This is a genomic window from Streptomyces sp. NPDC020958, from assembly GCF_055562175.1.
Window position 1 is genome coordinate 468,110 of record NZ_JBVHFU010000001.1, and the last position, 55,010, is coordinate 523,119.

Sequence of the window (55,010 nt, forward strand, 5' to 3'; positions counted from 1 at the left end):
TCGACGAGCGCGGCGAGCTGATCGTCGTGCACAAGCTGCCCTACAGCGATGTCACGCAGTACTCCGCCGAGGAACGCGCCACGAAGTTCGGTGCGGATGCCCCTCTTGAATACAGCCACACCCTCACCGACCAGATCGGCGGGCAACTCGCCGCGGGGTTCGTCGTCACCGGCTTCGCGGAAGCGCCGCACCAATCCAACGCATCCGCTCAGTACATGTCGCACTATTTTGCGACGCTGGCGGTCAAGCCAGGCTGACCCGGCCGTGCGAGCTCACCAGTCCCGAGGCCGGTATTGCAGCCCGGTCACGTCAGCGAGGACACGTATGCGGACCAGTTCTCGCTGTGAGGTTCCCCCGAGATGCGGGAAGAGGTGACGGAAGGGTCAGGTGGGTGTCGTGAGCGGAGCCCAGACGATGCCTGCAGTGACGTGAGCGGACTCGGTGTGCACCACGAGGCCCTGCGCAACAGGATCCGCCGGCGCACCCGCACCTGGGGGTGGCACCGCCGGCCGGCGGTGGATCAGTTTCACCGGACCCACCCATGTCAGCCGGAGACCGGGGTGCCGTCGGCCGCGTCGGGGGAGCGCAGCAGCCGCAGGAACGCCTTCACGCCCGCGATGATCTCCTGGTTGTCGGTGAGACGGTTCACGGTGGACTCGAACTCCCGGCCCAGCGCGGCGATCCTGCGGTCCGTCTCCTCGGCCCGCTCGTACGTGCTCATCGCCAGCGCGTCCATGGTGCGGCGCAGTTCGGCCAGGGCCCGGTACTGTTCCTCCGCCTTCTCCTCCAGGACCCGTGTCCCGGCCTCGGCCCGGTCCAGCCGCAGGTGCAGTTCGACGACGTCGTCCCGCGGGAACGTGACCTCCCGCAGGAGGGTGCCGAGGCGCCGCCGCAACTGCGCGAAGTACGCGCCGGCCGGCCGGAAGAAGGTGCTCAGCAGGAAGAAGCCGGCGAACCAGTAGCCCGTGAACTCGCGGGTCGCCCAGGCGACCGCGACCACGGCCCCGGCCGTCAGGAGGTGCCCCGCGACCGCCGCCCGCAGCATCGTACGGGCGATGCGCGCGGCCTCGGCGTCCCGGGCCGGGGGGATCTCCATGCCCTTGGCACGGCTGACCGCCGTCTCGGCGAGTACCGCGTGCGCGCGGAAGTACAGGTTCCAGGGAACGGTGAGCAGGAGCAGCAGCCACAACAGGCTCAGCGCGCCCGCCCCGACGGTGAACACCACCGTGGGCGGTGCCCCCGCGACGTACGCGAAGACCAGCGCGGCCCCCGCCGCCACGACGGCCACCACCGCCCCCAGAAATCTGCCCATGGCCCCGTCTCCCGTCCGCCCGCCGACACCGCCCATCGTCTCCGCCCCGGGGGCGGGGCGGCATGAGTAGGCGTACTCAGCCGGGCGGCCGGAGTGAACTCTCCTGTTACCGAACGCGGACAGACCCGGGTGAACGACGCACGCCCGGGCGCCATCTCACGGGGTGCAAGAGCGAAACACGACCTGACCAGTCGATGGGGGAGTTTTCACATGACCACGTGCCGTGCCCGCCGTACCGCCCGTTCCGCCGCCCTGCTCGCCGTCGCCGCCGCGGCCGCCCTGACCCTGACCGCCTGCCAGAGCGAGGGCAAGGACGCCGCCGGCCAGACGAAGAACGTCACCGCGGCCACGTCCGGCGCGGGCCGGGTCCAGACCACCGCGGACGAGGCCGGGAGCGGTATGCGGACGCAGACGACCGCCGCGCGGCGCACCGCCGCCGCTGCCACCACGCCGAGGACGGCGTCCCCGGTCCGCACCCGGACCCTGCCCGACGGCAGCAAGGCCGAGATCCGCCGGCTCGGTGTCCAGCACTACCTGCTCAAGCTCGTGCACCACGGTGACGTCCTGGCCACGATGGAGGCCAAGCACCGGGACGCCGGGCTCGACGCCAACGACATGTTCCTCGTGCTCACCAAGGACGGCCGGGTCGAGGCCTGGATGGGCGGCGGACACGAGGGGCCGGGCACCTTCGAGCTCATGGGCGGCTGGACGGCCAAGGTCACGAAGGTCGGCGAGGACCACTACCGCGCGCGGATCCTCGGCGACGCCGGCGGTGTGTCCGGGACGATGGACGCGAACGGACGGGACGCCGGTGTCGAGATCGACCGCGTCTACGTCGTGCTCAGCGCCGGGGGCGTGGTCAGCGCCCACTCCTGAGGGAGCTGTTGGCGATGTCGATGAGGAAGGAGCCGACGAGCGAGGGGTGACGCTCCACGATCGCCTCCCTGTACGCCTCGCCGCCGTCGCCGAGCAGTTCGCGGGCGTCGGGGGAGGTAACGGCGGACGTCCGCGTGGATCTCCGGGCCGGTGGGCAGGCCGTGGCCCGTGTCGTAGCCGGGTCCGGGCGGCCGGCAGGTCCAGAGCCCGCACCCGGCCGGCGGACTCCTGCCCCACGAACTCGCCCCGCTGTCGCGGACCTTGGTGCGCTCAGAACGGTGTGTGGGCCTGAACCCCGCCATCTGCGACCCCGAACATGACGCAGAAGAGGGTGATCACCGCGAATGACCGCGCGAAACGTGGGCAACACCACCGACCACAGGATCCGCCAGTCGCCAGGCGGTGCCGCCCTGTTCGAGCGTGGTCGTACAACTGCGCCGTGAACGAGAGGACTTGATCAGCATGTCGAGTTTGCCCGAGACGGGTGCCACCACCTTCAGCAATCCCGTGATCCCCGGCTTCCACCCCGACCCGAGCATCTGCCGGGTGGGCGAGGACTACTACCTCGCGTGCTCCAGCTTCGAGTACTTCCCCGGCGTCCCGGTCTTCCACAGCCGCGACCTGGTGCACTGGTCCCAGATCGGTAACGCGCTGGACCGGCCCGGCCAGCTGCGCCTGCCGCTCGACTCGCGCTCCTCGGGCGGCATCTACGCGCCCACGCTGCGCCACCACGACGGCCGGTTCTGGCTGATCGTCACGAATGTCAGCAGCGACGGCAACATGCTGTTCACGGCCACCGACCCGGCAGGCCCCTGGTCCGATCCGGTCCGGCTGCCCGGGGTCCCCGGGATCGACCCGGATCTCGCCTGGGACGAGGACGGCACCTGCTGGTGCACGGTCGCGGGCGTGGGCCAGGTCCGCCTCGATCCCCACACCGGTGAGACGTTCGGCCCCGTCCGCAAGGTGTGGTCCGGGTCGCCCGGCGCCAAGGCCCCGGAGGCGCCCCACCTGTACCGGATCGGCGACTTCTGGTACCTGCTGATCGCAGAGGGGGGCACCGAGCGCGGCCACGGCGTCTCGATCGCCCGGAGCCGCACCCCCGACGGCCCCTTCGAGCCGTGCCCGGCCAACCCGGTGCTCACCCACCGCGGCATCGAGCACCCCATCCAGAACACCGGCCACGCGGACCTCGTGCAGGCACCGGACGGCTCGTGGTGGATGGTGCTGCTCGGGGTACGGCCGCGCGGCGGCACCCCCGGCTGGCACGTGCTCGGCAGAGAGACCTTCCTGGTGCCGGTCGACTGGGCCGACGGCTGGCCGGTCGTCGGCGAACTCTCGTTGCAGGCCCCCGCACCGCGGTGGCCGCTCCAGCCGGTCACGGTCACCCCGGTCCGCGACGACTTCGACCTCAGCGAGCTCGCTCCGCACTGGGTGTCGCTGCGCCACCGTCCCCCGGAGAACTGCACCACGAAGGAACGGCCCGGCTGGCTCACCCTGCGCGCCCGCGGCGCATCCCTCGACGACACCGACGTGACCTTCCTCGGCCGGCGGCAGCAGCACCTGTCCTGCCGGGCACGGATCCTGGTCGACGTCGGCCAGGGACGGGGCGGCCTGGCCGTCCGACTCGACGAGCGACATCACTACGACATCGAGGCCGCGTCCGGAGAGGTGCGGGTCCTCGCCCGGATCGGCTCGGTGAGCACGGTCGTGGCTTCCCGGCCGGTACCGCCGGGACCCCTCGTCCTGCGCGTCGAGACGGCCGCCGTCGAAACCTTGACGGACGCACGCACCGGCCCCGACACCATCACCCTCGGCATCGAGGAACCGGACGGCGCCTTCGCCGCGCTCGCCGCGCTCGACGGCCGCTACCTGTCCACCGAGGTCGCCGGGGGCTTCACCGGACGGGTTCTCGGCATGTTCGCCTCGTCGGGCCCGGTCCACTTCGACTGGTTCGACTACGAGCCGCTCGACCGCTGAGCGCCGGTGACACCTGCGGTGCGCGACGCGGGGGAACCCACGTCGCGCGGCGCACCCGGCGTCAGACGGACTCTTCCCGAACGGTCGCGGCGGTGTCGGCGCGCGTCGGCATCGTCGGCGGTACGCCGCCCGACCCGGACACGGCCCCGGACCGCCACGTACCGGGACCGCCACGTGGGTGAGCACCCCTGGCCGTGGTTGTGGCACGAGCGGCCGGGTACCCGAGTGCGTCCCACCGTGTGGGGTCCCCGCCGGGGCCCAGGCCGTCACGGCTCGCCGGCTGCGGGGCATCCGGCGTCCTACGTCCCCCTGCGAGGCCTCCGACGAGGCGTCTCTGCTCACCGTTCACCCTCCGCGGCACGACCTTTCCGAACCGGGTATATGGCCCCCATGTGCCAGTACAGCTCGGTCGACGGGTGTCCGCAGGACTGGCACCTGGTCCATCTCGGCTCCATGGCACGCGGCGGGTCCGGCATGGTCGTGCAAGAGGCCACGGCAGTGGAACCCGAGGGCCGGATCACCCCTTCCGACGCCGGCGTCCGGGGAAGACGGGCAGGCACCCGGAGGGGGCGAGCACGGCCTTCGGGCGTGCGCACGTCGCCGCCCTGCTGTCTCGGCGCGCGAGCATCTGAACGAGCTCGATGACGCCGTGGAGCGATTGGACAGAGGCGACTACGGGCGCTGCGAGCAATGCGGTGAGCCGATCCCGCCGGGACGCCTCGAAGTCCACCCGGCGGCGAAAACCTGCGTGGGTTGCGCGTCCGTAGCTCGTTGACGGGTCGTGTCCCGCTTCGTGGTGTAAGCGACCTTGCTCGACGTGTTCCGGTAAGCCGGGCGTCGGCCACCCCATGGGACACGGCTCCCGGGTCGCGAAGCGGCTGACCTGCCGTCAGCGCCATGCGCGGTCCCGAGCCGCGCCGATGCGGCAATGGCCTGCGGATTCCGGCGCCTTGATCCGCTACACCACCTGGCGGGACGCCACCCGTTGACGCGGCGCTTCACCCGGCTGGTCCAGCGGATTCCGATGAGGAAGAAGAGGACATGACGCACCGTACGAGCGCCCGGGACGTGGTGGAGGCCATCAAGGATGTCGACTTCCCTGGCAGGCAAGGACAGGCTGATCGAAGCGGCGAGCCGGTCGGGCGCCGCGCCGGATGTCGTGGAGGCGCTGCGTGGCATCCCGGCCGAGCAGTATGGCAACCGTGAGGAGGTGGCCCGATCGGTGCGCGTGGATCCCGGCTCCGACCTGGGTCTGAGCGCGGCACAGCGTGCCGAGCGGGCCCGCCAAGGCGGCAGGCCGGGAGAGTCCCGGCATCTGCGCGAGGTGCCGAAACCGACGATCGAGGAGGAACCGGGCAGCTGACGACCGGGCGTCCCGGTCGACGTGCGCGCACCGCAGCAAGGCGCCGACGCCCCGTCCAGCGCACCGAGGATGACCTCCGAGATCAACTCGCGTGCGGCCGAGCCGTAGCCGGACGTGTGGCCCGGAGGGAAGGACAGGCTTCGCCGCATGGGGCGTTCTCGGAGTCGGTGGCCGCGAGAGGCAGTCGGCGGTGCCCTCGCTTTCGGCCACGGTCTGCGTCCTTTTAAGTCAGTCGCTTGAATTAAAACGGGGAGGTGGATTTGACTGAGCTCGTCGGCCAGGTGCATACCGAGGAGCCCTTGTGAGTGAGACCCGGCAGGACCCAGCGTTGCGCTACCCACTCGCCGCCCCCGCGGCGCTTGAACCGCCCGTCGAGTGGCCACAGATGCGGCAGAAGTGCCCCGTCGCACAGGTGACGCTGCCCAGCGGCGACCCGGCGACGCTGCTCACCCGATACCAGGACGTCAGGCTCGCGCTGTCCGACCCGCGTCTGAGCCGTGAGGGCCTGGCCCGGCCCGACGCGGCCCGGATCACCGCCGGCGAGGCGGGCAGCATCTTCGACAGCCCGATGGCGCGGGCGCTCAACGCCGAGGGGCACGACCGCTGGCGCCGCATGGTCGGCAAGTGGTTCACGGCCAAGCGCATGCAGGCCCTGGTGCCCAGGATCGAGGCGATGGCGGAGCAGCTCGTCGACGGCATGCTGGAGCACGGCCAACCCGCCGACCTCGTACAACACCTGGCCTTCCCGCTGCCGGTGTACGTCATCTGCGACATGCTCGGTGTCCCGGACAGCGACCGCGACGACTTCCAGAAGTGGTCCGACACCTTCCTCAACCTCAGCAAGTACACCGTTGCCGAGATGGAAAAGGCACACCGCGACTTCGGCACGTACATGGCCGGTCTGGTCGACGAGAAGCGGCAGCACCCCCAAGACGACCTGATCAGCCGGCTGATCGCGGCCTCCGACAGCGAGGGCCGCCCGATGTCCGACCTCGCTCTCGCCGCCACGGGCCAGGCCCTGCTGCTGGCCGGGCACGAGACCACCGCCGGCTTCATCACCACCATGGCGGCCGTGCTGCTCGCCGACCGCGAACGCTGGGAGCGACTCCTGCAGGACCGCTCGCTCATCCGCTCCGCGGTGGAGGAGGTCCTGCGCTACGAGCCCTACACGGGCTTCGGCATGCTCCGCTACGTCCACGAGGACACCGAGGTGCCCAGCGGCGCCGTGCTGGCCCAGGGCACCACCGTGGTGTGCAGCATGGCGGCGGCCAACCGCGACGCCGACGCGTTCGAGGACGCCGAGGACATGGATCTGGCCCGCACCCCCAACCCGCACCTCGCCTTCGGAGCCGGCCCGCACTCCTGCCTCGGCCAGCCGCTTGCCCGCACCGAGATGCAGACCGTGCTCGCAGTGATGCTGCGCCGTCTGCCCACCCTCGACCTCGCGGTCGCTGCGGAGGAGCTGCGCCGCGTCGAGGGCCTCATCACCACGCCGCTGCGCGAGCTCCCGGTCAGGTGGTGACCGTGGGCAGCGCGAGCGTGCGGACCGAACGAGCCGTGGAGACCCGTGAGGCGATCATGGCGGCGGCGGAGCGGCTCTTCGCCGAGAACGGGCTGGTCGCGGTGTCGAACCGGCGGATCAGCGAGGCGGCCGGGCAGGGCAACAACACCGCGGTGGGCTACCACTTCGGCACCAAGACCGACCTGATCCGGGCCATGCTCGAGCGCGGCACCGGGCAGATTGAGCAGATCCGGGAGCGGATGCTGGCGGAGGCCGGTGACAGCGACGACGTCCGGGACTGGGTCGGCTGCCTGGTACGCCCGGTCACCGAATACCTGGCCTCGCTCGGTACGCCGTCCTGGCACGCGCGGTTCGTGGCCCAGGCGATGACCGACCCCCTTCTGCGGGAGGCCGTCAGTGCGGCGGCGGTCGAACGGCCGCCACTGCGCCGGACCCTGGACGAGCTCGGCCGCCGCCTGCCGGACCTGCCGCGGACCGTGCGCCATGAACGGGCCGACATGGCCCGGCTGCTGATCGTCCACACCTGCGCCGAGCGGGAGCGCGCCCTGACCAGTCCACTCCAGCCGCTGTGGCAGCACACGGCGACATCACTCACCGATGCGATCACCGGCCTGCTGCTCGCCCCCGTCACCCCCCACCCCACCACCGGATCCTGAGGAGGCCCTGTCGTGAAGATCACCGTCGACGAGGAGAAGTGCTGCGGCGCCGGCCAGTGCGTGCTCATCGCCCCCGAGGTGTTCGACCAGCGCGACGACGACGGCATAGTCGTCCTGCTGGACGCCGAGCCCGCAGCCGAGCAGCACGCGGCCGTGCGCGAGGCAGCGAGCGTCTGCCCGGCCGCCGCCATCGCCCTCGGCGAGGAGGCGTGAGCTCGCCCCGCAGCGTCCTCGTCGTCGGTGCCTCCGCGGCTGGACTGGCCACCGCGGAGGCACTGCGACGCAAGGGCTACCAGGGCACGCTGACCGTACTGGGCGCCGAGCCCCATCTGCCTTATGACCGGCCGCCGTTGTCCAAGCAGGTGCTCTCCGGGGCCTGGGAACCCGAGCGGAGGCGGCTGCGCCCGCGGCAGGCGCTGGACGCGCTGGACGCCGAGTTCCTGCTCGGCGATCCGGCGGTCGCCCTGGACGCCGCCACCCGGACCGTCACCTCCGCCGCCGGGCGCACACTGGCCGCCGACGCAGTCGTCCTGGCCACCGGCATCCGCCCGCGGAACCTGCCCGGCAGCGACGGGCTGCGCGGCGTCCACGTGCTGCGCACGGTGGAGGACGCGGCGGCCCTGCGCGGCGAACTGCTCACGGCGGCGAGCGCCGTGGTCGTCGGCGACGGCGTGCTCGGTGCGGAGATCGCCGCCACCGCGCGCGGCCTGGGCGTCGCCGTCACCGTCGTCGGCCCCCAGTCAGCGCCGATGGCAAGCCAGTTGGGGCCACGGGTGGCCGGACTGCTCGGCACCGTACACGCGGAGCGCGGCGTCCGGCTGATGCCCGCCGTGGCGGTCGAGGGCCTGGCGGACCACCAGGGTCAGGTGAGCGGTGTGCAGTTGGAGACCGGTGAAATGCTGACCGCGGATGTGGTGGCGGTGGCGGTCGGGTGTGCACCGGCGACCGACTGGCTTCGGGGCAGCGGCCTGCTCCTGGACGACGGCGTGGTGTGCGACTCCCGTTGCCGCGCCTCCGCGCCGGGCATCTACGCGGTCGGCGACGTCGCCCGCTGGCACCACGAGCAACTGGGCACCACGCTCCGGCTGGAGAACCGGACCAACGCCACAGAACAGGCAGTCTTCGTGGCCGGGAACATCCTCGGCGAGGACCGCCCCTACACCCCCGTCCCGTACTTCTGGACCGACCAGTTCGACGCCAGGATCCAGGTCCACGGGACGCTCGTGGCCGACGCGGACGTGGAGATCGTCGAAGGCAGCGAGGACGACCGCCGCTTCGTAGCGCTCTACCGACGTGGCGGCAGGCCCACCGCCCTCCTCGGCTGGAACATGCCGAAGCAGACCCGCCTGCACCGGCAGGCCGTCGTCGACGCGGTCGGCGACTCCCTCGCAGTCCAGCACTGAGCCCACCCCAGGAGAAGGACATGACCACCTCGCTCGAGACCGGACCGGCGCCGTCCGGTGTGCCCGACTTCCCCGCACCGCGGTCGGGCGCCTGCCCGTTCGACCCCTCGCCCCGGATGCGCGGGCTGGCCGCGTTCGGCCCGGTGTTCCGGGCCCGGACCTGGGACGGCAAGACCCCGTGGGTGGTGACCGGCCACGCCGAGCAGAAGGCGCTGCTGGCCGACAACCGGCTGAGCGTGAGCTTCGCCGCGCCCAACTTCCCCAGCCCGGTCCCCCGTCACGGCGGTGACGGTCACGCCGACCGAGACGGCGACGAGGGGGACAGCCACGGCGCCTTCGACCTGAGCTTCGTCGGGATGGACGATCCCGAGCACGCCCGACTGCGCCGCATGGTCAGCGGGGCGTTCACCATCAAGCGGGTCGAGGCCATGCGCACGGCCGTGCAGAAGATGGTGGACGACTTCATCGACCGCCTGCTGGAGGGCCCCAAGCCGGTCGACCTCGTGCAGGCGTTCTCCCTGCCGATCCCGTCGCTGGTGATCTCCGAACTGCTCGGAGTGCCCTACCAGGACCACGAGTTCTTCCAGAACAACAGCAAAGTCCTGGTCTCCCTCACCGCAACCCCCGCCGAGCGGAGCGCCGCGCACACCGCGCTCGCCACTTACCTGGACAGGCTGGTCGGCGAGAAGCTGGACAACCCCGCCGAGGACCTGCTCTCCCGGCTCGCCGACCAGATCAAGGCCGGAGGGCTGACCCGCCGCGAAGCCGCCAACATGGGCGTCCTGCTGCTCCTCGGCGGACACGAGACCACCGCCAACATGATCACCCTGGGCACCCTGCTGCTGCTCCGGCATCCGGAACAGGCCGCCCTGGTCCGCGAAGCCGAAGACCCCAAGGTCGCTGTCGACGCGGTCGAGGAGATGCTGCGCTTCCTCACCATCGCCCACCTCGGGCGCCGCCGCACAGCCCTGGAGGACATCGAGATCGCCGGGCACACCATCCGCAAGGGCGAAGGCGTGATCATGCTCGGCGAACTCGCCAACCGGGATCCCGCCGTCTTCCCCGACCCCGACCGGCTCGACATCACCCGCGACGCCCGTCGGCACCAGGCATTCGGCGCGGGCACCCACCACTGCATCGGCCAGCCCCTGGCCCGCATGGAACTCCAGGTCATCTATCCCACCCTGCTGCGCCGCATCCCGACCCTGCGCCCGGCGACCGGGCTGGACGAGATCCCGTTCAAATACGACGCCGTGATCTACGGCGCCCACGAACTGCTCGTCACGTGGTGACCGGGGCGGTCGAGATCCTCGGGCGGTGAAGGCCGAAGCGCCCGGCCGGCCCGGCCCGGCGGCCAAAGGGAGGTAGCACATGCCCACCGCAAGACCCGCCGCTGCCCGTCCGGGCGCGGTCCTCGACACGCTGGCCACGGCCGGCATCGTCGTCTCGCTCATGCAGACCTTGGCGGGGCCGTCATCGCCGCCGGACACGCCTCGTTCCTCGCCCTCTCCGGCCCGACCGGTGGCCTGCTGATCGTCACCGTCGTCATCAACAGCGGCGTCGCACCGGCATACGGTGCCATGCCGGCCCGAAGATCCCCGACCAGACGGGGCACCCGGCCGGCTGCGCCCGCTCGGACCGCAACTACCCGGCCCTGGTGGCACGGAATGTGGGGCTCAAGGGACCGGACTTCCGCGACGTCAGCTGCACCGGCGCCACCCTCGCCGACCTCACCACCGGGCAGTCCACCCACGACGGGACCAACCCGCCCCAGCTCACGGCGCTGCACGCCGGCACCAGGCTGGTCACCATCGGCATCGGCGGCAACGACATCGGCTTCGGTCCGATGATCGAACGGTGCGTCGGCGCGGGGCGCATCGAGCAGGCGGGTGAACGCCTCTCCCGCACGCTGACCGAGAGCAGACGCCGCGCCCCCGAGGCCCGGGTGTACCGCGTCGGATACCCGGCGATCCTGAAGCCGAAGATCAAGGCGTTCCTGTCGACGCGGCCGGTGATGTGGTTCCTGTTCCTGTTCAACGGCGGCGTGGCCGTGTTCGCCCACCTCACCGTGGACGGCGCGAAGGGCATCGGGACTCGCTGGGAGCGGCCGGCGGCCTCGTGTCCAGCCGTCGGAAGTCCACCGCCAGGACGGGACGGCACGAGGTCGCCGCCCCCTCGACTGCCGCGGCCGACCCCCTCGACCACTGGCTGGTAGAAATCGGGCCCGGGGGCCGGGAAACGCGGTCCCTGCCCCGTTCCGGCCGTCGCCCCTCCGGGGCCGTGTGCCTCGAACGCTCCCTCGACGAACCTACATCGCACGCTCGGCCGGACTTCGGCTCACACGGACCCGATGCGTACCGGCGCCCGCGGGTTCGACGACTCGCTCGGCTGCCTCTCCGGCGCCGACACGATCGCCCACGGCGTCACGGCCGTCCACCAGGCCGGCGCAGACGCGATCGAGGACCCCACACGCACCGAGGACTCCATCGACACCATCGAGAAGAACCTCGACAAAATCAACGACAAGACGGACGACAGCATGGTCGACAAGGCCGTCGACGACCTCACCAAGGCGATCGAGGGCTACAACGAGGCCATCCTGAACGGCGACACCGACCCGGACCCCAGCAGGATCGACGCCGCGGCCGACGAACTGAAGAGCGCGTGCACGCCGTCCTCGTCTCCGGCCTGCGCGGTTTGTGCCAGGACCGCTTGGTGACCCATGACGTCGCCCGGACCGACGCGGCCGGCCGCCGCCTCATCAGGGACGCAGTCACGGCGGCCGACTGAGCTTGTGCCCCCGCCTGGCGGTACAGCCGACCAAGGCCAGGGCGTACGACCGGCAGATCGCCACCAGCCGTTGCGCAGGAGAAGCAGGGGGCCTTGACCCCAGTCGCCGTCACGACCTACGAGCGCCTGATCGCTCACCGTCCGACGACAGAGCCTAGGCTGAGACTGCGACGGAGGGAGCGGCGCCATGGATGCCGAGCGCCAGATCAGGGCCGCGATCGAGGAGCATTGGCTGGCTTCGGAACGCGGAGACTTCGAGGCGGAACATGCGATCTACGCTGCGGACGCGATGCTGGACTATCCGCAGTCGGGCGAACGTTTCCGGGGCAGGGAGACGATCGCTGCACAACGCGGCGCGCATCCGGCCGACCGGCACTTCACCATCCTGCGCATCACCGGCCACGCGAATGTATGGGTAAGCGAGTGCGTCATCACCTACGACGGTGCGCCTTCGTACTCGGTGAGCGTCATGGAATTCGCCGACCAGCAGGTCGTGCACGAGACGCAGTACTTCGCCGGTCCGTTCGGCACGCCCGCGTGGAGGGCCGCGCTCGCAGAGCCGATGCCGGGGCGGACTGTCGAGGAGGTCTGATCGGCATCTTTCGGCGATACCCGCGCCCACTCCGCCGAAAGCCCATCCAGGCAGGTGAGCGGGCTGCTCATGCAGACGGCCGTGGAGGGAACCGACGGCGATGACCAAGATCAGGGCGCTGGCCATGGCGGTCAGCGCGATCAGGCCGGCGCGCAGCAGCATGGGGGAGCGCACCGGCGCGGGCGCGAGGATGCCCGCGAGCGCGCCGATGCGGCCGAGGTGATTCGCGGTGGTCACGTCGGCGCGCGCCCGCGGACAGTCCGGCCTCGTCGTGCGTCAGGGGAAGGATTGGGGTGCAGACGAACCGGCGGACTCCCATGCCCGCTGCGAGAGCCGCGGTGGCCTGGGCATCGTGCCTCCCAGGAGAGCGGAACGGGGCGCTCTCAGCGGTCGAGAAGACGCGCTGCGGTCGTTCGCTCACGTCGACCTTGCGGTCGGGTTACGCGTCGGCCCGGCCGGGATCGTTGGGATGGGACTGCAGCGGGGTGACGGTGAGGGTCATCCAAGAGCGCAGCGGCAGTGTGCCGAGCACCTTTTCGTGCAGCTCCTTCTCGTCCTCGGCCCGCCAGACGCCGATGCTGCGCAGCTCGCCCACCGGGCGCCACAACCGGGCCAGGTTGCCGGCGGCGGCCAGCTCCTTCGCGCGTACCGCCTCGGCGGCCCGCCGCCGCTCGACCTCGTCCTGGCTGGTGCCTTCGGGGACGGTGGTGGTGATCTCGACGAGGAACTCTCGCATGGTCCTGCTCCGCTCTGTGGGGCCTCCGGGCCGCCCCGCCACTCCACCCACTCTGCTCGGCTGCTGCGCTCGACGAGCGTGCCGATCGCGGACCGGCCCGTCCCGATGATCAGATCGCCGTCCCAGTGCCCCGGGACCGCGCGGTCTGCGGCCTCGGCAGGACGTTCGCTGAGGACGACATCCGCGGTGACATGCCCTTGCGGACTGTTACGTGACCTCGACCGAGGCTCTCGAAGCGCCCGCCCGGTGCGCAGGCAGGCGACCAGCTCACGCTTGAGTGCACCACGGCCCTCGATGAACAGCGACTGATAGATCGCCTCGTGGCTGATGCGCATGGGCTCATCCTCGGGGAAGTCGGCTTTCAATCGGTGCGAGATCTGTTCCGGGCTCCATGCTGTCGCCCGCCGCCTGTCCTGCCGGTGCGGCTTGTTCAGCCCCTTCCACGCAGGCGTCTGCGGTCCTGCGGCGACCGTCCCGTCAGACCGGTGAATGTTCCCCGACAACCTCTCCTGAACGTACTGGCGCAACCGGTCGTTGCCCAGGAGCTTCGCGCTCTTCGGGCGCTTGGCCGCCTGCTGAGCCTTCCACTGGGCGACCGTCGCGCGGTACTCCTGCTTGCCGCTGCGCGTGGCGGCGTTGCGGCGCAGTTCGCGCGAGATCGTCCCGGGGTCACGCCCCAGGGCGCGGGCGATCTCGCGCACACCCTTGCTCATCGCCCTGAGGATCGCGATCTCCTCGCGCTCCTCGAACGTGAGGTACCGGCCCGAGGGCTCGGCCAACGAGATCGGAGGCATGCCGCCAGCGTGACGAAACCACCTCGCACCCACCGGCCACGACACGCCGACCGCCAGCGACGCCTCGGCCGTCGTGACCCCCGGCTTCGACTCACTGTCGCCGACCTCCCCCATTCTCGGCTCCGCTCGAGCGGGGGACCCCCACGCCCGAGGATCTCGCGGTGCCCGGTGGCGGAGATCCCGGTGGCGATGACCACGGCCTGGGAGACGATCCGGTGGTTGGCCCGAGCCTTGCAGTAGGTGGCGTCCAGGAAGACGTAGGGGAAGACGGTGTGCTCCAGCGGCCGCTCCTTGAACGCGGTCAGTTCTTCGTCCGGCTCACCGCAGATGCGGGAGACCTCGGACTTGGAGATCCCGCTGTCCGCACCGAGTGCTTTGACCAGGTCGTCGACCGAGCGGGTCGAGACACCGTGCACGTATGCCTCCATCACCACGGCGAACAGGGCCCGGTCGATCCGCCGCCGGCGCTCCAGCAACGACGGGAAGAACGACCCGCTGCGCACCGTCGGGATCTTCAGGTCCAGGTCGCCGGCCTGCGTGGTCAGCACCCTGTCCCGGTGTCCATTGCGCCAGGTCGTGCGCGTTCGGAGTGCTCGCGCGGCGCGGCACCGATCACATCGGTGGCCTCGGCTTCGATCAGCTCCTGCAGGATGCGCTCGCACACCACCCTGATTGCTTCAACTCCATCGGCCCGACGTAGTGACTCCAGCAGCCGCATCAGCTCAGACTGGGACAAGGCCATCGCGTGCTCCTCCGGTCGAACTGCCCGTTCACCAGAGAGACTTGCGCGATGGCCTGCCCTTGTTCAGGGAGCATGCACCGCCAGCGGATGCACGCCCCGGGCAGACACCCGCGCGTTCCGGGACCCTGCCCGGCTACACCACTTCACGGGACGCCATCAGCGGGCGCCGTCCGCATGGCCCTCATTCAGGGCCGGACGTCCCCTGCTGTGGACACCCGGCGGCGCGTTGTGATGGAGAAGAACCGGTTTCACGATCGCCGCGTCGGACGGACCGAGGCACGCCATGACCCACCGCACGTTCACAGCGCAGCTGCGCCGCCTGGCCTCGGCAATCGGGTCGCCACGGCTCGAACCCGTCCTCCTGACCGTCACCGCGGTGGCGCTGACAGCCGGCGGCATCGCCTGGCTCACGGGGGCCGGCGACCTCGCCGACCTCTTCTGGGCGCTGGGCACCCTCTCCGCCGTCATCCCCTCGGTGGCATGGGTGCTCGCCGCCCTGCGGCACGGACACGCGGGCGTGGACCTCATCGCCGTCCTCGCGCTCGGCGGCACCCTGGCCGTCCACGAATACCTCGCCGGTGCGCTGATCGCGCTGATGCTGGCCACCGGCCGCACCCTGGAGGCCGCCGCTCAGCGGCGCGCCTCCCACGACCTGCGGGCCCTGCTGGAGCACGCACCGCGCTCCGCGCGCCGCCGCACCGACGGCGGTGTGGCCTCGGTGCCGCTGGCCGAGGTCGCCGTCGGTGACCTGCTCGTCGTCGGTCCCGGCGAGGTCGTACCCGTCGACGGCCGCGTGGAGAGCGACGCCGCCGTCCTCGACGAGTCGGTCCTCACCGGTGAGGCCCTCCAGCTCGAGCGGGCCCGCGACGAGACGGTGCGCAGCGGCGTGGTCAATGCCGGCGGCGCTTTCGAGCTGCGTGCCACCGCCACCGAGCAAGACAGCACCTATGCCGGGATCGTACGACTGGCCCGGCAGGCGGGCGCCGAGTCCGCGCCCGTCGTACGGCTGGCCGACCGGTACGCGGCCTGGTTCCTGCCCCTGTCGCTCGCGGTGGCGGCCCTGGCCTGGCTGATCAGCGGGTCCGCGGTACGGGCGGTCGCCGTCCTGGTGGTCGCCACCCCCTGCCCTCTGCTGCTGGCCGCCCCGGTCGCCATCGTCTCGGGCCTCTCGCGCGCCTCCCGGCTCGGCGTCGTCATCCGGGACGGCGGCGCACTGGAGAACCTCGGCCGAGCCCGCACCCTCCTGCTGGACAAGACCGGCACCCTCACCCGCGGCCGCCCCCGCGTCCTCGACGTGATCGCCGCGCCCGACGTCAAAGCCGCAGAAGTGCTGCGCCTCGCCGCCTCCCTCGACCAGTACTCGCCGCACGTCCTCGCCCAGGCCATCGTCGGCACCGCCCGCGAACGCGGACTGGCGCTCTCGGTCCCGACGGACGTCACCGAGGAACCCGGCCGGGGCGCCGCCGGAAGCGTGGAGGGACACCAGGTCTCCGTGGGCCGAACGGGCGCGGCGCCCGCCCGGCCGGACTGGGCGAAGGCGGTGGACAACCGTGCGCTCCTCGACGGCGCGGCTGTCGCCTGGCTCACCGTCGACGGAGAGCCGGCCGGCGCCGTCCTGCTGCGCGATCCCCTCCGCCACGACGCGCCCCGCACCCTGCGTCACCTGCGAGCGGCGGGCATCGAACGGCTGCTGATGCTGACCGGCGACCGTGCCGCACCCGCCCATGAGGTGGCCGCCGTCCTCGGCCTGGACGACGTGCGCGCCGAACTCGGTCCGGCCGACAAGGTCGCCGCCGTACGTGCCGAACGCGAACGTGCGGTCACCGTCATGGTCGGCGACGGCGTCAACGACGCTCCCGCCCTCGCCGCCGCCGACATAGGCGTCGCCATGGGCGCACGTGGGTCCACCGCCTCCTCCGAAGCCGCCGACATCGTCCTGACCACCGACCGCGTGGACCGCCTCGCCGACGCCGTCACCATCGCCCAGCGTGCCCGCCACATCGCCGTACAGAGCGCCCTCGGCGGCATGCTGATGTCCCTGGCGGCCATGGCCGCAGCCGCGGCGGGCCTCCTTCCGCCGGCCGCCGGCGCCCTGCTCCAAGAGGGCATCGATGCCGCCGTCATCCTCAACGCCCTGCGCGCGCTGCGCGGCGGCGACGCCGCGCACCCGGCCCTCACCCCCGCTGCCGAAGCCCTCATCCACCGCTTCGCCGCCGAACACGACGACCTCCAGGACGTCCTGGAATCCGTACGCGACGCGGCCGACCGCCTGTCCGACAGCTCCGGCCCAACGGCCCTGGCCGCGGTGGAGGAGACCCACCGTCTGCTCACCGAACGGCTGCTGCCGCACGAGTACGCGGAGGAGCACGAGCTCTACCCCGCCCTCGCCCCCACCCTGGGCGGCCCCGAGGCCACCGCCACCATGAGCCGCGCCCATACCGAGATCGAACGCCTCTCCCGCCGCATCGCCACCCACCTGCAACTGGCCCACGCAGACGGGGGCCTCTCCGCCGAGCAACTCGACGACCTCCGCTCCTGCCTCTACGGCCTCAACACGGTCCTGCGTCTGCACTTCACCCAGGAGGAGGAGAACTACTTCTCCCTCGCTCCGTGAACGACGGCCAGATGCGGGTGGAGAGATTCCTGGCGTTGACGGCGTGTCTCCGCCAGGGGAGGGCACCAAAGTCTCACTTGCCTGGCTCCGGGACCACTCGAGCCGCATGTACCACCACAGGTCGTCGGCCTGGGTTTGTTCATGGTCCGACCCATGGTGGGGGCGGCGTGCCCCTATGAAACGAGCCTCTCCCGGGTGGCCGTGATCGGGGCCGAGCGTCCCCGTCGAGAGCCGGTCGGCCCCCTCCGGAGCAAGCGGCCGTCGCCGCACGCTGTAGGTGCTGCTGTGTACCGCCCCCTGCGGAAGGCCGGAAAGCGAGGCGAGATTCATGGACGAGACGCTGTCCCTCGGCCGGATCGCCGGTGTCCGGGTCGGCTTGCACTGGAGCGTCCTGGTCATCGTCGCCCTGATCACCGGGGCGCTGGCGCGCGGCCGGTTCCCGGCCGCGCACCCCGGTCACTCCCCGGTCGCGTACTGGGGTCTCGCCGTCCTGACCGCCGTCGTGTTCCTCGGCTCGCTGCTCGCGCACGAACTGGCGCACGCCGTGGTCGCCCGGCGCAACGGAGTCGAGGTGGAGGGCATCACGCTGTGGATGCTGGGCGGCGCGGCGCGGCTGCGCGGCGAGGCGCCGTCGCCGGCCGCCGAACTGCGGATCGCCGGTGTGGGCCCGCTCACCAGTCTGCTGGCCGGCGGTGTGCTCGCCGGAGCCGCCGTGGGACTGGACGCGCTGCACACGTCCGGGCTGGTGGTCGAGGCGGTCACCTGGCTCGCCGCGATCAACATCCTGCTCGCCGTCTTCAACGCGCTGCCTGCTGCCCCGCTGGACGGTGGCCGGCTGCTGCGGGCGTACCTGTGGCACCGCACCGGGGACCGGTTGCGCGCCACCCGGGGTGCCTCGGCGGCGGGCCGGGCGCTGGGCTGGTTCCTGGTACTGACCGGGTTCGCGGACGTGCTGTTCGCGGGCAGCCTGTCCGGCCTGTGGGCCGCGCTGATCGGCTGGTTCCTCATCGCCGCCGCCACGGCGGAGTCACGGCAGGCTCAGATTCGGGGCGTCCTGGAGGGCGTTCCCGTCTCTCGCGTCATGACACCGGCCCCGGTCACCGTGCGCGCACCGACGAGCATTCGCGACTTCCTGGCCGAGGGCCCCTTCGGCCCTTACCGCCATGCGGCCTTCCCGGTGCTGGCGCCGGACGGTTCGACCATCGGTCTGCTCACCATGCGCCGGGTGCAGGACGTGCCGTCGCAGGATCGTGATCACACGACGGTCCACGAGGTGATGCGCCCTCTCAGTGAAGTCGTGACAGCGTCGCCGGGCGAGCCGGTTCTCGACCTGTTGCCCCGGCTGCAGACCAGCCCCGCGCGCCGCGCGCTCGTCCTCGACCAGGGCCGTCTCGTCGGCATCCTCACCGTCGCCGACGTCAGCCGTGCCCTGGGGTGGCCGACCGTCACACAAGGCCCTCAGCATCAACACTCGGAACTGTCGAAGGAACAGTGACGGCCAGTACGGTCCGTCCTCCGGTCCCCCCCCCGTCCCGCTGCCGCTGGGGCGTATGTGCCCGCGTGGCCTCGGTACTGCTGCGTGTCGCGCTGCCGCCCGGACTCGGTGAGGCGGGGCTCGCCGCGCTGGGCGCCGTGGTCGACCACTGCACGATCGACAACACGCTGCGGCAATCGCCGGCCGCCGCCTGGGAGCTCGCCTGAGCAGGCATTCCGCCGTCCACCGTGCGGCAGCACTGATGACCTCAGCCGTCGTGCGCCACCACGGCGACGGGCGCGACCACATGGTGCAGAACGGCGTGGGCGGCATGACCGATGTGGGTACCGACGGGGCTGGTGCGGATCCGACGGCCCACAACGGTCAGCGAGGCGTCGCGGGAGGCGGTGACGAGGACCTGGGCCGCACTGCCGCACCGACTTGCCTCGATCACGTCGACACTCGGGAACTTCCGCCGCCAGGGGCGCAGCGCGCCCGTCAGAGCGGTGGCCTGCTGTCGCGCGAGCGCGGCATGGAACTCCACGCCGTGGAAGGGGCGGAAGTCGCCGGGCGGCTCGGTCCAGGCGTGCACGACCCTCAGGGCCGCGCCGCGGCGGGCGGCGGCGGCGAAGGCGAACTCCAGGAGCGTTGCGTCCGCGTCGCCGGTGTCCAGGCCGACGACGACGGGCCTGGAGGGCGCCGTGGTGGACGGGCCCCCGCCGGGAGCCGTCAAGTGGTCCCCGGCGGCTTGCCCTTCCGCCCTGACCAGCACCACTGGGCGGGCGGCGTGGGCGACGACGTACAGGCTGACCGAACCGACGAGGAACCCGCCGATCCCGCCGAGGCCCTGTGAGCCCAGCGCCAGCAGCTCCGCCGCGTCTGCCGCCTCGGCGAGAGCGGTGGCCGGGTCGCCGGTGACCCGATCGGTGCACACCTCCACGTCGGGGTGGCGCGTACGGAGTTCCGCCGCGGCTTCGGCGCGATCCCCTTCGTACAGTCGCGCTCGCTCTCCACGCCGGCCAGCGGTGATCGGTTCCTCGGCACCGGCCTGCACACATGGAGGACCTTCAGCGGCAGGGCGCGCAGCCTCGCCTCGTGGACCGCCCAGTCGGCGGCGGCGCGGCTCTCGGGCGAGCCGTCGACACCCACGGTGATGTTTCCGGTCACGGTGGTCGCCTTCCGGCGGAGTCAGGCGGCGGTGAGGAGGTTCTTCACCTCGACCACGCCGGCCATCGCCTCGGTCTCGGCCACCAGCCGGTCTCCGGTCGCCGCCGGGACCTGTCCGGACAGTTCCACGATGCCGTCGTGGACGGTCACCGCGACGGTCGTGCGGTCGCCCGGAGCGCAGACGGTGCGGATCCGGTCCTCGACCTCGGCCTGTATCCCGGCGTCGTCCCTGATCAGGGTCTGCAGGAGCGCGTCGCGGCCGACGACGCCGACCAGCCGGCCCTCGTGGTCTGCGACCGGGATCCGCTTCAGCCGGGACAGCGCGGCCAGCCACGCGGCCTCCGCGACGGTGGCCCCTGGCAGCACGGTGATCGCGGGACTGGTCATCAGGTCGGCGGCCGTCTCGCCCTGGGCCTTGTCGAGCAGCCGTCGTCTCCGCAGTCTGCCGACCGGCCCTGGCCGGCGGTCGTATGCCTCGACGGCCACCTTGGCCAGCAGGTCCGACTCGGAGACGACGCCGACCACGCGGTCCTCCGCGTCCACGACCGGCAGCGCGCCGACGTGCGCACATGCGAGCAGCCGGGCGATCTCCCGGTACGGCAGGTCGTCACGCAGCAAGGCGGTGGGCACTTCCATCACGTCCCGCACCAGCGGCGTCCCGGGGCCGGGTTCGCGGGGCGCGTGCACCGGGGGAGGCGGCGGCACTTCCTCCGGCCTGGTGTGTTCGGCCGCCGCGGTGGCCACGGCGCCCAGGTAGCGCACGAGCACGTCCTGGCGGCTGCCTTCGCTGGGGCGCCAGGGCCGGGAGGGCAGGGAACGCCGTGCCTCGGTCCCCGTGGAGAAGTTCTCGTGCTCGTTCACGGTCGCCTCCGGAGTCCGTCGGGTTGCCTACCGTTCCGTTCCAGTCTTCCGTCCCGCCGTCGGTCGTCCAGTGCCGAACGGCCCTGATGGAACGACGTGACGGCCCTATCCGGTGCGGGTGCGGGCGCGGGCGGTGACACTGAAGGAGGAGCCGACCGGCAGGAGGCTGGGACATGGGCCTGCGGGATTTCCTGGAGCGGTTCCGTCCGACCGGGACACCGGGGGCGGCCGTAACGGGTGTGCCCCCCGACCGGGCGGCGGAGCGCGCCGCGGAACTGGCACCCGTCCTGGCCCGGCTGACGGCCATTCAGCAGGAAGCCGCCCGGATCCGGGCGGCCGGTGAGGAGGCGGCGGAGACGATCCGGCGGGATGCCGGGCACATGGCGGCGGACATCGTGGCGGCCGCCAGGGAGCAGGCTCCCGAGGTACGGCGTCAGGCCGCCGAACCCGTCGTGAAGGACGCGGTACGGGAGGCGGCAGCCGTGCGCGCCGCCGGTGACCGGGCTGCCGACGCGGTGCGCGAGCGCGGTCGGGCGAGGCTGCCCGCATTGGTGGACGAAGCGGTGGCGCAGGCAGTGCGGCCGACGGCCGGGACGGGCACGGCGTCATGAGTGCGGCCTGGGTGGCCGGAGCGGTGCGGGCCCGGGCCCTGACCGTCCGGTGTCCGGGTGCCGGCGGAGCGCGGGAGATCGCGGCGTGCTCTTCGCTGGACGAGGCCCTGCGGCGGCTCGGCGGGACGCCGTACGGCAGGTACACGCGGGAGGCGGCCGGGCTCCCCGAGGCGCAACGAGCGGTGTCCGCGACGCTGTTGTGGCATCTGAGGGTGCTGGCGGGCTGGCTTCCGCGAGTCGGGGCCCGGCTGCTCGTTCCGCTCGTCTCCGGGTTCGAGATCGCCAACGTCGTCGCCCGGCTGTCCCCCGAACACCCCGAACACCCCGAACAGCAGGGCCGCGTCCCGCCGTACCGGCTCGGAGCGCTGGAGACGGCCTGGCGGCGCCTTGACGAGGCAGTGACCCCGGCGGAACTGCGTGCCGCGCTCGCCGCCTCCCCGTGGGGTGATCCGGGCGGCGACACGCCGTGGGCGGTGGTCACGGGCATGCGGATGGCCGCCGCGCGGCGCACCGCCCAGGCCGTGCCGCAGGCGCGGGGCTGGGCCGTCGCCCGCGCGGCCCTGCTGACGGCGCGTGAAGTGTTCGTGCACGGCCGCTCCCTGCCGGAGCCGGTGCGGCGGGACGCGGCCCGGCTGCTCGGGGGACGGGCGCCGACCGCCGCCTCGTACCAGGAGTTTCGCGACGGTCTTCCGGTGCCGGCCCGGCGCCTCCTGACCGGCGTCGAGGATCCGGCGGGGCTGTGGCGGGCGGAGGCCGGGTGGTGGCGCACGCTACGGGACGACGGGGCGGCTCTGCTGCGCGACGGCAGGCCCGGGCCCGGCGTGGTCGTCGGTGCGGTCGCGTTGCTCTCCGTCGACGCCTGGCGGGTGAGGGCCGCCCTGGAGTCGGCGGCGCGGGGCGGGCGGCTCGGGGAGGCGTTCGATGCCCTTGCCTGAGGGGATGACACCGGTCCGGATGTGCCGCGTGGCGGTGCTCGTGCCGCGCGCGGCGCTGCGCGAGGCGCTGGTGCGGATCGCCGAAGCGGGCTGTGTGGAGCTGGACCGCGTCGAGGAGTCGGTTCCGGGGCCCGCGGCGCTGCGGCTGCGGCGGCTGGTGGGCCGCGGCGGCCCGCGGAACGTGGGCGAGGCCGCCGCCCTGGCCGTCGCCGCGCCCGACCTCGACCGGCTCGAAGGCCGTCGGGAGACGAGCCTGCTGGCCGGGGAGGCCGAACTGGAGGAGCGTGCGGAGGGCGCTGTGCGGCAGGGCGAGGTGTCGGCGCTCGCCGGATGGTGCCCGGCGGCCGAGGTGCCCCGGGTCGCCGAGCGGCTCGCGGCGGCGGGCGGCGCACTGCTGCCGCTGCCGGCTCCGCGCGGCACCGATCCGCCGACGCTGCTGCGCACCGCCGGGGACGTCTCCTTCACCCCGCTGGTGACGACGTACGGCACGCCGTCGTACGCGGACCTCGATCCGTCGTGGCCGGCGGGCCTCGCGTACATCGCGATGTTCGGGATCATGTTCGGCGACGTCGGGCACGGGGCCCTCCTGTTCCTGGGCGCGCTGGCCCTGCGCCTCGGGCGGCCCCGGCGGCTCGCCCCGCTGCACCGTCTGTGGCCGTTCCTCGCCGGCGCCGGGCTGGCCGCGATGCTCGCGGGCGCCGCCTACGGGGAGTTCTTCGGGCCGACGGGCTTGCTGCCGGTGCTGTGGCTGGCGCCGCTTCAGAGCCCCGCCCGACTGCTGGCGGCGGCGGTGGTGTTCGGGGCCGCGCTGCTCTCCCTCGCGCATGCGGCGGGCGCGGTGAACCGGGTGCGGGAGAGCGGCTGGGCGTCGGCGCTGTACGTGGCGTCCGGTGTGGCCGGGCTGCTGTTCTACCTGGGGCTCGCGACGGCGGCGGCAGGGCTGGTCCTGCACGTGCCGCCGGCCGCCGTGACCGGAGCCGCAGTCGCGTTCGCCGGGCTGGCGATGGTCGCGCTGGGGCTGTTCCGGGCCACGGCGGGCGGCGGCGCGGGGCTTGCGGAGAGCGGGGTACGGCTCTTCGACGTCGTCGTGCGCACCGGCACCAACACCCTGTCCTTCGCCCGGCTCGCGGCCTTCGGCCTCACCCATGCCGCGCTCGCCGACCTGGTGTGGCGCGGCACCACGAATCTGGCGGCACGCGGTCCGGCCTGGTGGGCGGGTGCCGTCCTGCTGTTCGCCGTCGGGACAGCCCTGTCCTTCGGCCTGGAGGCCCTGGTGGCCGGGGTGCAGGCCCTGCGGCTGGAGTTCTACGAGATCTTCTCCCGGCTCTTCGAGACGGAGGGCCGTCCGTTCCGTCCCTGGCACGTTCCTCCGGCGGAACCCGCCGACGTGCTCCTGCGAAGGTGATCACATGCTCGCCTGGCTGATCGTGCTTCCGGTCCTGGTGGCGGTCCTCGGTGCCGTACGGCTGCTGCGGCGGCGCCGGGCCAGACACGCGTTCCGCTGGCTCCTGGCGACCGACCTGGCTCTGCTGGCGGGCGCGTGCGCCGTCCTGGCCACGGCGCTCTCGGGTCCGGCACAAGCCTCGGCGCAGGGTGCGGCCGGAGGCGCTGGGGTCAACGGCTCCGCCCTGATCGGGGCGGCTGTCGCGGTGGCCGGAGCCTCGATCGGCGCCGCCATCGCGGTCGCCTACACGGGGGCCGCCGCACTCGCCGCGCTGAGCGAGCGCCCGGAGATGTTCGGCCGGGCCATGGTGATCGTGGGGCTCGCGGAGGGCATCGCGGTGTACGGGCTGGTGGTCGCGATCCTGCTGATCGGAAAGGCATGACCATGGGGACGGTGGCCGCCATCGGGGCCCGGACGAGTGTGGGCGGGCTGGCCCTGGCCGGGGCCGAGGTACTGGTCGCGGAGAACCCGGACGCCGTCCGTCGCGCCTGGCGAGAACTCCCCACCGCCGTCTCGCTGGTGATCCTGACCGCGTCGGCCGCCGAGGCGCTCGGCACCGAGGCCACGGAGCCCGAGCCGGACCAGGCGAGGCCGCTGATGGTGGTGATGCCCCGATGACGGCACCCGCCGACGAACTGGCCCCGGTCCGTGCCGAACTCCTGCGGGCCGCCCGCGCGGAGGCCGAGGCCGTGGTGGAGCGGGCGCGCGCGGACGCGACGGAGACCCTGCGGGCCGCACGCGCCGAGGCCGAGCGGGTTCTCGCGCAGGCGCGTGAGCGGGGGGCCGGGGACGGGCGCACGGAGGCCACCCGGGAGCGGGTGCGCGCCGCCGAGGATGCCTGGAGCCGGGAACTCGCGGCCCGCGCCGGGGTCTATGCGGACCTTCGGGCCGCGGTCCGTTCCGGCGTACGGCGGACGCTGGCCGAGGGTGCCGCATCGCCCGGTGGACGCGCGGAGACGGACCGGCCGGGGTGGGAGCCGGCGGCCGGCGCCGGGGCCGCCGCGGACCGCGGGGCCGCGGCCTGTTCCGGCACCCGACGGGTGTCGGCCGACGTCCCGGTCGCGGACGACCGTCTCGCCCGGGCCGCCAGGGCGCTGCTCGGCGAAGACGCGCGGATCACGGTGGCAGCGGGCGGCGGAGTCACCGCCGACGTGCCCGGACGCCACCTCGACCTCTCCGCGGACACCCTCGCGGACCGCGCTGTGGAACGCCTGGGCGCCCGGATCGAGAGCCTCTGGGGCGAGCCATGACCGTCACGTCCTCGCGGATCCTGCGGGTCGCAGGACCTCTGGTGGAGATGGCGTGCCCGGCCTCCGTGGCCATGCACGACCTGGTGCTGTTGGGAACCGCCAGGCTGCCGGGCGAGGTGGTCGCGGTCCGGGGGGACACGGCGACTGTCGAGGCGTACGAGTACACGGGCGGCCTGGCGCCGGGGCACCCCGCCGAACCGCAGGGCCGCCCGCTGTCGGTACGACTGGGCCCCGGGCTGCTCGGGGGCGTCTTCGACGGCCTGCTGCGGCCGCTGTCCGGGGCCGGTGACCTGTTGCCGGCCGGCGGACCGGAGGCGGTCGCGGACCGGCGCACCTGGCCGTACACCCCGAAGGTCGCCGAGGGAACGCGCGTCGCCGGCGGCGCAACCCTCGGCGAGATCACCGCCGCCGTGCCGCTGCGGCTGCTCGTGCCGCCCGGTCTTTCGGGCGCGGTGCGCGCCGTCGCGGCGACGGGCGAGTACCCCGCCGACGCCGTGCTCGCCGCGGTGGACGGGCACGAGGTGCGCATGGCACAGACCTGGCCGGTGCGCAAGCCACGCCCGGTGGCGGAGCGGCTGCCCGCCGAGCTGCCGCTGCACACCGGGCAGCGCGCCGTCGACCTGCTCTTCCCCGTGGCCCGGGGCAGCACCGTCGCCGTTCCCGGCGGATTCGGCACCGGCAAGACCATGCTGCTCCAGCAGATCGCCAAGTGGTGCGACGCCGACGTCATCGTCTACGTCGGCTGCGGAGAGCGCGGCAACGAGATGGCCGACGTCATCGAGGAGCTGGCGGAGCTGTCCGACCCGCGCACCGGGGGCCGGCTGTCGGAGCGCACGGTGACGATCGCGAACACCTCCAACATGCCGATGATGGCCCGGGAGGCGAGCGTGCACACGGGGGCCACGGTCGCCGAGTACTTCCGCGACATGGGCCTCGACGTCGTCGTCATCGCCGACTCGACGTCCCGCTGGGCCGAGGCGCTGCGGGAGTTCGCCTCGCGGATGGGCGAACTCCCCGCCGAGGAGGGCTATCCGGCCGGGCTCGCCTCACAACTGGCGGCGTTCTACGAACGGGCCGCCGCCGTGCACACGCTCGGCGGTGCCACCGGGTCGGTCACGGTGCTCGGTGCCGTCTCCCCGCCCGGCGGCGACCGCACCGAGCCCGTCACCGCCCACACCGAACGGTTCGTGCGGTGCCTGTGGAGCCTGGACCGCGACCTCGCCTACGCCCGCCACTACCCGGCCGTCTCCTGGACGGACTCCTTCTCCCGGGACGCCGCCGCCCTGGCCACCGCCCACGTACGGGCCGGGGACCCGGACTGGGCGGGCCGCCGGGCCCGGGTGGCGCGGCTGCTCGCCGAGGCGGACCGGCTCGCCGACCTGGTCGAACTCGTCGGCATCACGGCCCTGCCCCCGCGCGAGCGGATCAGCGTGCTCGCCGGGCGGCTGCTGCGCGAGGCCGTGATCCAGCAGAGCGCGCTGTCCCCGACCGACGCCTACAGCGCGCCCGAGAAGACGGCTGCCCTGGTCGCGGGCACACTGGCGGTGGTCGACCGCTGCCTGGAACTCGTGGACTCCGGGACCACCGCGGACGCCGTGGAGGCGGTTGACTTCACCCCGTTGCTGCGTGCCCGCGAGGACGCCGGACCGGCAGAGACCGTGCCGGTGGCGGCCGCCCGCGACACGGTGCTGGCCAGGCTGGCGGAGGCAGCGGCATGAGCGGGCCTGCGGACCGGGTGGGCTCCGAGGCCCCCGTGGATTCCGCCGTCCTCGTAAGCCCCGTGGACATCGAGTACACCGGTGTGCGGGAGCTGCGCGGCCCGCTGGTGGTCCTGGAGGGGGTGCGCGGGGTCGGCTGGGACGAGTCCGCCACCATCACCCTCGACTCTGGTGAACGACGGCACGGTCTGGTGCTGGAGGCGGACCGGGACCTCGCCGTGGTCCAGGTCCTGGAGGACACCGCCGGAATGGACCGAGGCGGCACCCGCGTCGCCTTCTCCGGCTCTCCCCTGCACATCCCTGTCGGCCCCGGGTGGCTGGGCCGGGTGTGCAACGGGCGGGGCGAACCGGCCGACGGCGGGCCGCCGGTGCTCGGCGCGACCCGGGCGGCGGTGGGCGGCGCACCGATCAACCCGGTGCGCCGGGAGCCGCCGAACGAGCCGGTGCTGACCGGCGTGAGTGCCGTGGACGTCCTCACCACCCTGGTACGCGGCCAGAAGCTCCCGGTGTTCTCCGCGGCCGGACTGCCGCACCTGGAACTCGCGGTGCAGATCGCGGCCCAGGCGACCTGCGGGGGCGAGGCGTTCGCCGTGGTCTTCGCCGGCATGGGTCTCACTCACGCCGACGCCGCGTTCGTCCGCGCCGGACTGGCGGAACGCTCGGCCGCCCGGGAACTCGTCCTGCTCCTCAACACCGCCGACGATCCGGTCATCGAGCGGCTGCTGACCCCGCGGCTCGCCCTGACGGTCGCCGAGTCCCTGGCGTTCACCGCGGGCCGGCACGTCCTGGCGGTGATGACGGACATGACGGCCTACGCCGAGGCGCTGCGCGAGGTGTCGGCCGCGCGGGGCGAGATCCCGGCCCGCCGGGCCTACCCCGGCTACCTCTACAGCGACCTCGCCTCCCTCTACGAGCGCTGCGGCCGGATCAGGGGCCGCCCCGGATCGGTGACCGTCCTGCCGGTGCTCACCATGCCGGCGGGCGACATCACCCACCCCGTCCCCGACCTGACCGGCTACATCACCGAGGGCCAGATCGTGCTCTCCGCCGAGGTGCACGCCGCCGGTGTGTACCCGCCCGTCGACCCGCTGGCCTCGCTGTCCAGGCTGATGCGCCACGGCGCCGGAAAGGGACGGACCCGGGCCGACCACCCGGACGTGGCGGCGCAGCTGCTTGCCGCGCTGGCCCGGTCCCGGCAGGTGCGGGAGCTCGCCGATCTGATCGGCCGGCCCGCGCTCAGCGCGGTCGACCTGCGCCACCTGGACCTGGAGGACGCCTTCAGGCAGCGGTTCCTCGCCCAGACCACGGACGAGAACCGGACGCTGGACGACTCCCTGGACCGGGCCTGGGACGTCCTGCTGACGCTGCCGCGCAGCCAGCTCGGCATGATCCCGGCGGAACTGCTCGACGCCCATCGCGCCCCGCAGGAGGAGCCGCCGTGAGCGGGCACGCCAGCCGGGTTCCAGCGGGTCGGGCCGGCCGGCTGCGGCTGCGGCACAGCCTCGCCACCGCACTGCGCGGAGCGGACCTGCTCGAACGCAAGCTCCGGCTGCTGCTCGACCGGGAGCAGGTGGCACGCCGTGCTGCTGAGCAGGCCGGTGAGGTGTGGCGGCAGCGGCTGGCCGAGGCGGAAACCTGGCTGGTCCGGGGGATGCTGCTCGGCGGCGAGGCCGCGCTGGCCGAGGCGGTACCGGCGGACCACGCCCGGGTAGACGTCGGATGGGCCGCGCTCATGGGCGTACGGCACCCCGCCACCGTCTCCTGGACGGATCCCGTGCGCTCACCCGAGGAGCCGACCCCGCCCAACACCGCGCTCGCGCATGCCGAGACGGCGTACCGTGCGGCGGTCCGGGCAGCCGCGGAGCACGCCGCCCGCCAGGCCGCCGCCGGCCTGCTCGCCGCCGAGGCGGTACGCACCCGGCAGCGGGTCCGTGCCCTGCGCCGGCACTGGATCCCCCGGCTGCGAGACGAACTCGCGGCGGTGGAACTGGCCCTGGAAGAAGGCGAGCACGAGGAGGCGGTACGGCGCCGCTGGGCCGCCGCGCGTGGCACACGGTGACCGGGACCGGGCACGTGCATGACGACGCCAGGACGCCCGGGCTCGCGTACCACGGCGGGCCCGCTCGGGGCCCGCCGGAAAGGGAACGCGTCAGGTCAGCCGCCGTGCTGGATCTGTACGTGCCTGGCCTCCGCCTTCTCGCGGCCCAGACCGACGCTGATGGTCAGCATGCCGTCGGTGTAGTCGGCCTTCACGTCGTCCTCGTCGGCGCCGGACGGCAGAGTCACGCTACGGCTCATCGCGCCGTACCGGATCTCGCTGTGGCTCTTGTCGACTTCCCGTTCGGCGCGTTCGGCCTCGACCGTCAGCACCCCGTCGCCGATGACGACGTCGATGTCGTCGGGGGACATACCTGGCAGTTCGGCGCGCATGACATAGCGGCCGCCCTCCGTGTAGTCCTCGATCCGGACCGCGGGCATCGTCAACCTGCTGGGAAAGGTCTCGAACCATTCCGGGATCTCGGGGAACGGGAACCTCTGCCTGTGTGCCAGTGTGGCCATCGCCGTACCTCCTTGGCGGTCGTCATGTCTGCCGACACCTCCAGTCCAACTCGCCCGGCGCGCCTCGGCTGGGGCCGAACAGCCCAGATCCAGGTCCCCGAAGTCCCTACTGCACGGGCGGCTCCCGGCCAGACTGGAGAGCGGGGCACCAACACACCCGACGGTGATCACCATGTCCGACGTCACCACCACCGACCTCTACGAAGTGACCATGGCCCTGTCCTACCTCCGGGAGGACATGCGGGCGCCCGCCACCTTCGGCCTCTTCGTCCGCGACCTTCCGCCCGGCCGGGGCTTCCTGGTCTCCGCCGGGCTGGAGCCCGCCCTGGACTTCCTGGCCCGGTTCCGCGTGGAACGTGCGGACGTCGAGGACTTCGCGGCCGTCCTCAAGCGACCGGCAGCGGACCTGCGGCCGCTGCTCGGGATGTCTTTCGAGGGCGAGGTGCGGGCCGTGCCCGAGGGACGTGTGGTGTTCGCGGGCGAGCCGCTGCTGGAGGTGACCGCGCCGCTGCCCCAGGCACAGCTCGTCGAGACGTACCTCCTGAACCAGGTCTGCCACCAGACGGTGGTGGCGTCCAAGGCGGCCCGTTGTGTGCTGGCCGCAGCCGGGCATCCGGTGGTGGACTTCTCGCTGCGCCGCACGCACGGCCGTGACGCCGGGTTCCAGGCGGCCCGCCTGGGAGCCGTCGCCGGCTTCGCGGGCACCAGCAACGTCGCCGCGGCGACCGCCCTCGGCTTCCCGGCCTCCGGAACCATGGCGCACTCCTACATCGAGGCGTTCCCCGGCGAGGAGGAGGCATTCCGCGCCTTCGCGCGCTGCCACCCCGGCCCGGTCACCTTCCTCGTGGACACCTACGACACCGAGGCGGGTGTGCGGATCGCGGCACGGGTCCTGAAGGAGCTACGGCGCGGCCCCGGCTGCGCGATCCGCCTGGACAGCGGTGACCTCGGCGCCCTCGCCGGCAGGGCGCGCGCGGTCCTCGACGCCGCTGGGCTGCCCGAGGTACGGATCGTGGCCAGCGGCGGTCTCGACGAGTACGGCGTGGCCCGCCTGGTACGCGCCGGAGCCCCGATCGACGTGTACGCCGTGGGCACCCGCATCGGGGTGGCCGCGGACGCCCCCTGCCTGGACTGTGCGTACAAGCTCGTCGAGTACGACGGCCGCCCTGTGATGAAGCTGTCCTCGGCGAAGGTCACCGCCCCTGGCCGCAAGCAGGTCCACCGGCGCGCCGGGCACCCCGACCTCGTCGCCCTCGCGGTCGAAGAGCCCCCGGACTCGGCACGGCCGCTCCTGGACACGGTGATGCGCGGCGGGCGCCGAACCGGGCCGCCGGACCGCTGGCAGAACGCCCGCGAGCGCCTCCGCGCGGACCTCGCGGAGCTGCCGTCCTCCGCACTCAGGATCGATGCCCCCGAACCGGTCCAGCCCGTCCGCTCCCGGGCATTGGACGAGCTCACCGCACGGGTGCGTGCACAGATCGAGGACCGGCTCTCCGCAGGGGCCGTCCCTTCCGGCTGATCCCGGCCACTCCGGGCCGACCGGTTGCGGCCCGGGACCTAGGGCCCCTGGCAGCTCTTGCGAGCCGGGGATTGCATGAGATCGCGGGGCACTCTCCACGCCCTGCCGCAGCGAGGAGGCGAGCCTCATGAACACCCCCGCACCGAGCGACCGTCGGCCTGTCGTGGTCGGTGTCGACGCCGACCCGGCCCACCGGATGGCGCTGGTCTGGGCGTCCGACGAGGCGGTCCGGCGGCGTGTTCCGCTGCGCGCGGTCCACGCCGAGGGCGTGCCGGCCCGGGGCCACCGGGGAGAGAGGGTCCCGCCGCCCTGGGAGGAGCGGAACGAGGAACCGCACCACAGGGGGAAGCAGTTGCTCACGGAGGCGGTGGACTTCGTCGCGGCCAGGCATCCCGGCATCGAGGCGGACGCCGTGCTCGCGGAGGGGGAGCCCGGGCGGGTGCTGGGGGAGCAGAGCCACGACGCCACGGCCGTCGTGCTGGGCTCTCGCCACCTGGGCCGGGCTCGCGAAGTGTTCGGTTCCACCTCGGTCGTCCTGCCCGTCATGGCTCACGCCCGCTGTCCCGTGGTTGTCATACCGGAACCGGAGCACGTGACGCAGGACCCGGCATACTACGTGGTCGGCGTCGACGGCAGCGAGCACTCCGGCGCGGCGGTCGACCTGGCCTTCCAGGAGGCCGCGCTGCGCGGTGCCCAGGTGCGGGCGCTGTACGTGTGGCACCCCGGCCACCTGCGGATCTTCGACGAGTACGAATCCCAGCAGGAGTGCCGCCGGCTGCTCTCCGAGACGGTGGCCGGCCGCCGGGCCCGCTACCCGGAGGTGGAGCTGCGGCACGAGCTGGTCGTCGGCCATCCGGTGCAGGCGCTCGCCGACGCCTCGGCGCACGCGCTGGGTCTGGTGGTGGGAACCCGGGGGCGTGGTGGCTTCGCCGGCATGCTGCTGGGCTCGGTCAGCCAGGGCGTCCTGCACCACGCTCGCTGCCCGGTCTTCGTCGTTCCCACGCAGGAGTGACACGGCGGCCGACCTGCTCGATGGCGTCTGACATCGACGTGAGGAGGAGCCGCATGAAGGTCTCCGAAGCAACGACCGTCCCGAGCCTCCTATGAGCCCCGGACCGGTGCACCCGGGAACGTCCGTGCTGCAGGGCGGCGGCGGATACGGCCTCGGCTGGCGGCGCCCTTCGCGGACCTCTTCGCGGTGATGCTGCCCGTCGCCTCGACCAGGACCGTGCGGGACGCGCCGTCGCGCCGCCGGAGCAGTGAAGTCCGCCGCCGCGACGTACCAGACCGGTGTCAGCGGGTGTAGCGCGTCACCCAGCCGGGCTCCACGTGCTCCCATTCGCGGGCCCACCGCGCGAGACGGCGCTGTTCGATGCTCTTACCGAGGGCCCACCGCAGGCCGCACGCCGTGACCACACCACCGCACGCGGTCGCGCATCCCATCGCCACACCGGCGGTCGCCGCGAAGTCCCGGGCCCGGGGTGGCGTGGCGATGTCACCGCGCGCGTCCAGCCACACGGTCGCCGTGGCTCCGCGATGGAGCCAGGCCCGTACCGGTGCGACGCCCGTGTGGGCCCCGTTCCGGTCACTCCATTGCACGAGCGCGTGAAAACCGGACTGCGCGCCGGCGCGGTCGTCACCCGACCGCGCTTGCGTCAGCAGGCTTGCCGTCACCGGATGCAATTGCGCGAGCCGAGTCTGCCGAGCCAGCGTGAAGTGGCTGTACACCGCATGCCCGACGCACCACGCCCCGAGCGGCACCGCCACCAGTGCGACGATCGTCAGGAAGGCCCGGAGCCCGCGTTCCAGCCGGTCCATCGGCCGTTCCAGTGAGCCCGGCTCGCCGTCGGCCGCGTGCCGGGCCCCCTTGCCGGGCCGGGCCGACGTGGACCGGCGGCCGGGGAGACGCGGTGTCCGCATGGCACGGCCCTCCGCTTCGAAAACGTCGTACGTCTCACCGTCCTCGGCCGCTGATGCGTCCCGGTAGGGCCGCGCGGTCCTCCACGGCGTGCCGTTCGGCCCCACCCGGCACCGCGAACATCGCCGACCGAGACATCCGGGGCATCACCGAAACCCGGCCGGACGTGCGTCAGACCGCCCGTCGGCCGATCCCCCAGCGGAGGCGGGGCAGCGAAGGCGGTCGGGCGTGGGCTCCTCGGCCAGACCGTGGCGCCCCGGTACGTTCGCCGGGCCGCCGGCGCCCGGGATCGGCCCCGTGCGGAGGCAGGCCCCGCGTGGCACGTTGGATGGAGCATCATTTCTCCGGAGAGGGGCCGATCATGCGAGCTCGCCTCGGCGACCAGCTCGTCATCGAGAGCCCGGCGACCGGCACGGCCAGGCGCGACGGCGAGATCGTAGGACTGCACCACGAGGACGGCACACCCCCCTACGACGTGCGCTGGTCGGACACGGACGAGGTGACGCTCGTGTTCCCGGGGCCCGACGCCCACATCCACCATCTTGAGCACGGACAACTCCTCACCGAGGGCGAGGTACAGGCGGACGCGGGAGCGGCCCGACCCGTACCCCCGGCCGGGGCGGCCAATCCCGGCGATGTCGGTCGACGTGTGGCCGTGGAACGCCGCAGGCAGGGACTGAGCCGTGCGGAAACCGCCCGCCGAGCCCGGATGGCCCCCGACTACCTGTCCTACCTCGAGGAACAGCCTGCCGATCCCTCCGCAGCGGCTCTGATCAAGTTGGCTGCCGTGCTGGGCACGTCGGTCACGGCCCTGCGCGGCGGCGGCATGGACCTTCCGCCCGGCCAGGGCCGTGCCCTGCTCCACCCGCAGCTGCGGGACCTGGGCCCGGAAGAGTGCCGCACCCTGCTGTCCACGCACGGGGTGGGGCGCATCGCGGTGTCGTCGCCCGACGGTCGCCCGGCGGTCGTGCCTGTCAACTACGACGTGGTCGACGACGCCATCGTCCTTCGTACGGCCCCCGACTCGGTGGCTGCGGCAGCCGTTGGCACGGAGGTCGCCTTCGAGGTGGACCACGTGGACGAGGCGCTGAGCCAGGGCTGGAGCGTGCTCGCCGTCGGCCCCGCGCGTGTCGTGACGGATCCGGAGGCCGTGCGCGGGCTCGCCCGGCGTGCGCACAGCACGCCCTGGGCCGGCGGGGCGCGGGAGACGTGGGTCTCGATCAGGCCCACGAGCCTGACGGGCCGTCGGATCACTGCGGCCGACCGATGAGCGGTGCCACCTGACGGTCGGGGGCAGTCGGCGTCGGGGACGGGGCGTACCCGGCCGCCGAGACGCTCGGGGAGGCTGCGGCGACGACGTCGGGCCAACTGCGCGCGAGACAGGCCGACTCCCGGATCCGGCGAAGAGAGCCGTGGTGTCGAGGCCAGGCGCGGATCGCAACCGCCACGCCCCGAAGCCCCTCCTCCGCGTGCGGCGGAAAGGAGATCGGGGGGATCCTCGAATGGAGAACCGTGCTCGGTATGCGCGCGGCACCCGCACCATCCGTTCGAACGGACCTGTTCACCGTCGTTCCCAGCTTGCTACGAGACGGAGGCCGCCGCTATGCAACCCGTCGTCACCGTGGGCCTCGACGGATCGCCCGAGAGTCTCGCCGCTGCCCGCTGGGCGGCCGACGAGGCCGAAAAACGTGAGCTCACCCTGCGCCTGCTGCACGCGTGGCCGATGCTGGCCCCCGAACCGGCCCGCGTTCCCGCGGAAGTCGACCAGAACTACTGGTCGAAGCGTTTCGTCCACGACGCGCAGACGGAGCTCCAAGCCCTCCACCCAGGGCTGCCCGTCGTCACCAGCCTGGTCGCCGACGATGCGCAGAACGCCCTCCTGGAAGCGGCGGCGGAGTCGGAGATGACGGTGCTCGGTTCGCGAGGTCTGGAGCCCGTGGAGAGCTATTTCCTGGGCGACGTCAGCATGCCCGTCGTGGCTCGGGCCGAGCGGCCGGTGGTGCTGGTCCGAGCCGAGGGACGGGAGAAGGGACCGTCGTCAGCCGTCCCGCGCCGCGTGGTCGTGGCCCTGAAACTGCACGGCTCCTGCGACGACCTGCTCGACTTCGCCTTCCACACCGCTGCGGCCAGGGGCGTTCCGCTGCTGGCCATCCATGGCCGAAGCGTTCCGCTCCATGCCCGTGTGCCCTGGGGTGTGGACCACGACATCGCAGAAGAGATGACGCGGGACATCCAGGAGCAGCTGAGCAGGGCGCTTCATCCCTGGCGCGAGAAGTACCCGCGGGTGGAGGTGGCCGACGGCATCGGTCTCGAAAGCCCGGCCAGGGCTGTCGTGCAAGCGTGCGAAGGCGCCGCGCTCCTGGTCGTCGGCCGACGTCGACGCCGTCTGGCGCCCCACCTGGGTCCCGTCGCACAGGCCGCCGTCCATCACGGGCGTTGCCCCGTAGCCGTCGTTCCTCATGACTGAGCCAGGTCACCGCGGGACACCGGCGCGGTCGGTACCGCCGGCGGACGAGTCTGCGCTCCGCTCCACACCCCGACCCGCAGGCGGGCCGCAGCGGGCCGCGGTGTGCGAGACCCACACCGCGACGCTGTTCTTCGTCGGCGACCGGGCGTACAAGGTCAAGAAGCCGGTCGATCTCGGATTCCTGGACTACACCGCCCTCGCCGCGCGCCGGGCCGCGTGCGAGCGCGAAGTCGCCCTCAACCGCAGGTTCGCGCCCGATGTCTACGTGGGCCTGGGCGAGTTCCGCAGCCCCGATGCGGAGGCGCCCGAACCGCTCGTGGTGATGCGCCGCATGCCGGAGGACCGCCGACTCTCCCGCCTCGTTCAGGAAGGCGCAGCCGTCGACGACGTACTGGGGGCCGTTGCCCGGCACCTGGCCGCCTGGCACGCGGCCGCCCCCCGCGGCCCCGACGTGGACGAACAGGGTACGAGGGACGCGCTGGCGGCACGCTGGGAAGCAAGCTTCGCGGAGGTCCGCGCACTGGCCGCCGACGGCTCCTGGCCCGAGAGCGGCACGGAGGCCGAGCGGCTGGTGCGCCGCTATCTCGCCGGTCGTGAGCGGCTGTTCGACGCCCGTATCGACCAGGGCCGCGTGGTGGACGGCCACGGAGACCTGCTCGCCGAGGACATCTTCTGTCTGGGCGACGGACCCCGCGTCCTGGACTGCCTGGAGTTCGACGACCGTCTCCGCCGTCTCGACGGCCTGGACGACGCCGCCTTCCTCGCCATGGACCTCGAACGGCTCGGCGCCCCGCAGGCCGCGGCGTACTTCCTCGCCCGGTACTGCGAGTACTCGGGCGATCCCGCGCCCCCTTCCCTGTGGCACCACTACGTCGCCTACCGTGCATTCGTCCGCGCGAAGGTCTCGATGATCCAGGCCCGTCAGGGCGCGCCCGGCGCGGAGGCGGCCTCTCGGCGGCTTGCCGCCATGGAACTGCACCATTTGCGCGCATCCGCCGTCCGTCTCGTCCTCGTCGCCGGACTCCCGGGCAGCGGGAAGTCCACCCTCTCCGGGGCGCTGGCCGACCGGCTGGGCGTCACCCTGCTCAGCAGCGACCGCGTCCGCAAGGAGCTCGCCGGCATCCCGGCCGGGCAGTCCGCGGCGGCCGGCTACGGCGAGGGGCTGTACACGCCGGAGTGGACGGCCAGAACCTATGCCGCCCTGCTCGACCGCGCAGCCGTCCTGCTGTCCCTGGGCGAGTCCGTCGTGCTGGACGCCACCTGGTCCGACGCCGGGCAGCGGGAAGCGGCCGTGCGGACGGCCGAACGCACTGACGCCGACCTGGTGGCCCTGCACTGCCGCGTTCCGGATGACGTGTCGGCGGCCCGCCTCGGCGCGCGCTCGCCCGGTGTGTCCGACGCCGGTCCCGACATCGCCCGCGCCATGGCCGTCAGGGAAGCGCCGTGGCCGGAAGCCGTACCGGTCGACACCAGCGGAGCGCTGGAATCCGCCGTGGAACAGGCACTGACCGCCATACGCCCGTGGGAAGCCGGCCAGGCCCCGGCCTTCCGCAGACACGCGGAGTACGGTGCGGGAGACGGTGGATGAGCGGGGGAGTGACCATCGTCCACGTGCTCGTCCACCGTGGCCGGGCACCCTGGTCGGCGAGGTCCCGGGGAACGCGGGAGCGGCGGAACACCGGTTCTCGCCGGTGTTCAGGAACGGTCGTGCCGAGGGACGGCGGCGCCGCCGCCGGCCCGCACGGACTCCACCACCTCCTGGTGCAGGTTTCGGCTGTTCCGCTCAGAAGGGCACGGCACGGGGCTGCCGGTGAGGGTGAACCAATCGGAGGTGCCGCTGTACTGGACCTTCACGTCCGCCTGCCCGCCGTTCCAGCTGGTACGCACGGTCAGCTCCCCGGTGACCACCCCGACCTCGTCGGTACGGACGCCACCCTGTCCCGTGAACACGCCTGGTGTCGTCCACGATGTCAGCACCATGGCGCCCTCACCTCCTTCTTCGTGAGTGCGGAGATCGACGCTTCCCACCGGCACCCCGCGGGTCCGCGGCCGCGCCTTTCCGGCACCTACGGAACGGATATCGGGCGCTTGCGAGATCGACGTCGGGAAGCCGTGCTCGACGCGCGATCGGGTTCTGCGGACATCATGCGCGTACGGCCTACGCGACGACAGGGCCGAACGGTCCTGCACGGGACCGGTCAGGCCGCCCAGGGGCAGCGGGAAACCCTCTGTGTGTGGGCGACCCTGTCGAGCTGGAGCCCGAAGTGGCCGTGCCGGCGCCGGGCGCCGACGACGCGTCGCCTCGTGCGCGGAGCGCGCCGGGCTGCGCAACGCCGAAGTCAAGGTGTCGCCACCGAACGGTCGAGGAGTTCACGACCCGGCCCGTCGTCGTCCGGCCCGCTCCGTCCGCTTCCTGGGGCCGCGCGGTGTCGTACCCCGGGGCCTCACGGTGTGGGACCTGCCGCGTCCCTGGACCTCTCGACCAGGAACCTCGTGGCATCCGCCAGGGTGGTGAGTTCCGGGTAGTCCTCCTCGTCGATACGGACTCCCCGTGCGCTCGGACAGCAGCTCCACCAGGCCGAGGAAGTCGAGCGAGCCGAGTTCGAGCACGTCCCGGAACCTGTCGTCCGGCCGGGCCAGGCCGACGTCGGCGTCGGGAACGATCCGCGTGATCGACTCCTTGACCACCGCCGTGGCCTCCGCGTCGGTCAGGGGTTACGCGGCCTCGACCCCGGGCAGCGGCCGTCCCATCGAGCCGGGGCGGATGTCGCAGGCGGCGAAGTCGGCGATCATGATGGCGCCGGTCTCGGTCTGCCACCAGTTCTCGTGCACCGGCAGCCCGAGCACGTCCCGCCCCCACAGCACGGCCTCCGGGTTGAGCGGCTCGCCGACCGAGGCGATGAACCGCAGCGCGCTCAGGTCGAACGAGCGGGGCAGGTCGTACGGCCCGGTCCGGGGAGTCGTCCGCATCAGCATGCGCAGCGCCGTCGGCGCCGTGTACCAGACGCTCACCCGCTGCGCGGCGAGGATCCGGTACCAGCGGCGGGCGTCGTAGTCGCCTTCGTCCACGACGACCGTGACCCCGTGCATGAGCGGGGCGACGACCCCGTAGGACATGCCGGTGACCCAGCCGGGGTCGGCGGTGCACCAGTACACGTCGTCCGGGTGGAGGTCGAGGACGTACCGCGCGGTCACGTAGTGGGCGACGGCGGCCTCGTGCACGTGCACCGCGCCCTCGAGGGTGCCCGTGGTCCCGCTGGTGAAGTGGAGCAGGGCCATGTCGTCCGGCGAGGTGGGCGCAATGGTGAACGTGTCGTCCGCGTCGGCCATGAGCGCGTCGAAGGAGAGCGTGCAGGCCGCCGCGTCCGCGCCGTCGCCGACGATCAGCACGTGCCGCAGACCAGGCAGTGCGTCGCGTTGTCCGGCGACCTTCCTGCGGTACAGCTCCGCCGTGGTGACCAGGACCCGGGCGTCGCTCAGCCGGAGCCGCTGGGCCACCGGGTCCGGGCCGAAGGCGGAGAACAGCGGGCCCGCGCCCGCGACCACGAGAAACCCGCGCACTCGGCGTGGTGGTCACTCAGATTCGGGGCAACCGGGAGGTGGGCGTCTTTCCGGATGGCCTTCCCTCGCATCGGCCCCTCCTTCCTCCGGGCCTCCTTCGATCATCCGTCCGCCCGGTCTCGCCCGCACCGGGGAGCACCGCCCCCACCCTCCAGGTTTCCCGGAGAGGACTCCCGGTTGCGGGGGCGGGGGCGACTCTCTGCCGACGTGCTGCGGGTCAGGCGACCCGGGTCAGAGGGGGACACTCCCAGGTCGCGTCGATCACCTCCGGGCGGGGCCGGTACATGCGCAGGGCCACGAACCAGGCGCCCTTCTTCGTGGTGGGCAGCCAATTGGCCTCCCGGTCCTCGCCGGGCGGTTCGTTCTGCAGGTGGATGGTCAGTCCGCCGTCCGCGTCCCACCGCAGACCGCTGCTGCGGTCGCCCACCGAGTAGCGGTCGGCCGGGTTGGGGATGAGGTTCATGTCCTCCCCGTAGGCGGTCAGCGACCAGAAGGCGTCGACCGGTGGCAGGGAGCCGCCGGGGAAGTGCAGTTCGTAGCGGCCTTCGGGCACCAGCTTGTCGCCGTTCGCGTCGTCGAAGTTGAGGAGGTAGACCGCTTCGGCGGGGTCGTTGGCCGTGATGCCGATGAGCGACTGGTCGGCGGCGCGTTTGAGGAAGTCGTCGCCGAAGCGTCCCATCTGCGGGGGAGGGTAGCGCCAGCCGTGCACGAGGTGCGCCCAGTCGCCGCTGAGGATCTGCTGTCTGAGCAGGGGCACGCCGACGGCGGAGGCCCGGATCAGGCTTCGCTTCACCGCGTCGGGCTGAGCCTCGACGTCGAGTCCGGGGCCCACCCCGATCTGGGCGAACTGCTGGAGAAGCACGTGGTGATGGGACGGCGGAGGGTTCTCGGCGAGCATGGCGTTCAGCGTCTTCCACGGCCCCAGGGGATCCTCCTCGGCCAGGACCGGCTTCAGGACGTCACGGCTTTCAGGGACCTTCGCGTCCGGCCTGCCGAACAGGCTGAGCGGGGTGAGCCGGTACTGCTCCTGGAGTTCCCGCACCCGCGGCACGTCGTCGGGGCCGTTGACGAGGGTGCGTCCGAGGACGAGAACCCAGGGGCTGGGGGCCTTCTTCATGCGCCGCACCGCGGCCGGCAGCTCTCCCTGCCATTCCGGACCGACCAGGGCGAAGCTGCCCGCGCCCGAGCCGGTGGTGCGTTGACCGACGTAGTCGAAGTTGTCGGACGTGATCCCCACCAGTTCGAAGGTGAAGTACCGGTCACCCATGTCGGGGTGGGAGAGGATGACCGGCTCGGCGCCGAGGTGCACCCAGGCCGCCGAGTACAGGGTGTCGTTGTTGGGGCATCCGCCGTCGCGGTAGGTCGCGTCCAGCAGTCGCTCGGCATGCCAGAAATGGTTGACGGGTGCGTACGGAACCGTCGAGGGGTTCCGCGGTTGCGTCACCCAGTCGTGCCTCAGCTTGGCGTTGTAGATGTACGGAAACCCGTAGACGAACGCCTGCTCACCCAGCGTGTAGGCGTACTCGCCACGCCAGTCGTCCACACGCCCGGTCAGGATCGGCTTCACCGCCTGGCCCAGCGCGGGCACGATGTCCGGCAGACGGCGTGCCCGTTCGACCGTGGACTTCGGATGGAGGACCGCATGCCCGGCAGCCCGTGCCACCGTGGCGGCTGCGCCGGCCACGTCCTCGGGTATCCGCCGCCAGGCAGGGCTTGGTGATGGTTCGGCCATGTCAACACCACTTCGCTCAACAGCGTCGAGGGCGGGGTCTTCGACCCCGGCCGCGTGGTCACCCCCTCAGTGGACATCCTCCCCCGCGTCGCCGGTCGGCGCAGCCTGAGAAGTCCTGCCCACGCGCACGGCCGAGTGGCCGGAACGACTGCCCTCGGGGGCCGGAGATCATGAGAACGCACCCGTGTCGAAGGAGGTCGGTCATGACGGTCGGCGCCGATGTGGACGCCTCCCCGGCCGCTCCGTACTGACCGACCGTGTGGCCGCCTCCGTACGACAGCCGTCCGTGCGGGACGTAGCGACGGCGGGTGCTCCGGCGCGGACCGAAATGGCCGGGGTGCCACCGGCCACGATGCGGTCGCGACCGTACGTCGCTTGAAACCCGTCGTACAGGTCTCGCCGGACCGCCGCACCTGACTCTCCGCCTGGGCGTCGCCCAGGCGGGTGAGACGTCGGTCCTGTGGATGCGGTCCGTTCCGCCGCTGCCGCCGTGCCGCGCGGAACACGGCTCCCGGCGGACGCGGTGCGGTGAGAGGATGGCGTACCCTCCGCTGAATCCGCTGCCGCTGTTGCCGCTGTCGGACCTGTCCGTGTCGACTCCCGAAAGCGACGATCCATGCCGCAGCCAGAGGCCGGGGCCGGTGACGGAGGGCTCGTGCGGGGCTCCGCCGCACGGCTGGGCTGGCTCTGGTGGACCTGCGCCGCCCTCATCGGCGTGGCCGCAGCCCTGGTCGCTCTCTCCCGACGGCGTGAACTGGCGGAGGCGTACCACCTGATTGCGCGGGTGAGGCCCTTCGGTGTGGTGGTCGCCATGGCCTTCGAGGCGCTGTCACTCCTGTGCTTCGCCGCAGTGCCGCGATGGCTGCTGCGGACGGGCGGTGTGCGGTGGAGTCTGGGCAGGATGACGTCCACGACCTTGGCCGCCAACGCGATGGCCGGTGCCTTTCCCGGCGGCGCGGCGGTCTCGGCGGCGTGGCTGTTGCGTTGTCCGTCCCGCCGCGGGGCGGGCCAGGTGCTCGCCGTCGCCGTCGTGGTGACGGCAGGAGTGGCCGGTGAAGGCGAAGGTGTTCGCTGTCCTGCGGTTGGTGCCGACGGCCAGCGAGTACAGCGCGACCATGAGCGGCCCCAGCAACAGGACGGTGAGGAGGTAGCCGAGCTGGGCCATGGCCGTCGCGCAGACGAAGGTCACGGCCACGGCGGTACGCGGACGGCGACGGCGCCACATCAGTGCCGCGCAGGACACCCCGGTCAGGGGGGACGCCGGGCCACCAAGGGATCTGCAGGTCATCGCCGGGGAGCACGACGACGCTGCCGGGAAAAGAGCAGGCGAGGAGCGCGGCGGCGATGACGGGCGGGGATCGTGCGGCGGAGTCCGACCGGTGCCGTGTGCGTGACGCGGGGTGCCGCCGCGATGGAGCTCGTGGCGGCACCCCGCGTCCGTCCGCCGTGGGCTACACCTCGTTGCCGAAGGTGACGACGACTTTCTCGGCCGCTCCCGGTGTCATGGCCAGCTCGAAGGCGCGGTCGGCCTCCGTGAACGGGACCCGGTGGCTGATCAGCTTGGCGAACCGCTCGTGGTGCTCCACGATCTCCGGCGTGACCTCGAAGATCTCGGTCGGGTAGCCCTGTGAGGCGATGAGGGTCAGTTCGCTGCGCAGCATGCCGCCGAGGTCGATATCGGCGCCCTTCTTCTGTACAGCGACCATGACCAGCTTGGCGCCCCACTTCGCGGCATCGACGGTGGCGTTGAACACAGCGGCGACGCCGGCCGCGTCGATGTAGATGTCGGTGCCCGCTCGCGGCTGGCCCAGCGCGTTGGCCGCCTCGCCGTGCAGCTCCGTCAGACGGGCGGTGACGTCCTCCTCGGCGGAGTTGATGACGGCGTCGGCGCCGACGGCCAGCGCGGTCTGAAGCCGCTCGGGGATGACGTCGGCGACCACGACGTGCCGCACACCGCGCAGCTTCAGCCAGATCGTGGCACCCAGTCCGATGGGCCCGGCGCCGAAGACGACGACCTTGTCGTCCGGCTTGGCCTCGGACCGTGCGACGCAGTGCCGGGCGACCGCCATCGGCTCGTTCAGTGCGGCCACGTCGAAGGGCACGGTGTCCGGGAACACCGCGACGCTCTTGCCGACCTCGGCGTTCTCGATGAGCAGGTACTCGCTCATGCCGCCCAGCTCGCCGCCGCAGCCGATGATGCCGGACGGGGCGCCCTGCGGGTTGACGACCACACGGTCGCCGACCTGCAGGCCCGTCACCTCGGCTCCCACCTCGACCACCTGGCCGGCCGGTTCGTGGCCCAGCGGAATGGAACGCGTCGAGCCGTCGGCCCCGGTCGGCATGCCGCCGAGGTGCAGGAAGAAGGTGTCGGTGCCGCAGATACCGCAGGCGCGGATCTTCATCAGCATGTCCTTTGGCCCGGGCGCCGGGCGTTCGACGTCCACTATGGCGATGTGGTTCTGGGCGCCGGTCAGGACGGACTTCATCGTGGTCATCGGAGTAGTCGCTTTCATGAGATACGGAGGGGCCGACTTCGGCGGCGAAGGCGGAAGACCGTCCGCCGGGGCCGGGTGTGTGCGCTGGTCACCGTCCCCACAGGACCGGCGTGGTGGACCGCCTCCGCCAGGGGCGGCCCGGTCCGGGCGCCCGGACGTGATGCCGGGAACGGAGGCGTCGCGGCGGATCAACCGGGACGCTGACCCCAGCCCCGCCAGGAGGCGATGAGGGCGGTCACGCCCGCTGCGAGCGCGGTGACGAAGGAGCAGGTCAGCTGGGCAGTCACGGTCGTACGCCGTTCTTATGCAGGTCCGACCCGGCGAGCTGTCCCTGGGCCTGCCAGAGGGGAACGACCAGTCCGGCGTAGCCCGCATGAAGACGCTCCTGCGGATGGAGAGGGCCGTACAGCAGGTTGCTGAGAATTGATTGCTTAATTTAGGCAAGCAGATTGGATTGCTTAAGTCAAGCAAGTTTCGGGCTGTGCTGGGCCAGCCGCGAGCGGGCACCGACATCCAGTGGCTGGCCTGGCGCGCACAGGCGCGGACGGGGTCGGGCCCGTCAACGGACTGGGGGAGCCCGTTCGCCGGCCACTGTGTGCGCGAGAGAGGCGGTCAGGCTCGCTGGGTGCGGCTCCGGAGCAGGCCAATGCCCGCCCCGAGCGAGACCACGCCCATGCCGACGCTGGTGAGGTAGCCCTGGGTGCCGTCGACCACGAGAGGTGCGGCCACGGCGACGGTGAGGTTGAACAGGAACAGGAACCACAGCACGGGCCGGGACGACAGCAGCGCCTTCATGTGAGTTTCCTTTCGGGGGAGAGCGAACCGGGGCCTCCCCGACGGGGAGCCGCTGACCTTGTGAGTTCAACGATCCCGGCACCGGCCCGCCGCCACGAGGGAGTGCTCTCCCCGATCTGTGGCGTAGCGGGCTACACCCCCCGTCGGCCCGGAGGCTCAACGCGGGGGCGTGAGCAGGCCGTCGATCACGTCGCGCAGCGGGCCGAGGAGCTCGTCGGACGTTGCGTCACCCAGGGGCTGCAGCCCTACGGCGGAGCGCAGGACGGCGACGCCGACGCCGAGTGCGACCAGGAGCTCCGCCCTCAGCAGGCGTTCGTCGTCCGGCTCCGAGGGTGTGCCCGAGGCTTCGAGCACTTGTCGGCTGAAGTCGTCGAGGGCACGTCGGCGCAGGTCGTCCACCTGCTCGTCGCCGGAGTCTCGCAACAGCATCAGCACCGGATGCTCACCGAACTCCGCCCAGGCCCCGGCCGCCAACTGGCGGCTGAGGGCCTCGGCCAGCGCGGCACGGTCGCGGGGGAACTCGGTTTCGCCTCCCAGGAACCGGGGTGTCGACGCCAGTGCCGCCTTGAACAGGCCCTCTTTGGAACCGAAGTACCGCTTGATGAGAGCCAGATTGACCCCTGCGTCCGCGGCGACGTCCCGCAGTGTGGTGCGGTCGTACCCCAGGCGTGTGAACCGGCCGCGGGCGGCTCGGAGCAGCGCCCGGCGAGTCGCCACGGCGTCCCGCCGCCGTGGTTCGCTGGCCGGCCGGGAGTCGGCGCCGGCATCTGTTCGACCGTTCATCGCTGCCGCGTCGTCGGGCGGCGGACCGGCTCCTTTCGGTGTCACCAGCGCAGACCTCTCCCGTTCGTCGAAATCGCCTGACAGTAAGTAATCGATCGTTGACATCGCTCCCAGGGCGGGCTTACGTTACCAAGTAATCACCTGATGACTTACCCGAAGGAACAGCTACGGTGTCCCAGCAAGCGCTGCTCGTCATGGACGTCCAGCAGGTCGTCGTCGACCGCTACCCCGATCCCGGCTATCTGCCCCGCCTGCGCCAGGCGATTGATGCCGCCCGTGCGGGCGGCGTCCCCGTGATCTACGCAGTCGTCGGATTCCGCCCCGGATATCCGGAAGTCAGCGCCCGCAACAAGATGCTCGGCGCGCTCGCAGGCAACCCGGCGGCACCGGCAGGCGACGATAGGGCCACGCGGATCCATCCGGACGTGGCTCCCGAAGCCGGCGACATCCTCGTCACCAAGCGACGCGTCAGCGCCTTCGCCGGCAGCGACCTCGACATGGTTCTGCGGGCCGGTGACATCGATCGCCTCGTCCTCACCGGCATTGCCACGAGTGGCGTCGTGCTGTCCACTTTGCGCCAGGCGGCCGACCTGGACTTCGGCCTCACCGTCCTGTGCGACGGATGCCTCGACGCCGACCCGGAAGTACACCGGGTGCTCACCGAGAAGGTGTTTCCCCAGCAGGCGGACGTCATGACCGTGGCCGACTGGGTGGCGCACTGACACCTGTCGTGCCGGACGGCCGGTCACCGTCGGCAGAGCCTGTGTCGGAGCTGGGGCCAGGCTGACCCTGTGGGCGATGACCAACAACCTGCTGCGTGCAGCCGGCTCGCTGACCTCGGCTTTCCACGCCAAAGCCACCACCGCCACCCTCCGCGCCCACCTGGTCCATGTGTCCAGCCCGGATCGCCCGCTCCGCCCGGCGCATCACCGTGCACTTTGGTGGTGCGTCCAGCCGCGCGTGCCGATGCTGTGGCTGATGCAGTGGTGCGCGGCGTTGGTCGACGGCAGCGTCGCCGCGGAGGCAGTTGGTGCGCTGAAGAAGACACCGGCCTTGGCAACGGCGCGGCTGAGACGGCAAGACGAGCGTGCAAAGGGACCCCCTCTTTTTGAAGTGGAACAAATCGCTTCAACCGCTTACGGGCCATTTTGGGAAGCCGAAGACAACGGGGGTCCACACAGCCGTGCGGAGCCCGGCAGCCGGCGCGTGCCACTACCGCTACGAGGGGGGGCGAGCCGCTGGAGGACCCGGCGTGCACCCCGGGTGTGCTCTCCCCTTCGAGATCCCCCTGCCGGGCCCTGGCTTTGCCCGCCACGTGAGCGTGCTGCTCCGCGACGACCTCCAAACCGGTCCCGACGACCTGCCAGTGCGTACGGGCAGACATGTTCGCGCTGAGTGACCGGCGGCGCCACCGGTATTTTGTCGCGATGTGCGTTCGCACGCCGCGACCGGGCCGGCGGCCGAGGAACCGCATGCCCCGGAGCCCGCCGCGACGTACTGAACCGACGCAGGGGCCGCCCCGGCGGGCGGCCCCTGTCGCTGTGTCCCGCTCAGGCCTGCGGGGTGTGGGCCAGGCAGGCGAGGACGGCCAGTACCCGGCGGTGTCCGCTGTCGCTCGGTGGGAGGTTGAGCTTGAGGAAGACGTTGCCGATGTGCTTGTGCACCGCCCGTTCGGTGACCACGAGGGTCCTGGCGATGGTCGCGTTGTCGTGGCCCTCGGCCATCAGCCCCAGCACCTCGCGTTCGCGGGGCGTGAGGGAGTCGAGCGGGGAGTCCTTGCGGCGGGTGAGGAGTTCGGTGACCACCTCGGGGTCCAGCGCGGTACCGCCGGCGGCCACCCGCTCCAGCGCGTCGAGGAACTCGTCGACGCGGCCGACGCGGTCCTTGAGCAGGTATCCGATCCCGCTGGTGCCGCCGCCCAGCAGCTCACCGGCGTACGACTCCTCGACGTACTGCGAGAGCACCAGGACCGGCAGCCCGGGGATCCGCTCCCGGGCCTCCAGCGCCGCTCGAAGCCCCTCGTCGCGGAAGCCCGGGGGCATCCGCACGTCGAGGACGGCCACGTCCGGCCGGTGCTCCAGGAGGGCGGGCATGATCTCGGGTCCGCTGCTCGCGACGGCCACGACGTCATGCCCGGACGAGGTCAGCAGCAGGACCAGCCCCTCCCGCAGGAGGGCGTTGTCCTCGGCGATCACCACACGCACGGCAACTCCACTTCGATCACGGTCGGCCCGCCGACCGGGCTGGACACTTCCATCGTTCCGTCGAGCGCGGCGACCCGCCGCCGCATCCCCAGCAGCCCGGAGCCGCCGGTCTCGTCCGCACCGCCGCGCCCTCTGTCCAGGACCCGCACCCGCAGGCCGCGGCGCACCCGTACGAGCCGGACCTCGGCCCGGGACACCCCGCTGTACTTGGCGACGTTGGTCAGCGACTCGGCCACCGCGAAGTAGGCGGCCGCCTCCACCGCCGCGGGCGCCCGCACCCCCTCGTCGAGACCGCCGTCGTCCACGGCGACCTCGAGGCCGCTGCCCGCCGCCAGCGCCCTGACCGCGCCGGCGAGGCCGCGGTCGCTCAGGATCGGCGGATGGATGCCGCGCACCACCTGCCGCAGCTCCGTCAGCGCCTTCTCGGCCTGTTCCTGGGCCTCGTCGAGGAGCCGGAGCCCGCTCTCGTGATCCCCGCCGTAGGCGCGCCGGGCGAGTCCGATCCGCAGGGACAGCGCCACCAGCTGCGCCTGGGCCCCGTCGTGCAGGTCCCGTTCGATCCGGCGCAGTTCGGCCTCGTGCGCGGCGATCGCGTCGGCGCGGGTCGCGGCCAGTTCCTGGACCCGGGCCGCGAGCTGTGCCTGCGGGGACGGTTTGAGCAGCGCGGTCGACCAGTCGGCCTCCAGGTCCGCGAGCCGCACGATCAGCGGCAGGACGACCGCCTCGCGGCGCAGCAGCCCGCAGAGCACGCCGTCGACAACCAGCCCCACCGGCCACAGCGGCACGGCGAGGGCGAGCAACGCGCCGTAGAACCAGTACGCGAGCATCCAGCGCGCGTCGGTCCGGGTGCCGGGGTCGCGCACGGCTGTCACCACCCGCTCGCGCACGGTCCCGGTCAGCGGCCCGTACACCTCGGGGATCTTCACCCCGGTCCAGGCGGCGGTCAGGCTGCGTTTGGCTCCCGCGATCCGCCGGATCAGCAGCACCGTCTCAGGCAGCAGCCACACACCGACGACCGCCAGAGTGCCGATCGCGGTGATCAGCAGGACGGTGATGAAGATCCACATCCCGAATGCCGTTGCGGCGGCCAGAAAAAGGTGGACCGTGGCCCACGCGGCACGCCGCACCGATTTCCACATGAAAGGAAGCTAAGTGTTTTACTTGACTCACGCAAGTTCCTGGGCATGTGCCCGCGTCACCATGAGAGGGGCCTGTCGGGCGAGCGAACCCCGAGAAGCGGCCGTCGCCGCCACCGTCGCGCGGGCGGCGGACGGGACGTCCTGATCGTCGGCCATGACTCCGCCGAGACCGATCTGCTGACCACCACCCTGGAACTGGCCGGCTACCGCGTCGCGGGTGTGGCGGGCACCGGCGCTGAGGGCGTCGAGCGGATCGCGCGCCGCCGTTTCGCCCTGGTCTCTGGGACGCCACGCTGCCGGACCTGAAGGAGGTCGCCCGGGGTCATCGCCGCACCAGCCGCATCGAGCTGGGCACCGCGGTGATCCCGCTGGGCTGGGAGAACCCGCTGCGGCTCGCCGAGGACCTGGCGACCGTCGACCTGCTGTCCGGCGGCCGCCTCAACCCCGGGGTGAGCGTGGGCCTGCCCATGCACTACGAGCAGGTCAGGGATGAGCGCGCAGGGCGGCCAGCGCCCGGTCGGCGTGGGTGTTCATGCGCAGCTCGCTGCGGAGACCTCCAGGACGGTGCGGTCCTGGGCGATTGAAGAAGGCGGCGGCCGCCCGGGCCGCCGCCCTGCGGGTACGCGGCAGGGCGATCCCCGCCGCCGGTGCCAGCTCCACGGCCCCGCTGCCCTACGTCCAGGCCCGGGGGGATCCCGGCAGCGCCTTCGGGATCGTCGCGTCGAACTGCTTCGGCACCGCGAAGTGGGCGGCACCGGCGGTGGCGAGCAGTCCCGCGAGCAGCATGGGTGAACGTTCGGACCGGGCCATGAAGCCTCCTCTGGCGACCTGCCGCCGCCTCTTGCCGGGCGGTACCGGCCCGCACCGCGCCGGGTCGGCCGTCGCCGTGTCCGCGCAGCGCCTCACGCGGTCCGGGAGGCCGGGGGCGCCGTCCCGGTGGTCTCCTGAACGGCCTCGTCCTCGACCGCGTAGGACAGGAAGTCGTCGACCATGCGGTGGAAGAGGACGGCCAGCTGCCGCAGTTCCTCGGGCTCCCAGCCGTTCAGGGCCAGCTGCATGCCCCGCGCCCCGGCGTCCCGAACCCGGTCGACGGCGCCCCGGCCGGCGTCGGTGAGCTCGATCCGCTGGGCGCGGCGGTCGTCGGGGTCGGGGACGCGGGTGACGTGGCCCGACCGCTGGAGCTGCTGCACCGTGCGCGTCACGTGGGACGCTTCCACCCCGAGCCGCTGTGCCAGTTCCCCCGGGCGTAGCGGCTCGGAGTCCGCGACCTGGCGCAGCAGGGCCACCGCGGCGCGGTCCAGCGGCACCCCGGCCAGGGCCATCAGCCGCTCGTGCTGACGGGCCCGGGTGCTGAGGTAGGTGATGCGCGTCAGGGCGCGCTCGATCTCCACGACCTCCGGGGTGGCGGCGGGGACGTCTGGCAGCGGTTCTGTGGGCATACCAGCCAGTTTACCATATCGTTGCGTAACTCAAGTAAATCGCCGCGCGGCTCACCCACGGCACTGCCCCGTGCGGACGTACGGACGGTCGGATTCCGTGCTCGCGCAACGGCCCGACAGCGAGTCCGCGCCGGTCGCAGCTGTCCAGGAGGCATCGCAGCGCACCGAGGGCGGACCGCCAGGCACCCGGGGCCGAGGTCCAGTCGGAGTCGTGCAGCAGGAATCGTGCCACCGCCGTCCAGGTCCCGGACCACCGTGCGCTCTCGACGCCGCCGGGCTCGACGCGCTGCGCGCGGACCCCTGGCCCCCGCCGTGCCCAGCAGGTACGCGCACAGTGGGCCGGTCACAGGGCGCTGAAGTCGACCACCAGCAGTCCCGACGTTGAGCACACCTGCCACCCGCATAAGAGGAGCAATTGCTCAGATTGCGCATCCGGCAGGACACACAAGCCCAAACAGCGAGCCGCTGGGGCGCCATGGGCGCCGACCGCGCGAGGCCGCGGCGAACAAACCGATGACGGCGAGCCGGGGACCGACCCCTACGCGGTGCCCTACTTCGCCCACCGATGTCCGGATCCGAGGTCACCGACTTCTGGTGGCGCAGCGTCGGCCCTCGGGCGGGCTGAGCCCTCCGGTAGTGCCGTGTGGCAGTACGGCGTTCCGGGCATCTCCAAGTCCGTCCCGGCCAGCAGCACGGTCGACGGTTGCTGGCCCGGCCTCCATGGCGACGGCACCGAACCAGCGCCGTGCCAAGGACGTCGGAGGCGGCGATGAGAGGTTCGACTATCACCTGGCCTGGTGCAATGCCCGGCCGCGGACGGCCCCCCGGTCGGAGGCGACCAGGCCGTGGAAGCCCACCTGGTCCGCTCAGCGGCTCCCTCAGCCAGATTGTCCTCACGGCCGCCGACAGCCACCCCGGCCAGTGGCGCCGCGGCGACACGTTTTCGACACCGCCGTCGCACGACTGCACGCTCGGGCCTCAGTCAAGACGTTGAAGGTGGCTACCAGTGGGCCGTGTACCCGGTTCACCCTGGCGTTGAGGGCGCTCGAGCGGCCCAAGGGATTGCCCTGGGCATGCGCGAACGACGACCAGGGGGAAAACGCGCCCTGCGGGAGCAGCAGGGAGGCGATAGGGCTGGTGGCCGGTGCGGTGATGCCGGACCGATGCGGGACTCAGAGCCGTCCCTGCCAGGAACCGGCGGCCGTTCCCCCGACCGGTACGGGGAAGCCGAGAACGGCGCCGGAGGTCGCGGTCGGGTTGGTCACCCCGTACCGGGCGGTGGTGACGAAGAGGCGGTTGGTGCCGGGGGGCAGACACACGGATGTGGGGTGCGGAGCGGGGACGGTCAGGGTGTGCAGCAGGCGGCCGTCGGGGTGGTACCGGCGGACCGCGCCGGCGCCCCACAGCGCGACCCACAGGCAGTCTTCCTCGTCGAGGGTCATACCGTCGGGACTGCCTTCGCCGTCCTGCAGCCGGGCGAACACCTCCGGGCTGCCCACGAGGTCACCCGAGACGGGATCGACCCCGCAGCGCAACACCGTGCCGACTGCCGTGTCGGCCAGGTACATGGTCGTGCCGTCGGCGGTGAATGCCGGGCCGTTGGCGATGGTCAGGCCGTCGAGCACGCGGACCACGGTGCCGTCCAGGTCCGTTCGGTACAGCGAGCCAGCGCCGGGGGTGCCGTCGTAGGCCATGCTGCCGGCCCAGAAACGCCCTGCGGGGTCGGCGACGCCGTCGTTCATCCGGCTGGGAGCCGGAGTGCGGTCCTCGGGGCGGTCCAGCCACTGCAGGGGGCCGTCGGGGGTCAGGAGTGCGATGCCGGTGCCTGCGGCGGCGATCCAGGTGCCCGGTCGGCCGGACACCGGCGCGACGGCGCCCAACGGAACGTCAAGACAAGCGAGTTGCGTCGGTGTGGCGCCGTCGCGGCCCTCGTGCAGTTGGAAGAGACGGCCACTGAGGATGTCGACGTACACGTACCGGCCGTCGAACCAGCGGCCGCCCTCGGCGAGTTCGTACGCTCCGTCCACGACGACCGCCGCTGACAATGCCGTTGAGGTCATGTTCCGTCTCCTGTTCAGCGGATGGTCATGCCGTCGGGCTGGTCGAACAGGCCGAGTTCGTCCCGGGTGGGAAGGCCCTCCCAGTCGCCCCGGGTGGCGACGGCGAACGCCGCGGTGGTGACGGCCCGGTCCAGCCGGGCCGGCACGTCCGCGCCGTCGAGGAGTCCGGACAGGTATCCGGCCACGAAGGCGTCGCCCGCGCCGACCAGATCCACAGCGTCGACCTGTCGCGCCGCGCGGTCGCTCGCCCCGTCCGCGGTGAAGGTGGTCGCGCCCCTCGCGCCCCGCTTGACGACCACCTCGCCGACTCCCTCCGCCAGGACGCCGCGCACCGCGTCCGCTTCGTTCGCGCCGGGGTGTTCCAGCATCAGCGGGAGTTCGTCCTCGGAGGCGATGAGCAGGTCGGTGCGAGCCAGCAGCGGCCGCAGCGTGGCGCGGGCGCGGTCGGCGGTCCACAGCCGGGAGCGGTGGTTGACGTCGAGGCACACGGTGATGCCGGCTTCGCGTGCGGTGGTGGCGGCGGCCAGGACGGCGTCGGCCGCCGTCGGGCCGAGCGCCGGTGTGATGCCGGTCAGATGCAGGATGCGGGGTGCCGCGGCCAGGGCGGCCAGGACGTCGGCCGGGGAGATGGCGGAACCGGCGGAATCCGAACGGTAGTAGCTGACGCGGGTGAGTGTGCCCAGGCGGGGTTCGGTGAGCAGCAGTCCTGTGGAGCGGCCGGTGTCGTCGGTGACCGCGTACTCGATGTCGACGCCCTCGGCACGCAGGGTGCGCAGGACCAGCGCGCCGAGTTCGTCCGCCCCGACCCGGCCGGCCCAGCGCACCCGGTGTCCGAGCCGGGCCAGGCCGATGGCGACGTTGGACTCGGCTCCCGCGACGGACAGGCCCAGGTTGCCGCCGAGCCGCAGTGCGCCGTGGGCGCGCAGCGCCGCCATGGTCTCGCCGAAGGTGACGACCTCGGGCGCAGCCGATGTCGTCATGGCGTCCCTCCGGCAGCCACCGTGCAAAACTCCGCTGCACGGGAACGGAGTTGGTCGAGGTCGCCGCCGTCGGCCGCGTCGCCCACCAGAGGTGAGCCGACGCCGACGGCGATCGCACCGCGCTCCAGGTAGTCGCGGGCCGCCTGCGCGTCCACTCCGCCGACCGGCACGAAGGGCACCTCGGGAAAGGGGTCGCGCAGGGCCCGCAGGTAGCCGGGGCCGCCGAGCGTGCCGGGGAAGAGTTTGATGGCGTCGGCACCTCGTGCGAGAGCTGTCTCGATCTCGGTCGGTGTCACCGCGCCCATCAGCACAGGCACGCCGCAGGCCGCCAGCCCGTCGACGAGTGCCGGGGTGACGAGGTAGGACGCGCCGGCGTCCACGGCTCGGGCGGCGTCCGCGGCCGAGCGGACGGTGCCGGCGCCGAGGAGGGCGTCGGGGCCGAGTTCGGCGCGGGCCTGCCTGATGACGGTCAGCGCGTCGGCGGTGGTCAGGGAGATTTCGATGGCCGCGACGCCCTCCTCGGTGAGGGTGCGTACGGTGCGCAGGGCCGCGGCGGGGTCCTTGCCCCGTACGATCGCCAGCAGGCGGTGGGCGCGCAGTGATTCCACCAGGTTCATGGGACCCGGCTCTCCTTCGGTTCGCGGTGTGGGGGCCTGAGGATGCTCACCATTCGGTGAAGGCCCCGTCGGCGCCCCGCCATATGGGGTTGCGCCAGCGGTGTCCGGTCTCGGCGGCCCGGCGCACCGCCTTCTCGTCGATGTCGACGCCGAGACCGGGGCGGGTGCTCGCGACCGCGTATCCGTCCTGGAAGCGGAAGGGTCCTGGGTCCATCACGTACTCCAGCAGGTCGCACTGCTGGTTGTAGTGGATGCCCATGCTCTGTTCCTGAATGAGGAAGTTCGGTACGGAGAAGGCGATCTGGAGGCTTGCGGACAGGGCGATCGGGCCCAGGGGGCAGTGCGGGGCGAGGGTGACGTCGTACGTCTCGGCCATTGCGGCGATGCGGCGGACCTCGGAGATGCCGCCGGCGTGCGAGAGGTCGGGCTGGGCGACGGCGATGCCGCTGGTCATGACCTCGCGAAAGTCCCAGCGGGAGTAAAGGCGTTCGCCGGTGGCGAGAGGAACGCTGGTGGACTCCACCAGGCTGCGCAGCTGGCCGGAGTGTTCCGGTGCGACGGGTTCCTCCACGAACAGCGGGTGCAGTTCCTCCAGTTGGGACAGCAGTCGGCGGGACATGGCGGTGGAGGCCCGGCCGTGGAAGTCGACGGCGATGTCCCGTTCGTCGCCCAGCACCTCGCGGACGGCCGCCACGCGGGCGACGACTTCGGCGGTGCGGGCCGGGGTGTCGATCGGGGCGAGTTCGGCCGAGCCGTTCATCTTCACGGCGGTGAAACCGGCCTTCATCTGTTCCTGGGCCAGTTCGGCGACCTCGCTGGGACGGTCGCCGCCGATCCAGGCGTACATCCGTACGCGGTCGCGGACCGGGCCGCCGAGGAGGCGGTGCACAGGGACGTCGTAGGTCTTGCCGGCGATGTCCCACAGGGCCTGGTCGATGCCGGCGACGGCGCTGGAGAGGATGGGGCCGCCCCGGTAGAAGCCACCCTTGGTGAGCACCTGCCAGTGGTCCTCGATGCGCAGCGGGTCCCGGCCGACGAGGTAGTCGGCCAGTTCGTGCACCGCGGCGCGTACGGTCTCGGCACGGCCCTCGATCACGGGCTCGCCCCATCCGGTGACACCCTCGTCGGTGGCGATCCGCAGGAACAGCCAGCGTGGAGCCACCAGGAACGTCTCAAGTCCGGTTATCTTCAAGGAGTTTCCTCGCGGAGCGGGTCGGTCGTGGGGTGGTCGTGGTTGTGGTCGTCCTGGGCCTGTACTGCGGCCAGGTCGTGGGACGCCTGGGCGAGCAGGGATTCGACGGCGGCCACCGCGGCGTCCGGATCGCCCCCCTCGACCGCGTCGAGCAGTTCCTGGTGGACAGGAATGGAGTCGGAGAAGTGCCGGGCTCCGTGCACGATCCGGTCGCGCACCCGCAGGCCGGCCTCGATGACGACCTCCATCCGGCTGAGCAGTTCGTTGTGCGCGGCCTCCAGCAGGGCGCGGTGAAAGGCCAGATCCGCCTCGACCATCGCCTCCGCGTCCGTTCCGGCCGCGGCCATGGCGTCCAGTGCCTGCCGCAGGGCGTCCAGGTCGGCGGGGGTGCGGCGGGCCGCGGCGAGTCGGGCCCCGGCAGGTTCGACGATCGCGCGGACCTCGGCGAGGTCGTCCAGGAACCCCTCGGTGGGGGCGCTGCTTCCCTGCCAGCGCAGCAGGTCGCTGTCGAGGAGGTTCCAGTCGGCGCGCGGCCGGATGGTCGTCCCACGTTTCTGCTTCGACTCCAGCAGGCCCTTGGCCGCCAGCACGCGCAGCGCCTCACGCACGACGGTCTTGCTGACCCCGAGTTCGGTTTCGAACTTGACCGGGTCCACGACGGAGCCCGGGGGGTAGTCGCCGCGGATGATGCGCCGGCCCAGTTCCTCCACGGC

General features: G+C 72.4%; 53 protein-coding genes and 8 pseudogenes (2 of these 61 running past the window's edge). 35 read left to right on the plus strand and 26 right to left on the minus strand.

Annotated elements, in window-relative coordinates:
• Positions 1-257: the 3' end of a class I SAM-dependent methyltransferase gene (locus ACZ3KP_RS02130; RefSeq protein ID WP_467495643.1), read on the plus strand. The gene continues 535 nt to the left of window position 1, outside the view; 257 of the gene's 792 nt are visible here — the last part of the coding sequence; its start codon lies off the left edge, out of view; its stop codon occupies positions 255-257.
• A gap of 287 nt (positions 258-544) precedes the next feature.
• On the opposite strand, the gene ACZ3KP_RS02135 is transcribed toward ACZ3KP_RS02130, so the two are convergent.
• Positions 545-1,312 (minus strand): hypothetical protein, encoded by a 768-nt coding sequence (locus tag ACZ3KP_RS02135; protein WP_467495645.1) that lies wholly within the window; start codon positions 1,310-1,312, stop codon positions 545-547.
• Between the two features lie 210 nt (positions 1,313-1,522).
• Here ACZ3KP_RS02135 and ACZ3KP_RS02140 point away from each other — a divergent pair, with 210 nt between their 5' ends.
• The 14 genes and pseudogenes from ACZ3KP_RS02140 (at position 1,523) to ACZ3KP_RS02205 (ending at position 12,714) form a co-directional block, all read left to right on the plus strand.
• On the plus strand, positions 1,523-2,188 hold the full coding sequence (locus tag ACZ3KP_RS02140; RefSeq protein ID WP_467495647.1) for a hypothetical protein: 666 nt from the start codon (positions 1,523-1,525) through the stop codon (positions 2,186-2,188).
• A 462-nt stretch (positions 2,189-2,650) separates the two neighbouring features.
• The gene (locus ACZ3KP_RS02145; protein ID WP_467495649.1) at positions 2,651-4,165 is read left to right on the plus strand and encodes a glycoside hydrolase family 43 protein; all 1,515 of its coding nucleotides are present in this window, start codon (positions 2,651-2,653) and stop codon (positions 4,163-4,165) included.
• A gap of 560 nt (positions 4,166-4,725) precedes the next feature.
• A pseudogene (locus ACZ3KP_RS02150) lies at positions 4,726-4,940 on the plus strand (TraR/DksA family transcriptional regulator); the annotation flags it as partial.
• A gap of 312 nt (positions 4,941-5,252) precedes the next feature.
• The gene (locus tag ACZ3KP_RS02155) at positions 5,253-5,528 is read left to right on the plus strand and encodes a DUF2795 domain-containing protein (protein WP_467495651.1); all 276 of its coding nucleotides are present in this window, start codon (positions 5,253-5,255) and stop codon (positions 5,526-5,528) included.
• A gap of 301 nt (positions 5,529-5,829) precedes the next feature.
• The gene (locus tag ACZ3KP_RS02160; protein ID WP_467495653.1) at positions 5,830-7,050 is read left to right on the plus strand and encodes a cytochrome P450; all 1,221 of its coding nucleotides are present in this window, start codon (positions 5,830-5,832) and stop codon (positions 7,048-7,050) included.
• Positions 7,047-7,706, plus strand: coding sequence for a TetR/AcrR family transcriptional regulator (locus tag ACZ3KP_RS02165; RefSeq protein ID WP_467495654.1), 660 nt, complete (start codon positions 7,047-7,049; stop codon positions 7,704-7,706). Before ACZ3KP_RS02160 ends, ACZ3KP_RS02165 begins: the two co-directional genes overlap by 4 nt.
• Positions 7,707-7,718: 12 nt before the next feature.
• A complete protein-coding gene (locus ACZ3KP_RS02170) occupies positions 7,719-7,919 on the plus strand; it encodes a ferredoxin (protein ID WP_467495656.1) in 201 nt (66 codons plus the stop codon).
• Positions 7,916-9,109, plus strand: coding sequence for an NAD(P)/FAD-dependent oxidoreductase (locus ACZ3KP_RS02175; RefSeq protein WP_467495658.1), 1,194 nt, complete (start codon positions 7,916-7,918; stop codon positions 9,107-9,109). Before ACZ3KP_RS02170 ends, ACZ3KP_RS02175 begins: the two co-directional genes overlap by 4 nt.
• A gap of 20 nt (positions 9,110-9,129) precedes the next feature.
• Complete coding sequence (locus ACZ3KP_RS02180; RefSeq protein ID WP_467495660.1) at positions 9,130-10,401, plus strand: cytochrome P450; 1,272 nt, start codon at positions 9,130-9,132, stop codon at positions 10,399-10,401.
• A gap of 79 nt (positions 10,402-10,480) precedes the next feature.
• Positions 10,481-10,642 (plus strand): hypothetical protein, encoded by a 162-nt coding sequence (locus ACZ3KP_RS02185; RefSeq protein ID WP_467495662.1) that lies wholly within the window; start codon positions 10,481-10,483, stop codon positions 10,640-10,642.
• 61 nt (positions 10,643-10,703) lie between these two features.
• Positions 10,704-11,324, plus strand: a complete 621-nt coding sequence (locus ACZ3KP_RS02190) for an SGNH/GDSL hydrolase family protein (RefSeq protein ID WP_467496754.1) — start codon at positions 10,704-10,706, stop codon at positions 11,322-11,324.
• 135 nt (positions 11,325-11,459) lie between these two features.
• Complete coding sequence (locus ACZ3KP_RS02195) at positions 11,460-11,828, plus strand: hypothetical protein (RefSeq protein WP_467495664.1); 369 nt, start codon at positions 11,460-11,462, stop codon at positions 11,826-11,828.
• Positions 11,829-12,086: 258 nt separating this feature from the next.
• On the plus strand, positions 12,087-12,491 hold the full coding sequence (locus tag ACZ3KP_RS02200) for a nuclear transport factor 2 family protein (protein WP_467495666.1): 405 nt from the start codon (positions 12,087-12,089) through the stop codon (positions 12,489-12,491).
• A gap of 100 nt (positions 12,492-12,591) precedes the next feature.
• Entirely contained in the window at positions 12,592-12,714 is a 123-nt protein-coding gene (locus ACZ3KP_RS02205) for a hypothetical protein (protein ID WP_467495668.1), read from the plus strand.
• Positions 12,715-12,992: 278 nt separating this feature from the next.
• Here ACZ3KP_RS02205 and ACZ3KP_RS02210 read toward each other — a convergent pair.
• The 3 genes and pseudogenes from ACZ3KP_RS02210 to ACZ3KP_RS02220 form a co-directional block, all read right to left on the minus strand.
• Positions 12,993-14,258 (minus strand): annotated as a pseudogene (locus ACZ3KP_RS02210) (IS30 family transposase); the annotation flags it as partial.
• A pseudogene (locus ACZ3KP_RS02215) lies at positions 14,162-14,569 on the minus strand (transposase); the annotation flags it as partial. The pseudogenes ACZ3KP_RS02215 and ACZ3KP_RS02210, both read right to left, overlap by 97 nt.
• Positions 14,563-14,763 (minus strand): hypothetical protein, encoded by a 201-nt coding sequence (locus tag ACZ3KP_RS02220; RefSeq protein ID WP_467495670.1) that lies wholly within the window; start codon positions 14,761-14,763, stop codon positions 14,563-14,565. The gene ACZ3KP_RS02220 and the pseudogene ACZ3KP_RS02215, both read right to left, overlap by 7 nt.
• Positions 14,764-15,046: 283 nt before the next feature.
• Between ACZ3KP_RS02220 and ACZ3KP_RS02225 the strand changes: the two genes are divergently transcribed.
• The 3 genes from ACZ3KP_RS02225 to ACZ3KP_RS02235 all read left to right on the plus strand — a co-directional run bounded on the left by ACZ3KP_RS02225 (position 15,047) and on the right by ACZ3KP_RS02235 (position 19,078).
• On the plus strand, positions 15,047-17,377 hold the full coding sequence (locus ACZ3KP_RS02225; RefSeq protein ID WP_467495672.1) for a heavy metal translocating P-type ATPase: 2,331 nt from the start codon (positions 15,047-15,049) through the stop codon (positions 17,375-17,377).
• 328 nt (positions 17,378-17,705) lie between these two features.
• Positions 17,706-18,872, plus strand: a complete 1,167-nt coding sequence (locus ACZ3KP_RS02230) for a site-2 protease family protein (protein ID WP_467495674.1) — start codon at positions 17,706-17,708, stop codon at positions 18,870-18,872.
• 65 nt (positions 18,873-18,937) lie between these two features.
• A complete protein-coding gene (locus ACZ3KP_RS02235) occupies positions 18,938-19,078 on the plus strand; it encodes a hypothetical protein (protein WP_467495676.1) in 141 nt (46 codons plus the stop codon).
• Positions 19,079-19,119: 41 nt separating this feature from the next.
• On the opposite strand, the pseudogene ACZ3KP_RS02240 reads toward ACZ3KP_RS02235, so the two are convergent.
• Positions 19,120-20,018: pseudogene (locus ACZ3KP_RS02240) on the minus strand (universal stress protein).
• Between the two features lie 21 nt (positions 20,019-20,039).
• On the minus strand, positions 20,040-20,879 hold the full coding sequence (locus ACZ3KP_RS02245) for a CBS domain-containing protein (protein ID WP_467495678.1): 840 nt from the start codon (positions 20,877-20,879) through the stop codon (positions 20,040-20,042).
• Positions 20,880-21,052: 173 nt separating this feature from the next.
• On the opposite strand from ACZ3KP_RS02245, the gene ACZ3KP_RS02250 reads away from it, so the two are divergent.
• From ACZ3KP_RS02250 to ACZ3KP_RS02290, 9 genes are read left to right on the plus strand one after another with little or no spacing between them, the layout of a single operon-like run.
• Positions 21,053-21,490 carry a hypothetical protein gene (locus tag ACZ3KP_RS02250; protein ID WP_467495680.1) on the plus strand — a complete coding sequence of 146 codons (438 nt, stop codon included), beginning with the start codon at positions 21,053-21,055 and terminating at the stop codon, positions 21,488-21,490.
• The gene (locus ACZ3KP_RS02255) at positions 21,487-22,425 is read left to right on the plus strand and encodes a hypothetical protein (RefSeq protein WP_467495681.1); all 939 of its coding nucleotides are present in this window, start codon (positions 21,487-21,489) and stop codon (positions 22,423-22,425) included. The genes ACZ3KP_RS02250 and ACZ3KP_RS02255 overlap by 4 nt, the downstream gene beginning before the upstream one ends.
• A complete protein-coding gene (locus ACZ3KP_RS02260) occupies positions 22,412-23,830 on the plus strand; it encodes a V-type ATPase 116kDa subunit family protein (RefSeq protein WP_467495683.1) in 1,419 nt (472 codons plus the stop codon). The genes ACZ3KP_RS02255 and ACZ3KP_RS02260 overlap by 14 nt, the downstream gene beginning before the upstream one ends.
• Before the next feature lie 4 nt (positions 23,831-23,834).
• Positions 23,835-24,251, plus strand: coding sequence for an ATP synthase subunit C (locus tag ACZ3KP_RS02265; protein ID WP_467495685.1), 417 nt, complete (start codon positions 23,835-23,837; stop codon positions 24,249-24,251).
• Positions 24,248-24,487 (plus strand): V-type ATP synthase subunit F, encoded by a 240-nt coding sequence (locus ACZ3KP_RS02270; RefSeq protein ID WP_467495687.1) that lies wholly within the window; start codon positions 24,248-24,250, stop codon positions 24,485-24,487. Before ACZ3KP_RS02265 ends, ACZ3KP_RS02270 begins: the two co-directional genes overlap by 4 nt.
• Positions 24,484-25,119: a hypothetical protein gene (locus ACZ3KP_RS02275; protein ID WP_467495689.1), complete on the plus strand. Its 636-nt coding sequence runs from the start codon at positions 24,484-24,486 to the stop codon at positions 25,117-25,119. The genes ACZ3KP_RS02270 and ACZ3KP_RS02275 overlap by 4 nt, the downstream gene beginning before the upstream one ends.
• The gene (locus tag ACZ3KP_RS02280) at positions 25,116-26,837 is read left to right on the plus strand and encodes a V-type ATP synthase subunit A (RefSeq protein WP_467495691.1); all 1,722 of its coding nucleotides are present in this window, start codon (positions 25,116-25,118) and stop codon (positions 26,835-26,837) included. The genes ACZ3KP_RS02275 and ACZ3KP_RS02280 overlap by 4 nt, the downstream gene beginning before the upstream one ends.
• A complete protein-coding gene (locus tag ACZ3KP_RS02285; RefSeq protein WP_467495693.1) occupies positions 26,834-28,279 on the plus strand; it encodes a V-type ATP synthase subunit B in 1,446 nt (481 codons plus the stop codon). The genes ACZ3KP_RS02280 and ACZ3KP_RS02285 overlap by 4 nt, the downstream gene beginning before the upstream one ends.
• Complete coding sequence (locus ACZ3KP_RS02290; RefSeq protein ID WP_467495695.1) at positions 28,276-28,896, plus strand: V-type ATP synthase subunit D; 621 nt, start codon at positions 28,276-28,278, stop codon at positions 28,894-28,896. Before ACZ3KP_RS02285 ends, ACZ3KP_RS02290 begins: the two co-directional genes overlap by 4 nt.
• A gap of 95 nt (positions 28,897-28,991) precedes the next feature.
• Here ACZ3KP_RS02290 and ACZ3KP_RS02295 read toward each other — a convergent pair whose 3' ends face one another.
• Positions 28,992-29,396 carry an Hsp20/alpha crystallin family protein gene (locus tag ACZ3KP_RS02295; RefSeq protein WP_467495696.1) on the minus strand — a complete coding sequence of 135 codons (405 nt, stop codon included), beginning with the start codon at positions 29,394-29,396 and terminating at the stop codon, positions 28,992-28,994.
• 172 nt (positions 29,397-29,568) lie between these two features.
• Between ACZ3KP_RS02295 and ACZ3KP_RS02300 the strand changes: the two genes are divergently transcribed.
• Both ACZ3KP_RS02300 and ACZ3KP_RS02305 read left to right on the plus strand, forming a co-directional pair.
• Positions 29,569-30,915, plus strand: coding sequence for a nicotinate phosphoribosyltransferase (locus tag ACZ3KP_RS02300; RefSeq protein WP_467495698.1), 1,347 nt, complete (start codon positions 29,569-29,571; stop codon positions 30,913-30,915).
• A gap of 127 nt (positions 30,916-31,042) precedes the next feature.
• Positions 31,043-31,927, plus strand: coding sequence for a universal stress protein (locus ACZ3KP_RS02305; RefSeq protein WP_467495700.1), 885 nt, complete (start codon positions 31,043-31,045; stop codon positions 31,925-31,927).
• A gap of 281 nt (positions 31,928-32,208) precedes the next feature.
• Here the strand turns inward: ACZ3KP_RS02305 and ACZ3KP_RS02310 are convergent, their stop codons facing one another.
• Positions 32,209-32,733 (minus strand): Rv1733c family protein, encoded by a 525-nt coding sequence (locus tag ACZ3KP_RS02310; protein WP_467495701.1) that lies wholly within the window; start codon positions 32,731-32,733, stop codon positions 32,209-32,211.
• Positions 32,734-33,194: 461 nt separating this feature from the next.
• On the opposite strand from ACZ3KP_RS02310, the gene ACZ3KP_RS02315 reads away from it, so the two are divergent.
• From ACZ3KP_RS02315 to ACZ3KP_RS02325, 3 genes are all read left to right on the plus strand, one after another.
• Entirely contained in the window at positions 33,195-34,103 is a 909-nt protein-coding gene (locus tag ACZ3KP_RS02315) for a pyridoxamine 5'-phosphate oxidase family protein (protein ID WP_467495703.1), read from the plus strand.
• Between the two features lie 333 nt (positions 34,104-34,436).
• On the plus strand, positions 34,437-35,300 hold the full coding sequence (locus ACZ3KP_RS02320; protein WP_467495705.1) for a universal stress protein: 864 nt from the start codon (positions 34,437-34,439) through the stop codon (positions 35,298-35,300).
• 100 nt (positions 35,301-35,400) lie between these two features.
• Positions 35,401-36,888, plus strand: a complete 1,488-nt coding sequence (locus ACZ3KP_RS02325; protein WP_467495707.1) for a bifunctional aminoglycoside phosphotransferase/ATP-binding protein — start codon at positions 35,401-35,403, stop codon at positions 36,886-36,888.
• 107 nt (positions 36,889-36,995) lie between these two features.
• Here ACZ3KP_RS02325 and ACZ3KP_RS02330 read toward each other — a convergent pair whose 3' ends face one another.
• The 8 genes and pseudogenes from ACZ3KP_RS02330 to ACZ3KP_RS02365 form a co-directional block, all read right to left on the minus strand.
• The gene (locus ACZ3KP_RS02330) at positions 36,996-37,280 is read right to left on the minus strand and encodes a hypothetical protein (RefSeq protein WP_467495709.1); all 285 of its coding nucleotides are present in this window, start codon (positions 37,278-37,280) and stop codon (positions 36,996-36,998) included.
• A 218-nt stretch (positions 37,281-37,498) separates the two neighbouring features.
• A pseudogene (locus ACZ3KP_RS02335) lies at positions 37,499-37,594 on the minus strand (universal stress protein); the annotation flags it as partial.
• A gap of 421 nt (positions 37,595-38,015) precedes the next feature.
• A complete protein-coding gene (locus ACZ3KP_RS02340; RefSeq protein ID WP_467495710.1) occupies positions 38,016-38,861 on the minus strand; it encodes an AMP-binding protein in 846 nt (281 codons plus the stop codon).
• 217 nt (positions 38,862-39,078) lie between these two features.
• Entirely contained in the window at positions 39,079-40,545 is a 1,467-nt protein-coding gene (locus tag ACZ3KP_RS02345) for a DUF1254 domain-containing protein (protein WP_467495712.1), read from the minus strand.
• An 877-nt stretch (positions 40,546-41,422) separates the two neighbouring features.
• Positions 41,423-41,881, minus strand: a complete 459-nt coding sequence (locus ACZ3KP_RS02350; protein WP_467495714.1) for a DUF7134 domain-containing protein — start codon at positions 41,879-41,881, stop codon at positions 41,423-41,425.
• Positions 41,882-42,044: 163 nt separating this feature from the next.
• Positions 42,045-43,088, minus strand: a complete 1,044-nt coding sequence (locus tag ACZ3KP_RS02355; RefSeq protein WP_467495716.1) for a zinc-dependent alcohol dehydrogenase — start codon at positions 43,086-43,088, stop codon at positions 42,045-42,047.
• 612 nt (positions 43,089-43,700) lie between these two features.
• Complete coding sequence (locus ACZ3KP_RS02360) at positions 43,701-43,883, minus strand: hypothetical protein (protein ID WP_467495717.1); 183 nt, start codon at positions 43,881-43,883, stop codon at positions 43,701-43,703.
• 156 nt (positions 43,884-44,039) lie between these two features.
• Complete coding sequence (locus ACZ3KP_RS02365) at positions 44,040-44,771, minus strand: TetR/AcrR family transcriptional regulator (protein ID WP_467495719.1); 732 nt, start codon at positions 44,769-44,771, stop codon at positions 44,040-44,042.
• 65 nt (positions 44,772-44,836) lie between these two features.
• Here ACZ3KP_RS02365 and ACZ3KP_RS02370 point away from each other — a divergent pair, with 65 nt between their 5' ends.
• Positions 44,837-45,388, plus strand: coding sequence for a cysteine hydrolase family protein (locus tag ACZ3KP_RS02370; protein WP_467495721.1), 552 nt, complete (start codon positions 44,837-44,839; stop codon positions 45,386-45,388).
• 828 nt (positions 45,389-46,216) lie between these two features.
• Here the strand turns inward: ACZ3KP_RS02370 and ACZ3KP_RS02375 are convergent.
• Both ACZ3KP_RS02375 and ACZ3KP_RS02380 read right to left on the minus strand, forming a co-directional pair.
• Positions 46,217-46,870, minus strand: a complete 654-nt coding sequence (locus tag ACZ3KP_RS02375; RefSeq protein WP_467495723.1) for a response regulator — start codon at positions 46,868-46,870, stop codon at positions 46,217-46,219.
• Positions 46,858-48,009, minus strand: coding sequence for a sensor histidine kinase (locus tag ACZ3KP_RS02380; RefSeq protein ID WP_467495724.1), 1,152 nt, complete (start codon positions 48,007-48,009; stop codon positions 46,858-46,860). The genes ACZ3KP_RS02375 and ACZ3KP_RS02380 overlap by 13 nt, the downstream gene beginning before the upstream one ends.
• A gap of 45 nt (positions 48,010-48,054) precedes the next feature.
• On the opposite strand from ACZ3KP_RS02380, the gene ACZ3KP_RS02385 reads away from it, so the two are divergent.
• The gene (locus ACZ3KP_RS02385) at positions 48,055-48,315 is read left to right on the plus strand and encodes a hypothetical protein (protein WP_467495726.1); all 261 of its coding nucleotides are present in this window, start codon (positions 48,055-48,057) and stop codon (positions 48,313-48,315) included.
• Between the two features lie 17 nt (positions 48,316-48,332).
• Positions 48,333-48,500: pseudogene (locus ACZ3KP_RS02390) on the plus strand (LLM class flavin-dependent oxidoreductase); the annotation flags it as partial.
• Here ACZ3KP_RS02390 and ACZ3KP_RS02395 read toward each other — a convergent pair.
• From ACZ3KP_RS02395 to ACZ3KP_RS02430, 8 genes and pseudogenes are all read right to left on the minus strand, one after another.
• A pseudogene (locus ACZ3KP_RS02395) lies at positions 48,493-48,590 on the minus strand (peroxiredoxin); the annotation flags it as partial. The pseudogenes ACZ3KP_RS02390 and ACZ3KP_RS02395 sit on opposite strands and share 8 nt — an antisense overlap.
• Position 48,591: 1 nt before the next feature.
• Positions 48,592-48,819, minus strand: a pseudogene (locus ACZ3KP_RS02400) (hypothetical protein); the annotation flags it as partial.
• Between the two features lie 92 nt (positions 48,820-48,911).
• On the minus strand, positions 48,912-49,448 hold the full coding sequence (locus ACZ3KP_RS02405) for a MarR family winged helix-turn-helix transcriptional regulator (RefSeq protein WP_467495727.1): 537 nt from the start codon (positions 49,446-49,448) through the stop codon (positions 48,912-48,914).
• 1,172 nt (positions 49,449-50,620) lie between these two features.
• Positions 50,621-51,508 (minus strand): SMP-30/gluconolactonase/LRE family protein, encoded by an 888-nt coding sequence (locus ACZ3KP_RS02410; RefSeq protein WP_467495729.1) that lies wholly within the window; start codon positions 51,506-51,508, stop codon positions 50,621-50,623.
• A 14-nt stretch (positions 51,509-51,522) separates the two neighbouring features.
• Positions 51,523-52,488: a sugar kinase gene (locus tag ACZ3KP_RS02415; protein WP_467495731.1), complete on the minus strand. Its 966-nt coding sequence runs from the start codon at positions 52,486-52,488 to the stop codon at positions 51,523-51,525.
• Positions 52,485-53,105, minus strand: a complete 621-nt coding sequence (locus ACZ3KP_RS02420) for a bifunctional 4-hydroxy-2-oxoglutarate aldolase/2-dehydro-3-deoxy-phosphogluconate aldolase (RefSeq protein ID WP_467495733.1) — start codon at positions 53,103-53,105, stop codon at positions 52,485-52,487. Before ACZ3KP_RS02420 ends, ACZ3KP_RS02415 begins: the two co-directional genes overlap by 4 nt.
• A 46-nt stretch (positions 53,106-53,151) precedes the next feature.
• Entirely contained in the window at positions 53,152-54,297 is a 1,146-nt protein-coding gene (dgoD, locus tag ACZ3KP_RS02425; RefSeq protein WP_467495735.1) for a galactonate dehydratase, read from the minus strand.
• On the minus strand, positions 54,294-55,010 hold the 3' portion of the coding sequence (locus ACZ3KP_RS02430; protein WP_467495736.1) for a FadR/GntR family transcriptional regulator. The gene runs 36 nt beyond the window's last position; only the last 717 of its 753 coding nucleotides appear in the window; its start codon lies off the right edge, out of view; it ends in the stop codon at positions 54,294-54,296. Before ACZ3KP_RS02430 ends, dgoD begins: the two co-directional genes overlap by 4 nt.

Excerpts from the sequence above, each read along its gene's own strand:
- ACZ3KP_RS02360 (WP_467495717.1), bottom strand. The coding sequence starts at position 43,883 with ATGAAGGCGCTGCTGTCGTCCCGGCCCGTGCTGTGGTTCCTGTTCCTG.
- ACZ3KP_RS02330 (WP_467495709.1), bottom strand. The coding sequence starts at position 37,280 with ATGGTGCTGACATCGTGGACGACACCAGGCGTGTTCACGGGACAGGGT.
- ACZ3KP_RS02200 (WP_467495666.1), top strand. The coding sequence starts at position 12,087 with ATGGATGCCGAGCGCCAGATCAGGGCCGCGATCGAGGAGCATTGGCTG.
- ACZ3KP_RS02300 (WP_467495698.1), top strand. The coding sequence starts at position 29,569 with ATGTCCGACGTCACCACCACCGACCTCTACGAAGTGACCATGGCCCTG.
- ACZ3KP_RS02205 (WP_467495668.1), top strand. The coding sequence starts at position 12,592 with ATGACCAAGATCAGGGCGCTGGCCATGGCGGTCAGCGCGATCAGGCCG.
- ACZ3KP_RS02180 (WP_467495660.1), top strand. The coding sequence starts at position 9,130 with ATGACCACCTCGCTCGAGACCGGACCGGCGCCGTCCGGTGTGCCCGAC.
- ACZ3KP_RS02155 (WP_467495651.1), top strand. The coding sequence starts at position 5,253 with ATGTCGACTTCCCTGGCAGGCAAGGACAGGCTGATCGAAGCGGCGAGC.
- ACZ3KP_RS02250 (WP_467495680.1), top strand. The coding sequence starts at position 21,053 with ATGGGCCTGCGGGATTTCCTGGAGCGGTTCCGTCCGACCGGGACACCG.
- ACZ3KP_RS02275 (WP_467495689.1), top strand. The coding sequence starts at position 24,484 with ATGACGGCACCCGCCGACGAACTGGCCCCGGTCCGTGCCGAACTCCTG.
- ACZ3KP_RS02385 (WP_467495726.1), top strand. The coding sequence starts at position 48,055 with ATGTGCCCGCGTCACCATGAGAGGGGCCTGTCGGGCGAGCGAACCCCG.
- ACZ3KP_RS02280 (WP_467495691.1), top strand. The coding sequence starts at position 25,116 with ATGACCGTCACGTCCTCGCGGATCCTGCGGGTCGCAGGACCTCTGGTG.
- ACZ3KP_RS02230 (WP_467495674.1), top strand. The coding sequence starts at position 17,706 with ATGGACGAGACGCTGTCCCTCGGCCGGATCGCCGGTGTCCGGGTCGGC.
- ACZ3KP_RS02320 (WP_467495705.1), top strand. The coding sequence starts at position 34,437 with ATGCAACCCGTCGTCACCGTGGGCCTCGACGGATCGCCCGAGAGTCTC.
- ACZ3KP_RS02405 (WP_467495727.1), bottom strand. The coding sequence starts at position 49,448 with ATGCCCACAGAACCGCTGCCAGACGTCCCCGCCGCCACCCCGGAGGTC.
- ACZ3KP_RS02225 (WP_467495672.1), top strand. The coding sequence starts at position 15,047 with ATGACCCACCGCACGTTCACAGCGCAGCTGCGCCGCCTGGCCTCGGCA.
- ACZ3KP_RS02420 (WP_467495733.1), bottom strand. The coding sequence starts at position 53,105 with ATGAACCTGGTGGAATCACTGCGCGCCCACCGCCTGCTGGCGATCGTA.
- ACZ3KP_RS02415 (WP_467495731.1), bottom strand. The coding sequence starts at position 52,488 with ATGACGACATCGGCTGCGCCCGAGGTCGTCACCTTCGGCGAGACCATG.
- ACZ3KP_RS02310 (WP_467495701.1), bottom strand. The coding sequence starts at position 32,733 with ATGGACCGGCTGGAACGCGGGCTCCGGGCCTTCCTGACGATCGTCGCA.
- ACZ3KP_RS02195 (WP_467495664.1), top strand. The coding sequence starts at position 11,460 with ATGCGTACCGGCGCCCGCGGGTTCGACGACTCGCTCGGCTGCCTCTCC.
- ACZ3KP_RS02285 (WP_467495693.1), top strand. The coding sequence starts at position 26,834 with ATGAGCGGGCCTGCGGACCGGGTGGGCTCCGAGGCCCCCGTGGATTCC.
- ACZ3KP_RS02270 (WP_467495687.1), top strand. The coding sequence starts at position 24,248 with ATGACCATGGGGACGGTGGCCGCCATCGGGGCCCGGACGAGTGTGGGC.
- ACZ3KP_RS02265 (WP_467495685.1), top strand. The coding sequence starts at position 23,835 with ATGCTCGCCTGGCTGATCGTGCTTCCGGTCCTGGTGGCGGTCCTCGGT.
- ACZ3KP_RS02260 (WP_467495683.1), top strand. The coding sequence starts at position 22,412 with ATGCCCTTGCCTGAGGGGATGACACCGGTCCGGATGTGCCGCGTGGCG.
- ACZ3KP_RS02315 (WP_467495703.1), top strand. The coding sequence starts at position 33,195 with ATGCGAGCTCGCCTCGGCGACCAGCTCGTCATCGAGAGCCCGGCGACC.
- ACZ3KP_RS02380 (WP_467495724.1), bottom strand. The coding sequence starts at position 48,009 with ATGTGGAAATCGGTGCGGCGTGCCGCGTGGGCCACGGTCCACCTTTTT.
- ACZ3KP_RS02185 (WP_467495662.1), top strand. The coding sequence starts at position 10,481 with ATGCCCACCGCAAGACCCGCCGCTGCCCGTCCGGGCGCGGTCCTCGAC.
- ACZ3KP_RS02305 (WP_467495700.1), top strand. The coding sequence starts at position 31,043 with ATGAACACCCCCGCACCGAGCGACCGTCGGCCTGTCGTGGTCGGTGTC.
- ACZ3KP_RS02295 (WP_467495696.1), bottom strand. The coding sequence starts at position 29,396 with ATGGCCACACTGGCACACAGGCAGAGGTTCCCGTTCCCCGAGATCCCG.
- ACZ3KP_RS02365 (WP_467495719.1), bottom strand. The coding sequence starts at position 44,771 with ATGTCAACGATCGATTACTTACTGTCAGGCGATTTCGACGAACGGGAG.
- ACZ3KP_RS02135 (WP_467495645.1), bottom strand. The coding sequence starts at position 1,312 with ATGGGCAGATTTCTGGGGGCGGTGGTGGCCGTCGTGGCGGCGGGGGCC.
- ACZ3KP_RS02140 (WP_467495647.1), top strand. The coding sequence starts at position 1,523 with ATGACCACGTGCCGTGCCCGCCGTACCGCCCGTTCCGCCGCCCTGCTC.
- ACZ3KP_RS02145 (WP_467495649.1), top strand. The coding sequence starts at position 2,651 with ATGTCGAGTTTGCCCGAGACGGGTGCCACCACCTTCAGCAATCCCGTG.
- ACZ3KP_RS02350 (WP_467495714.1), bottom strand. The coding sequence starts at position 41,881 with ATGACCTGCAGATCCCTTGGTGGCCCGGCGTCCCCCCTGACCGGGGTG.
- ACZ3KP_RS02355 (WP_467495716.1), bottom strand. The coding sequence starts at position 43,088 with ATGACCACGATGAAGTCCGTCCTGACCGGCGCCCAGAACCACATCGCC.
- ACZ3KP_RS02220 (WP_467495670.1), bottom strand. The coding sequence starts at position 14,763 with ATGGCCTTGTCCCAGTCTGAGCTGATGCGGCTGCTGGAGTCACTACGT.
- ACZ3KP_RS02410 (WP_467495729.1), bottom strand. The coding sequence starts at position 51,508 with ATGACCTCAACGGCATTGTCAGCGGCGGTCGTCGTGGACGGAGCGTAC.
- ACZ3KP_RS02255 (WP_467495681.1), top strand. The coding sequence starts at position 21,487 with ATGAGTGCGGCCTGGGTGGCCGGAGCGGTGCGGGCCCGGGCCCTGACC.